Genomic DNA, 56,586 nt, shown 5'->3' with positions numbered 1-56,586 from the left:
AGTAAAAGTCCTCCAATAAGGCCGATCATACTTAACATTCTTGCTCCCCCTTTGTATTTGTAATCGTTTACATCTTTTTGCACCCACCAATCGGGTTTTGTTCCCCTTTCACATAATGTACCCGCAAGGTTCGTGCCAAGTTTTTAACTATTCGGAAAATTAACTGGTTTCTTGTCTTCTACGCGTTTCATTTTCCCATTCTGTCACGTTTTAGACGTATTTTAAAAAAATCTACCATACGGATTCTATTGGTCTATCGGTGTTTCCCTCTTCATCTGAAAAAAATCTGTCCGGGATTCCGGACAGATTCTCCCTCCTGCTTTTTCGGCACCCACAAATCTGCCACTTTCATCCTATTTCCAGAAATCCGGACAACAGTCCGGCATTCCGGACACACGCTTCATTGGAGGTGATACTTGTTCAATTTTTCATACAGGCTTGATTTCCCCAACCCCAATACACGGGCAGCTGTCCGTTTGTCAGGGTGGCTTCGGATCGTTTCTTCCAATATGGCACGTTCCGTTTCTTCCATCATTTCTTTTAATGATTTCGACCCTGGTTTGTACACATTCCCCACTTTCAAATAAGAAGGAAGGGCATTTACTTTGATTTCGGTGCCAGAGGTGAGATAGGTAGCGGCATGGATCACATTTTCCAGTTCCCGCAGGTTCCCCGGCCAGCTGTGAGATTTGAATATTTCCAGTACATCGCCTTCGAATCCACTGATCCGTTTCCCAGAGGATTTGATCGATTTCTCAAGAAAGAAGGAGGCAAGTCTTGAAAGGTCCCCCTTCCGCTCTTTAAGGGAGGGGATATGAAAAGGGATCACATTGATCCGGTAATACAAGTCGCTGCGGAAGCGCTTTTCTTCCATAAGCGTTTCAAGGGGTCGGTTCGTGGCGGCTATGATCCGGACGTCCACATGGTGGATCTTTGTGGAACCGACTGCCTCCACCTCTCCTTCCTGGAGGGCCCGGAGCAATTTCGCCTGCATATTCAAAGGCATGTCTCCGATTTCATCGAGGAAGAGGGTCCCCTTGTGGGCAAGCTGGAATTTACCCTTCTTCCCTCCCTTTTTCGCTCCTGTGAATGCCCCTTCTTCATATCCGAACAGTTCGGATTCCAGAAGATGCTCCGGTATGGCTGCACAGTTGACTTTGATGAAAGGCTGCGAGCTCCGTTCACTCAGCTGGTGGATGCTGTGGGCAAAAAGCTCTTTCCCCGTTCCGCTCTCTCCCCTGATCAAAATGGAAATATCGCTCGGGGCAATCATTTGGACTTTTTCTTTCAGCTCGAGCATCACTTCTGAATCACCGATGATGTCGTTCAGGGTATAGCGCACACCGCTGTTGATATCATGGATATAGCTTTGGATCTTAGACATCATGTTCTTCACATGGGAACTCATCTGCATCCATTCACTCGTATCCCTGAATATGACCGATCCGAAAGCCCCGATCACCTGACCGTCCACCACGATGGGGATCCGGTTGGCGATCATGTAGTTCCCCCTGATATATTGAAGGTCGGCCACCTCTTCTTTGCCGCTGGCCGCAACGATATGCATGCGTGTGTTTTCAATGATTTCCGTGACATGACTGCCGACGGCCCTTTCCCTTTCCACCTCGAGGAAACGGCAGTAGCTGTCGTTCATATAGATGATCGTCCCTCCCTCATCCACGACAACAAGCCACTCAAACGCGTTCTCGAGAATGATTTCGATCATCTCGACCGATACCGACTTTAACAATGAACTCATCGACCTTCCTCCAAACCCGAAATTTTCAGATAACTATATCCTAGCATACCATCTACTGCGTTTATGGAAAATATTCGACACCACTTTTTGGAAAACGGTTTAAAGGCTTGATACGGAGGGAATCTCCTTAACAACGAATGGAGGAATGCAGGATGGAAATCGCCGAACTAAAGATCTTGTATTTTGAGGATGATGGGATCATCCCCAATAACCCGAATCTTCCGGTGTTATTATACAGAGATGCCTTATCAGGAGAAACGGACAGCCCCGAAACGGTGTTCGAACGGAATGAATGGTGCAACAGCTGGAGGAACGGAATATTTGATTACCACCATTTCCATAGCAATACCCATGAAGTGTTGGGAGTCATCGACGGGGAAGCCGAGGTCTTGGTGGGGGGCGAGTTCGGAGAAACAGTACGCTTCCAGAAAGGGGACGTCCTCATCCTGCCTGCAGGCACCGGACATAAACGGATTTCGGCGAGTGATGATTTCAAGGTTGCAGGCGCCTATCCTGACGGAAGGGATTTCAACACAAAGAAAGGAAGGACGGATGACAGGACGAGCTCGCGCCTGGACATCATCTCGGTTCCCCTCCCATCGTGCGACCCCGTTTTCGGGGGTTCCGGCCCCCTGATCCGTCACTGGCGGATTCCACGCAATCCATCCCTTTAAAAAAGAGGTTGCCTTTTTTCGGCGCCCATGTTATTCTTATCTAGCGATGAGCTGAATTGTGTAAGTCGGTAATCGCGTCCTTGTGACAACAGACGATGTGGCGTCTGGATTATCCGCCTCAATTTTTTGCAAGTGGGCTTCCGTAGGATACGGGAGCCCTTTTAATTTGATTAGAAACCAAAAGCGTACGATGCATGCATCGTACGCTTTTTTTTAATGGACTGAAATGGTTACCGGTTCTTTTCTCTTCAATGGACGATCATAGATGCTGGATAAGATCATGGCCACGATATAAAAGGCGATCAGGATGACAAATAGGATCTGCATACTGAACATATCGACCATCAATCCGCCGATAAGGGGACCGATCATCCGGCCGCCTGTCGCCGTGCTGTTGACGATGCCCTGATAAAACCCTTCCCGCCCTTTAGGTGCAAGGGAATTGGCTATGGTCGGAACGGCCGGCCAGATGAGCATCTCCCCGACGGTCAGGATGATCATGGCTGCCACGAACCACATGAATTGATCGGCGAATGCCGCAACGGCGAATGACAGCATGAAGATGACCGTCCCGATCATGATCTGGATCTTCAAATTATTCTCGAACCGTTTGATGACCCGGGACAATAAAGGTTGAGCAAGGACGATCAGCGCCCCGTTAATCGTCCACAGGAAGCTGTACTGCTTGAGGGAAATATTGATTTCCTGGGTATAGCTTGCAATCGTGGACTGCCACTGCACATATCCGACCCAGCATAAAAGATACGCTCCGCAAATAAGCAGGAGCGCCGTCAGTTTCGAACGGTCGCGTATCGGCCTGGATTCCTGAATGACCGACGTATGTCCCGAAACCTGGGCGGAGATCTTCTTATAGCCGAACAATGCGATCAGGAAGAATACGATGTACATCAAGAAGTTCGCGAGGAAGATATAATTGAAGGAGAACGATGCAACCAGGCCGCCAAGTGACGCCCCGACGGCGACCCCGATGTTCTGGGCCACGTAGACGGCATTGAATGCTTTCCTTCCCCCGGCCGGCCATACGGACCCTGCCATGGCATACATGGACGGGAACACAATTCCTGATCCGAAGCCTACGATGGTAAGGAACACGACATAATGAGGCCATCCGTGCCAGAGATTCATTCCTCCAAGTGCTGTAAGGGTGATGAGGATCCCTAGAAGGATGGACCTGTATCCACCCATTTTATCAAAAAGAAACCCACCGATCAGATTCCCGGCAACGCTCGCCCCTGCGTTAAGCATGAGGACGATGCCGGCCATGGATAATGTCTTTCCAAGGTGATCATGCAGGTAGATGGTATTCAAAGGCCATAAGAAGGAAGAACCGGTAACGTTCACCATCATTCCGATGATGAGGAGCCATAAAGATCTTGGCATTTTTTCCTCTTCCTTTCTAACACATTTTCAATTCCCTAGAGGATTTTACTCCTTTTCGTTGAAAGGGGCAAGAACTATTTACCGGCTTCAAACCTGTTATGTAATGCAGCTTCAATGCGGTGATTCAAGCGCTTGAACAAAAAATGCCAGCCCTGGATTCCAGGGCTGGCCGTGTTGCTATTTGTCATTATGATGGTTGCTCCGAACGGGTTGACTCCTGTGCTCATTCTGCTTTTTCACAGTTTCAACAGGATTGTACTCTTTACCGAACTCGGTATCGATCGGTTTGTTCCGACCGCTCTGCTCCGGGTTGTTTTGATCGGATCGTTTCTTCAATGAAGGGTCCCCCCCACCGTTGAAGGATCATGCTCAAGGAGGATCATTTCATTCTGAAGATGCTGCACCTGAAGCCGCATCCTGTGAAGCTGTTCACGCTGCTGGGCATTGGCGCTTTGTGACAGCTGTGCGAGGTCATTGACCGATTCCTCGATCTTCTGCATGGCCTGCGTATAATCACTGTCACTGTAATGTTCCTGTCCGAGACCGGCCTGATACTGCTTCTGACCTTCGCGGATGGCGTCTTCACACTTCTGGATACACTCGTCGATTGATTGCCTCGTTGCCATCTGAACATCCCCCTGCCTATTTAGTGCTTTCGGGAAGTACTTCCCATCCCTTAGTGTGAGCCTGCTCACCCATTTCAAAAGTGGTAAACTTCGCCTTTTGGGTCCCCGAGGATTCATTCTCCCCCTCTTTCATGTTAAAATCTCTATGATGAACCACCGAAATCGACGAATCAGGAGGTGTTTGCCATCGAGACAAACCCATTTCTATATGCAGCCGACCAAAAACGCTACCACACATGGAATTATCATCTGCGCGGACACTTCGGCCATAAAGTGTTCAAAGTAGCACTGGATGGAGGATTCGACTGTCCGAACCGTGACGGTACCGCCGCATTTGGTGGATGCACCTTTTGCAGCGCGGCAGGGTCTGGTGACTTTGCAGGCAACAGGGCCGAATCATTAGAAAAACAATTCCATGATATCAAGGATAAAATGCATAAAAAATGGAAGGACGGCAAATACCTTGCCTATTTCCAAGCCTTCACCAATACCCACGCCCCCGTCGAGGTACTACGGGAACGCTATGAATCCGTGCTGAAGCAGGACGGGGTCATCGGCCTGTCCATCGCCACGCGCCCGGACTGCCTCCCCGATGACGTGGTGGAGTATCTGGCTGAATTGAACGAAAGGACGTATCTTTGGGTGGAGCTTGGGCTTCAGACGGTACACGAAAAGACGGCAGGCCTGATCAATCGTGCCCATGATTATGAATGCTACAAAGAAGGGGTCAGGAAGTTAAGGAAGCACGGGATCCGGGTATGTTCCCATATCATCAACGGCCTTCCTCTGGAAACAGACGAGATGATGCTTGAGACCGCTGCCGAAGTGGCAAAACTCGATGTACAGGGGATCAAAATCCATCTTCTGCATCTTCTGAAAGGCACACCGATGGTCAAACAATATGAAAAAGGACTTCTGGAGTTCCTTGATTTTGATCGATACATACAATTGGTTTGTGATCAGCTCGAGATCATCCCTCCCGAAATGGTGGTGCACAGGATCACCGGAGATGGTCCCATCGATCTCATGGTGGGCCCGATGTGGAGCGTGAATAAATGGAGCGTGCTGAACGCCATCGACGATGAAATGAAGCGCCGCGAGAGCTGGCAGGGAAAATATTATAAAGTGGATGTGACAACATGAAATTAGACAGAATTCTACCATTTGCAAGGCAGCTTCTTGAGCGTGCCGTAAGCCCCGGGGATGTCGTGATCGACGCCACGCTAGGGAATGGGCACGATACGCTGTTCCTCGCCAGGCTCGTAGGAGAAAACGGCAGGGTCTACGGCTTTGACATCCAGGAAGAAGCCATTGAGAATACAAAAGAGCAGCTTGATACCCACGAATTGGCGCCTCGGGTCACCCTGTTCCATCAGGGCCATGAGACCGTGATGAATGTGATTCCTCCCGTCCATCACGGGAAAGTGACAGGGGCCATCTTCAATCTCGGTTATCTGCCGGGGGGAGATAAGGAGATCGTAACCCGTCCGAAGACGACGATCCTCGCCCTCAATCAGATCCTTGAAATGATGGCGCCGGAAGGCATCCTCGTCCTTGTGATCTATCACGGACACCCGGAAGGCGCGGTGGAGAGGGATTATATCCTCCGCTATGTGGAGAAGCTCGACCAGAATTATGTCCACGTCCTCCGCTATCAGTTCATGAATCAGCTTAACCATCCGCCATTCATCGTGGCCCTGGAAAAAAGATAAGCAAAAAGGGACGGCCCGCGGGTCGTCCCTTTTGCTTATGCGTCCATCAGTGCATTGGCGATCAATTCGAATGATTTCAGCTTATCGTTGAAATCATACGTGATGCTCACGAGCATGATTTCGTCTGTTTGATACTGCTCGCTCAAGGCGAGAATTTTATTCTTCACGGTTTCGGGGCTTCCGACAACCATCCGCTTCCGATTCTCTTTGATCCGGAGAAGTTCGAACGGGCTGTAGTGGTACTGGGCCGCTTTCTCGGGACTCGGGGTTCCGTTCGAACGCATCCCCTGTTCGATCATGAGGATAGAAAGATCGATGCTCGAGGCGATCCTTTCAGCTTCTTCATCCGTTTCGCCACAGATCGCAAAGACAGCGACAATATTCTTTGGCTGATCAAGATAAGGGCTTGGCACGAAGTTATTGCGGTAAGCTGCGGTGTATTGCGGACCGCCCTCGCCATTGATGAACTGGGCGAACGTGTACGGAAGTCCTTTTTGAGCAGCCAACATGGCGCTTGATGGGCTTGATCCGAGCAGCCACACTTCAGGCATCGTAGCGATCTGCGGAGCCGCCGTCAGTCCCTGGTAAGGGTGGGAAGCCGGCAGATTATCCGTCATATAACCGAGGAGGTCGTCGATCTGCTCAGGATAGCGGTCGACGTCCCTTGGTTTCCCGTCGTGAAGGGCCATCGTGGCCATGGGCATCCCACCAGGAGCCCTTCCAAGACCGAGGTCGATCCGTTCAGGATTGAGACCCTCGAGCAATCGGAAGTTTTCAGCCACCTTATAGGAGCTGTAGTGGGGGAGCATCACTCCGCCAGAGCCTACCTTGATCCTCTCTGTATTTTGTGCAAGATGGGCAATCAATACTTCTGGTGAAGAACCGGCAAGGCTGGTGGAATCATGGTGTTCAGACACCCAGAAACGCTCATACCCCAAGCGATCGGCATGCTGTGCGAGTTTTACTGTATTTTGAAGAGCCTCTTGTGGGCTCATTCCTTCTGCGATCGGTGATTGATCGAGAATGCTTAATTTAATGGCCAATACTTACATCTCCTTTGTGTGATGTGAGTATTATTATCAATTCCATAGTGAAAAATGTCCACTAACATGCTTAAAGGGTGACCGCCGGTCGGCGATCACCCTTCAAGATTAATGTTTAGATACTTCGATGCGCCCTACGGACTTGTCTTTACTTTGACCCGTCACTTTGACTTTCAGGCCATATTCAGGAACATTTCGTCCCGCATCCGGCATCCTTGTATTCGAGTAGTCTTTCCTGTCATAGAACTCAGGATTTTTCTTCGTATCCTTATCGGTAAGAGTCAACCCGAGAAGGTCGCGGTAATCGATGAACATCTTTTTGGCATTATCCATGCTGAATGCAGCATCGTGGATTTGGTAGCGGGTGGAAGCAACGGAACCATCACTCCATCTAATCGGTATTTGATCCGCATCGACCACTCCAAGATATCCATCACCAGGGTGGATGCCAGTCCAGTTGTCATCGTACGATTCATCTGCGTACCAGATCACAAGGCCAGGATCATAGGACATGAGGCTGTCACCACGTTTGATATGAGCCAGTCCTTTATCGACTCCCTGATGATTTCTCCACTCAAGAAGGTAGTAATGTTCTGATTTTTTGACTCCCGTATCCTTCGCAAATCCTTCAAGCTTCACTTTTGCTTTACCCTCAGCATCATCGAAGAATACTTGTTTTCCATCTGCCGTCACCTTGATATCATCTACATACAATCCAGGGAACACGGCCGCTACATCCGTCCAGTAGTTGATCTTCACTTTAACGTTTTTCCCTTTATACGCACTCAAGTCAAACTTGGCATCGATCCAGCCGTCGGATTTTCCGGTGATCCCGTTGCCTGGGTTTTGGCTATTAGGGTCTGCATCCGTTGTGATATTACCCGGGATGGTTGTCCATTGTTTTCCGTCTTCGCTTACTTGAACAGATCCGTAATCCCAATCCTGCTCGATATCATACCAAGCTTTGAAGGAGAATTCTGCACTTGAGGCAGATGACAGATTCACATCGACGACCGCGGAATTATCAAGATCGTTTCCGCTGCCGCTGAAGTAACTGTACTTTCCGCTGAACGGTTTGGTGATCTCTGTCTCTTTATCCGGAAGCGTGATCTTCAACGCATCTGCATTCGTACCTTTCGTATTGGCCTGATCGAGGTAGAATTCCGTTCCCTTTTTCTTCAGGTCATCAAGACTGACTTCATCATACTTCAACCAGTTGCCGCCATGGGCAGCTTGAAGGAATTCTTTGGACCATGCACTGAATCCTGTCGGCTCTGTACCAGGGATCTTCCCTGCCCAGCTTCCACTTGCCATGATGGACCAGTAAGCAACGGCCTCGCCTTCACCTGTATACTGGGTGTCATATTCATCCGGAAGTCCGAGGTCATGTCCGTACTCATGGGCGAACACCCCTGCTGCTCCGTCAGCCGGCTGGATCGTGTAGTCATATGCAGCCATGTTGCCTTCCCAGTATGGAACGTCGGTTTCCGTTCCATTGATCGGGAATACGCTGCCAAGGTTCCAACGGTGGGACCAGATGGCATCTTCTCCAAGGCTTCCGCCGCCCGCTTCTTCACCGACAGCAGAGTGTACGACCATGAGATGATCGACAATGCCGTCCGGCTCGCGGGTATTCCCGTTTCCATTCAAATCATAGCGGTCTTCCTGATCGAACTCACTAAGATCTACATCGGGATCTGCTGCAACAGCTTCAAGGGCTTCCTTGACGAGTTCCCTCGGCTTTGCGTCACTGCCATTCGCTCCGTTGCCGCCGTAGTAGGCTGCCGGATGCTTGGCCATATACCATTTCGTGACTTCCCCATCAACCGTATAGGCACCGTTGGTTTGCTGCTCATAGAATTGCTTCATGGAGACCAGCTTCTCCCCATTGGGACCTTTGTATCCTCTATTACCGAATACCATGTCTTCATAGTGCTTCTGCACATAATCGTCATAGTACATGTCGGTTTCATCTTCCTGAATCGAATTGTGAGGGAAATCAGGGAATTCCATCAGGACGACAAGGACCTTGTCCTCCCTGACATCCCCGTCATAGAATTCTTCCTTTACAGGGTCCAGGTTACGATGTTTCTTTTTGTTATTCTGACCCTTCCCCTTCTTTTTGTTCTGGGTGATTTTCTTTTCGAGCTTCTCTTTCTCTTCCTTCAGCTCTCCATCATCTTCAAGCTCCTTCAAGCCATCGGATTTTTCTTTCAGGAACTTTTGCACTTCTTTTTCAGCTTCAGAAGCTGATGCATTCTTCGAAATATCCCCTTTTTCCTTGAGCATCTCGATCAATCTCTCTTCATTGGCGATGGCAAGGTCAAACGGTCCTTCCCCGTGGTTATGTACCTTCTTCGACACCGGGTCCTTCAGGACGTTCACCGGAGTGGCGTCATGGGCGGATGCAGGTACAGCAAATAAACCGGCACTGAGCGCTGCGGCCATGGCGACAGACATGATCTTTCTAGACTTCACTTTCCATTCCCCCTAAAGTTTCTAGTAAATACTTTCTCTACCAAATATACTCCTTTATTCTGAAAAGTAAATATTTTCAGAATTAAAACAGTTATATGGTCCCGGTACCCACTTTCTCACCTGTAACCATCTAACCTTTTTTATTCCATTTTTTTCATAAAACCAAAAAGAAAACCTCGAGCGATGTCGAGGTTTTGGGTTTTAAGATGTCTTTTTCCGGCTTCTCCATTTCCGATACATTTTACCGTTGAAATAGAAGAATTTCGTGATCCAGCCAGATTCATTGATGAATTCTTTTGAAAAGTGATGAACGTCCCGCTGCTTCCTGGCTTTATCATCTGACAGATAGACGCCGATGAGCCCTTTGTTGATCAATCGGTGGAAATGGGCGTGTGGGAGTCCTTCCGTATGCTCATCCGCTTTGCGTAGGAAGTGCAGGAGCCGTTCCTTCATATGCTCTTCATCTTCATAATAGAAGCAGAAGTTGAGGTCTCCCCCTTCCCTGTCTTCTTCCTGATCAATGAAATAATCGAGGAGGATATGTAGTCCCTGTATATACGGGAAGTAGCCGCTCTTGATTTTTTCCGTATAGGACGGATGGAAATCGGCCCGGTTCGCATACGAGACGAGGCAGAAGATTCCGAGGGTCGATCCGGAGCAAGCAGAAAATTCATACCAGTCCATGTCAGGAAGGTTCTCTCTATGGGACTCGAACCACCCCTGCAGCCGTCCGACGCGCTCTTCCTGTTTCACATGCTTATGTATCTGCAGATCGCAGTAGTAATCACAAAGCTGGGCGAGCTCTTCTTTGATCGCTTCATAATTCGGTAGATCCTTGAGGACACCCTGGCACGTCCTGACCAGTGCTTCCAAGTATCCGCCGTCATCCTGGTCTTCCCTAAGGGCGTAGTAGTTCACGGGTTCTGCACCGACATCAAGGGAATCCCTCATGGACTGGTGAAGGAGGGCAAAATCATCCGGATCAAGGGAGACGCTCCGATCACATAGATTGTCGAGATAATCGCTGATCGTTTGATAGGCCACGATGAAACGGATCGTTTCTACTTTCTTATCGAGGGAAAGGAGGGACATGATGCCACCGCCCTCACAGTGAAACGTCTTATGTTCAATGCTTGAGAGGGCCTGTCGCCTCAATTCTTCATTCGGGATCGCTTCCGCCTTCATTTTCCATTGATCAAGTTCGTGATGAACGTGCGGAAAAACATTTCGATATACTTTTGTCATTAATGAAAATGGATCGCTTGGTATGGACACGCTTATCACCTCTTCCTTACTTCATTACACAATATAACCCAATGTTTTCAGCCGGCTTTCAATGAAGGACTTGGAGTATTCGAAGATTTCCTCCCTCTCCGGCTCATTGTAAAGTTCATGATAACATTTTGCCCATTCTTTATAATGCATTTCGGACAAGGAAAGTTCTGTAAACCATTTTTTCACAGCCCTTTTGTCCACGATCTGATCATCCCCCGCCTGCATGACAAGCAACGGATAGTCAGGCATTTTATCAAGCTCCTGGTGAGCATGCTTCATCGCATTGATCAATTCCCGGTACCACCGGACAGAGACTTTCGTGATATAGAGGGAATCGTTGCTGTCGATCTCACGGACTTCAGCGTTCCTGGTCGCCATATTGATCGATAATCCCGATGGGAATTTAACCGATGGGGCAACTTTATTGAGGCCATATGAAAGCAGGTCAACCGACTTGTTCGGATAATTCATCAATCCGAGGCAGGGCGAGGAAAGGATGACCCCTGCAAGATTCACGTGCGATTCCTGGAGCAGACGTACGGCGACAAGCCCACCCATGCTGTGACCGATCACGAATACAGGGAGCTCGAACTGATAGGCTGCCTGGATCCAATCCTTCACTTCGATGAGGTACTCTTCGAATGATTCGATATGTCCCCTCATGCTCCTCGAGGTCATACCCTGGCCGGGAAGGTCCCCCATGACGACATGATACCCTGCCGAGCGCCACATTTCAATGAGCCAACCATAACGGCCGTGATGCTCCATTGCTCCGTGAATGATGACGATGACTGCCTTTGCTTCTTGATCCGTTTCCCATTTCCACATGGCGAATCCTCCTTTAAAGATGGTAATTCCGAAAAATTCTGCTACCATTTATTATAGTAAATATTTCTGAAAGGGGTTAGTATAAAGTGCTCTATCCATATTATAATAAAAAACCGCTCATTGCAGAGACTGCATATATTGCAGATTATGTGACAATCTCCGGGGACGTCGAGATCGGGGAAGAATCGAGCGTCTGGTTCAATTCCGTCATCCGCGGGGATGTCGCCCCGACCAAGATCGGGAAAAAGGTCAATATCCAGGATAACTCCGTGCTTCACCAAAGTCCGGACAATCCCCTGATCATCGAGGATGAAGTCACCGTAGGTCACGCGGTCATCCTGCACAGCTGCAAAATCCGAAAAAAGGCGTTGATCGGCATGGGTTCGATCATCCTCGATAATGCCGAGATCGGTGAAGGCGCCTTCATCGGTGCCGGTAGCCTTGTCCCTCAAGGGAAAGTCATCCCTCCCAACACCCTTGCATTCGGCAGACCCGCCAAGGTTATTAGGGAGTTGAATGAAGACGATATCATGGACATGGAGCGGATCTCAAGGGAGTATGCGGAAAAAGCGCAGCATTATAAAGCCGCCAAGCCCCTCTAGTCACTTATACTTGGGATACCCCAACTTGATGGAGATTACTCGGATTGTTTGTAAGGACCCGGAATAAAAAGAGGTTAGTGAGAAAACGAAAAGGGGACCATAACATGACGAACACGATCCGTATAGGTTCATCATATCGCTCATGACTTCCGTGGAAGACGTCGCCCCGGCAAGCCTGCGGGATGCCCCTCTTCCTCCAGCAATCACCCGCTGGAAACAATAAAGTCGTCATGGTCTTGGACCAAATTAAAAACCCGGACCGATTTGCCATATCGCAGGCAAACGGTCCGGGCTTTTCTATGACTGAAACACGAATGTTCCAGCGTTTTTGGTTCATAGGGATAATCAAGCAAGCGCTTCTGCTTTAAGAGCGTCTGCTTTGTCTGTACGCTCCCAAGGAAGATCAAGGTCATTACGTCCGAAGTGACCGTAAGCAGCCGTCTGTTTGTAGATCGGGCGACGAAGGTCAAGCATCTTGATGATGCCTGCCGGGCGAAGATCGAAGTTATTGCGGACAACGTCCACCAATACGTCCTCGGATACTTGTCCGGTTCCGAATGTGTCGACAGAGATCGATACGGGTTGTGCAACACCGATGGCGTATGCAAGCTGAACTTCACACTTCTCGGCAAGTCCTGCAGCCACGATGTTTTTCGCAACGTAACGTGCAGCATAGGCCGCAGAGCGGTCAACCTTGGTAGCATCCTTCCCAGAGAATGCACCACCGCCGTGACGCGCGTATCCACCATACGTATCAACGATGATCTTACGGCCTGTCAGACCGGCATCTCCTTGAGGTCCACCGATAACGAAGCGACCAGTCGGGTTGATGAAGTACTTTGTGTTTTCGTCGATCAATTCTTTTGGAACGACCGGATCGATCACATATTCCTTCAGATTGCGCTGGATTTGCTCAAGCGTCACTTCAGGGTGATGCTGAGTAGAGATGACAATCGTGTCGATGCGGACAGGCTTGTCGTTCTCATCGTATTCAACCGTCACTTGCGTTTTCCCATCCGGACGAAGGTAAGGAAGGATCTCTTCTTTACGTACTTCAGTCAGGCGACGGGAGATCTTATGAGAAAGGGAGATCGGAAGAGGCATGAGCTCCTTCGTTTCATTGCAGGCGAATCCGAACATGAGACCTTGGTCACCGGCACCGATGGCGTCGATCTCTTCTTCGCTCATTTGTCCTTCACGGGCTTCAAGGGCCTGATCCACCCCTTGGGCGATATCAGCCGATTGCTCATCGATTGATGTGAGGACTGCACATGTTTCAGCATCGAAACCGTATTTTGCACGCGTATATCCGATTTCACGGATGGTTTCGCGGACGATTTTCGGGATATCGACATACGTGTTGGTTGTGATTTCACCGGCAACAAGAACGAGACCAGTAGTAACAGATGTTTCACAAGCTACACGCGCATTGGGATCATTCGTAAGAATAGCATCAAGAATTGAATCAGAGATTTGGTCACAAATTTTATCTGGATGTCCTTCCGTTACGGACTCAGATGTAAACAGACGACGTTTAGTTGACATCAAGGTTCCTCCTTAAACACATTTGCCGGTGGCTTCCGGCGAATTTAGCGAAGCAGATACGGTACTCATTTCCCTAAGTAGTATGAAGTAAACACAGCGGCCCCGCTGCCGGGGATCGGACCCGGGGATTGCCATGTAGCAGGTCAAATAAAAAACCCTCCCTCTGGAAAGCATGCAGAGGAAAGGGTTGAACTTTTAGCCGCGCCTTTTCTCTCTTATCGTTCAAGGTTTGCACCTTGCCTCAGTTTAGCACCTTCGCTCTTGGGAAAATCGTTCTGTTTCCCTCTATTTCATAGCAGGTTGCTGGGTTTCATAGGGTCTGCTCCCTCCACCAGCTCAGGATAAGAGTATCCGTTCAAGGTACAATAATAACGGTTCAACGGCGGAGTGTCAACACTTTCCCCCTGCTAGGTTTAACCATCATCCCCTTCTTTTCCATTAAGACATCACAATCCTCCAAAACGTTAACGCAAATCGGATATATTGCATATAAATAGGATTATACGAGCATCAAATAATCAATTGATCATTATTTTTCAGGAAAATAATGATATAGTATAGACTAATATTTCTAATGTGTTATACTAATCATCGAGAAGCAAACTTACTTAAAATTCACATAAAGGAAGGGTTCGAATGAATACTGTGAGCAAATCAAATGAGTTGATGCAATTACTGAATGGCGAAAACATACACCATCAATTATCCGTTCCTCAGCTGGTGGAAAAGATCCTTCAGCGAAACGAAGGGATCCTGACCTCATCCGGTGCCGTCAGGGCCAAGACCGGAAAATATACCGGGCGCTCACCTCAGGATAAATTCATTGTGGAAGAAGCTTCCTCCAAAGATAAAATCGAGTGGGGCAAGGTCAATCAGCCGATCTCGGAAGAATCCTTCGACCGATTGTATGGTAAGGTCCTTGATTACCTTCAACAAAAAGAAGAACTGTTCGTGTTCAATGGGTATGCCGGTGCCGACCGTAAGCACCGCCTCCCGATCCAGGTGATCAATGAGCTTGCGTGGCATAATCTGTTCGCCCATCAGCTCTTCATCCGTCCCGAAGACGGGGAACTGAGCGGTCACAATCCGGAATTCACGATCGTCTCTGCGCCTCATTTCAAAGCAGATCCTGCTGTGGATGGGACCCATTCTGAAACGTTCATCATCGTTTCGTTCGAGAAACGAATCGTCCTTATCGGCGGGACGGAGTATGCAGGTGAAATGAAGAAGTCGATCTTTTCTGTCATGAACTACGTCCTCCCTGAGTCGGATATCCTTTCCATGCACTGCTCAGCCAACGTGGGCCTCGAAGGCGATGTCGCCCTCTTCTTCGGACTGTCAGGTACAGGCAAAACGACCCTTTCTGCCGATCCTAACCGCAGGCTCATCGGTGATGACGAGCACGGCTGGTCACCGAACGGCGTATTCAATATCGAGGGTGGCTGCTATGCAAAATGCATCGGCCTGACCCGGGAAAAAGAGCCTCAGATATTCGATGCCATCCGCTTCGGTTCCGTCCTGGAGAATGTTGTAGTCGATGACGATACCCGGGCCTCTGATTATGAGGATGCATCCATGACGGAAAACACGCGGGCAGCCTATCCGCTTCAAGCGATGGAAAATATCGTCGACCCGAGCGTTGCCGGTCATCCAAACACGATCGTATTCCTTACGGCGGACGCATTCGGTGTGCTTCCTCCGATCAGCAAGCTCACGAAGGAGCAGGCCATGTACCACTTCTTGAGCGGTTACACCTCCAAGCTTGCCGGCACAGAACGCGGCATCACATCCCCTGAAGCAACCTTCTCTACCTGCTTCGGGTCACCGTTCCTCCCTCTTCCTGCCATCCGCTACGCGGAGATGCTCGGCAAGAAGATCGATGAACATAATGCCCAGGTGTACCTCGTGAACACCGGATGGACCGGCGGGGAATATGGCGTCGGCAGCCGGATGAAGCTGTCTTATACGCGCTCCATGGTCCAAGCGGCACTTGAAGGGGAGCTCACCCACGTGGAGACGAAGACCGATGAAATCTTCGGGCTGCATATCCCCCATCATGTCCCTGGCGTACCCGATGAAGTGCTTCAGCCGAAAAAAACCTGGATGAATGAAGATGCCTACGAGTCAAAAGCGAAAGAACTTGCCTACAAATTCAATGAGAACTTCAAAAAGTTCAGCATGATGACAGGTGAGATCGAAACAAAGGGCGGACCCCTCGTCTGACCTGGAAACAAAAAGAGCCGGCACTCCTTAATAAGGAATGCCGGCTCTTTTATTTATGTAGGGACTCCGACGCACAGAATTCCCTCTACAGTCCTTTCTTACGCCCTGTAATGCGGTTGAAGATGAACACGACGATGGCAATCACGAGCAATACGTGAATCACCGCGCCCCCAATTTTAAAAATAAGACCAAGAAGCCATAAAATCAATAAAATACCGATAATCGTCCAAATCATGATGTGCTGCACCTCCTTGTTTACTCTTACGATTCCCCAAGGCCGGAATTTTAAAACCTTCCCCCCTCATTCTTTTTCGCTGCCGCTGAAAATTCAATACATACAATCAAATCCTCTGGCAAAACCTATCCACAGAAGAAATCAGACTACTGCAACCATGAAAGAGAGGCTTCTTATGGATATCTTTTTAGCCATACTCCCTGCAATCTTCTGGGGTAGCATCGTATTATTCAACGTAAAACTGGGAGGCGGGCCTTACAGCCAGGTACTTGGGACCACGATCGGAGCGCTCATCCTCTCCTTTGGCATCTATCTCTTCATCCAGCCGGAACTGAACTCGACGATCATCATCGTCGGAATCGTTTCAGGTTTATTCTGGACGGTCGGACAGGTGAACCAATTGAAGACGTTCCAATATATCGGCGTGAGTAAGACGATGCCGATTTCCACCGGTATGCAACTCGTTTCCACCGCACTGTTCGGTGTCATCGTCTTTCATGAATGGTCCACCACAACCACCGTCATCCTCGGTGTGATCGCCCTGATCTGTATCGTCGTCGGAATCGTCTTCACCTCGTATGAAGAGAAAAAAGGAAACGAAGAAGAATCGGGCAACTTCAAGAAAGCCATCCTCACCCTCATCGTATCCACGATCGGTTACCTGATCTATGTCGTCGTGGCGAGGCTCTTCAACGTCGATGGCTGGGTGGCCCTGTTCCCTCAGGCGATCGGGATGTTCATCAGTGCCGTGATCCTGACGTTCAGACATAAGCCATTCAACAAATACGCCATCAGGAATATCATCCCCGGACTCATCTGGGCACTTGGAAATATGTTCCTATTCATCTCCCAGCCACGGGTCGGAGTGGCAACAAGCTTCTCCCTCTCTCAGATGGGGATCGTCATCTCCACATTGGGGGGCATCTTCATCCTCGGTGAGAGGAAGACGAAGAAACAGCTTGTCCTGATCTCATTCGGGATCATCTTGATCATCATCGGGGGCGTCCTGTTGGGGATTGCCAAACAATAATGTCACTTGAGGAGGAAACAACATGTACAACGATTTAAAGGATAAAGTAGTCGTCATCACCGGGGGATCCACCGGGCTCGGACGCTCCATGGCCGTGAGATTCGGCCAGGAGAAAGCCAAGGTCGTCATCAACTACTTCAAGGATGAAAAAGAAGCACTGGATGCGAAAAAAGAAGTCGAACAGGCCGGCGGTCAAGCAGAAATCGTCCAAGGAGATGTCACGGTTGAAGCCGATGTCATCAACCTTATACAGACTGCGATCAAAAAGTTCGGGACACTGGACATCATGATCAACAACGCAGGAGTCGAAAATCCCGTCCCATCACACGAAATGACACTCGACAACTGGAATAAGGTGGTCAACACGAACCTGACCGGAGCCTTCCTAGGATGCCGCGAAGCCCTCAAATACTTCGTGGAAAATGGGATCAAAGGAAACATCATCAATATGTCGAGCGTCCACGAAGTCATTCCATGGCCCCTATTCGTCCATTATGCGGCGAGTAAAGGCGGCATCAAGCTCATGACCGAAACACTCGCCCTCGAGTATGCTCCGAAAGGGATCAGGGTCAATAACATCGGCCCCGGCGCCATGAACACGCCGATCAACGCAGAGAAATTTTCCGATCCCGTTCAACGCGCCGATGTTGAGAGCATGATTCCAATGGGCTATATCGGAAAACCTGAAGAAGTCGCATCTGTTGCGGCCTTCCTCGCTTCCTCCGAAGCTAGCTACGTGACCGGCATCACCCTCTTCTGTGATGGCGGAATGACCAAGTATCCTTCCTTCCAAGCAGGAAGGGGATAAGTAAAAAGGCTGGAACTCCATGTGTTAGTCATAGTAAAACCCGGATGCATTTGCCAAGGGTAAGGCAAATGCATCCGGGTTTTTTATTTTTACCAGCAGTAAAGACTCGCCACATGAAGAGTCGCTGATGTTGAGACCCCGCAGGCATTCCGAGGAGGCTCACGGGCTACCCTCGGAAAGCGTAGTCTTGCACGGAAATCATGAGCGGTATAAAGAAGTGATATATTATTATTTTTTCGAATTTTCCCTTTACTCTACTCCCTTCTCTTGATATGATTACAAGAAAAAATTTACAGGGAGAGACCAAACATGATCAGACAGCTGACCACCGAAGACGACTCTATCTGTCAGGACCTTATTACCCAAGCGCCTGCAGAGAACCTATTTATCATCGGGGATATCGAAGCCTTCGGGTACGACCAGGATTTCCAGAAGGTTTGGGGGGATTTCACCGATGAAGGAGTATTGCGCGGTGTACTCCTGAGATACAGGGAAAACTACATACCATACGCACCTGGCGGGTATGATGCAGAAGGATTCGCCTCCATCATCAATCAGGATGAAGAATTCCTCTATATTTCAGGACTGAAAGAGATCGTTTCGAAGCTTGATCCTTTCATTTCCCGGGAGGCGAAGCAGAAAAGGCATCTTCACTACGCCAAATGCACCCAGGGGGAATCACTCGATCAGGGCGACCTGTCCATGGTGAAAGAAGCGGGAATCGAAGACATCCCCGCCCTTGTCGACCTCCTTCTAACGGTCCCTGAATTCGAGCACTCCAACATCTCTGTGGAAAGCAAGGAACACAGCATGAAAGCCGGTGCTGCCAGGAGCTATTACATTGAAGGGGACGGTCGTTTGGCTGCCTCCGCTTCCACTACCGCAGAGAACTCGAAATCGGCCATGATCGTCGGGGTCTGCACCCATGCCGATTACAAGAAAAGAGGATACGCAAGCAAGTGCATGTCCAAACTTGTGGGGGATCTTCTCGGGGAAGGAAAGGAGCTCTGCCTATTCTATGATAACCCGGATGCAGGCAAGATCTATAAACGCATCGGATTTCATGACATCGGCTACTGGTCGATGTTCAGCTATTAAAAAGAGGCTAGGTTTATTTACCTATTCCTCAAAGGCGCAAGAGATAACCTAAGGTAAGACATCCGATAAGAACTTGACTAATCGTAAGAAAGAGGATGGGACAAAACTAAAAAAGGCCCCTTTAATGCCGAACACGATCCTTAATACCGCTCATGATCTCCGTGCAAGACTTCGCTTTCCGCGGGTAGCCCGTGAGCCTCCTCGGCACGCCTGCGGGGTCTCACATCAGCTACTCTTCCCGCTGGAGTCTTCGTCTTGCACTCCGATCAACCGCTGGAAACGATGAAATTTGAATGTCCATTAAACGAATTTAAAACCCGAATCATCTGCTTTATCATAGGCAAATGATTCGGGGTTTACTATGACTAAAACATGTTTGTCTCAGCCTCTTTCCTTTTTTGTTCGAAAGCGATTCAAGCGACTGCCGGCTTGATCAACCTGGCCTGCACCAAACGATTGCGTACGACAATCCCAAGCCAGCTGGCAAGGGCCGCCTTGATCACTCCTCCTACAAGGAACGGATAGACCCCTGCTGCCATTGCCTGGCTCCACCCAAGGTCTGCCACGAACTTCAGCTGGATCGTCCCCAGGATCAGGGTCACGACCATCCCGACCAGATTGGCCACCATGGCCATGGGCAGGGTGAACGAGGTTTTCTCCAGGATCAATCCTGTCACATAAGCCGCCGCGATGAAACCGAAGATGTACCCTCCCGTCGGTCCGACCAGGACATGGGCTCCCCCGCTCATCCCTGCAAACACCGGGAGTCCGGCTGCCCCGATGGCGGTATATCCGAGGAGGGCAAACGCCCCGTAGCGGCTCCCGAGAATCGTCGCCGTCAATCCCACTGCCAACGTCTGGCCGCTGATGGGCACGAGGGGCAGGGGAATCTCGATCTGAGCAAAGATTCCCGTGATCGCTGCAAACACCCCGCACTGAATAATCATTCTCAACCTGTCTCGATCCATTTTCATACACCCCTTGAAATATGTAAACTTAATTACAATAATAGTTTACATATTAAAAACGAGTTTGAAAAGGCTTTCTTTTACTCGATTTTGATTGAATTCTAGAAAAGGTCCGGATAAACGGCTTTGGCCGTGATTTCGACTGCCTCACCGATCCTCGGACCGGGTCGTGACATGACATCGGAATCAAGATAGATGACCCGGTCACCCTTCACGGCGTCGATGGTGTCCCAGCCGGTCCTGGATTTGATTTCACCCACTGGATCCTCCACATAGTTCACCGTAGTCAGGATGGTCGCAGGATTCCGTTTGATGATTTCTTCTTCCCCGAGCTTCGGCCAGCCTTCCTGATCGGCAAATACATTATCCACACCTGCAGCCTGGAGGATCTCCTGTTGGAAGGTCGCGCTACCGGCCGTATAGATCTCAGGGGCGGGACTGATTTCAAAATAGACCTTTTCTTTTTCGTCAAGGGACTTGACCTTTTCGCCGACATCGGAGATTTGCTTCTTCATTCCTTCAATCACTTCGTTCCCTTTTTTTTGAGCCCCCATCACCTTTGCCACCTGTTCGATATCGCCGTAAACGTCGTCAAAGGTTTGAGCAGACTGAATGACGAAGACGGGAATACCCGCATCCTCAAGCTGCTTGACTCCAGCTTCATCACCTGTTGTATAGGCAATCACCACGTCGGGATCCAGGGAAATCACTTTTTCCGTATTGACCGTCATGGAATCGGAGATGACCTCGAGATCCTCCACTTCCTTCGGATAATGATCGAATTCTGTCACCCCGACCACCTTATCCCCTGCTCCGACGGCATACAGGATCTCAGTATTGCTCGGCTGCAAGGAAACGACGGTCTCCGGTACCTTTTTGAATGTGACTTCTTCCCCCCGGTCATCCTTGACGCTATAGGCAGCAGACTTTTCTTCTTTTTTTGTTGATGCTGTTTCTTCACCGGTCCCACATCCTGATAGAATGAGACCAAAGCTGATGAACAATCCGATCCATGCTTGTTTTTTCATCTCACTGTTCTCCCTTGCCTGATTTTGATCGTCCATAGGACTTGCTGATAAAGGGGATTTCTTTCACCCCTTCACATTTATTCACATACACGGCCATGACGAACAGGACATTTGCCAGCAGATGGGCATATTTGAACAGCAGATTGTCCACCTTCTGTTCGAGGCTTACCTTATGGAGGGCCCTGACCGATTTCTTCGCTTCGCTCCTGCACGTATGGAGGACCGTAGCCGCGTAGCATCCCTGAGGAAGCAGGAACGTTCGGATTTCCTCTTCCACATCGTTCACGTACGTGTCATACAGGTCGCTCAATCGCTGCAGATCTTGGAGGGAGATGGCCATCTCGCCCCGCACCGAACCATTCAGGTGATACGCCATCTCACAAAGATAAAGCAGATCTTCACGGACTGTCCCCTCTGTCAATGAACAAGCCTGACCGATCCTCGTTGCCAGGGAATCCGTCCGGATCTCGAAATCGACCGTCGACTGAGACTCCCTCATATACGGATAACAGATGTATCTGAAATCCTTTTTCCCCACATTCATCCTCCCTTTCTTTTCTTTTAGTGAATCACCGATCGTAGCGGAAACGGGCATAAAAAAAACCAGCCAAACGGCCGGCAATCATCATCAAAAAAGATGCATCAAGCCGCACCATCCCCTTAACTTCCGAAGAGCATAATACGATGGAAATCAGGCAGGTATCCTGGCTTGTGCATCCTCCTACTTCAAGGCCCTTCCCGTTCATTGATGGAACAGTGGGTTTTTCCATGGTTCGTCAGCACTTACAGTTGCGGAAACAGCTCCGGTTTTTCACCGGATTCCCTTTATGCGCGAGCGCACCTGATTTCTGCGAAGGTCTATTCACTTAAGGACCATTATACCATGTGAGCCCATATGGGGTGTTTCTATTTTTTCAAATCCCTTTCATGAACCCGTCCCGTTGTGAATAGGAATGAATAGGACAATCAAACAAGAAGGGATGATGGCATGAAATGGTTGATTCCACTGAGCTTCGCTTTCCTGCTGCTGGCAGGCTGCGGAAGTACGGATAAGAGCTACGAGTTGTGTGGATACGGGGATATGCTGGTGTTGAACGGGAAAGGGTATGTGCTGTTGCCTGTGAAGAAGACGCTCACCCTCGACGGGAAAGCAGGGGTGATCAAGGAGAAGATCGGGGATGAGTTCCACCCTGAAAAAGATTACACGGCGAATCACTTGAAGAAGGGAACGGATCTTTATTATGTAAAGGACCATGGCACCTATCTCATCGCCAAGACTTCTGACGAACGATACCTTCTCTATGAAGAGATTGAAAAATGAAGAACTCGATAGTGTTTCTTATACCTCTTATGGTTTCCGTGCAAGCCTTCGCTTTCCGCAGGTAGACCGTGAGCCTCCTCTGCAGGACTGCGGGGGCTCACATCAGCTACTCTCCCGCAGGAGCCTACGTCTTGCACTCCAATCAACCGCTGGAATCAATGAGATCCTTTTGTTCCAAAAAATTAAAAACCCGAATTCACTCGCCTGATCGTAGGCAAATGAATTCGGGTTTTGTTATGCCGGCACGTCTTATGAACAATCCCAGTTATAGACCACATTGCCGAATTTTTTCTTCTTAAGATCTTCTTTTTTTATGAAGAAGTTGGCAATGCCGCAGTCACCCCACATCATGTCCACTTCATCATCCGAATCAATCTGAAGGAGCAGCAGGGAATGATCTTGATCTTCATATTGGCGGGGATCCTCCTGTGTGAAGCCCGGATATCCTCCGATCTTATGTCCGAAGCCGCTCTGGGTTTCATAGAATTCATCCATCAGGGCGTCTGCCTCTTCCCCATCATCGGTCATGGATTCAAACAGATCCCAGCTTTCCTTCCCGAACACTTTCTCGAAGCGGTAGTCGCCGGCGCTGATCGTTTCACTGGTCAATTCCGCCAGGACGGCACCTTCCTTCGTGACAGGGAAATACACGTCATCGGGAATTTTCACGAAAGAAAAATCGGATATCAGCTCTTCTTTCGGCAGGAACGGCTCTTCTATAAATCTGATGCGGAAATCCTTTTGGTCCTGCTTCTGGTCGATATTCATTCCGTACAGATCATCATGGACCGAAATGAAGATCTGCAGGAGTCCTGATCCGGGATAATCTTCGAGCTTCGGGAGCTGACCGAAATTGATCTGGGCCAACAGTTTCATCGGGTGCCCCTCCCCGTCCAATGGGTACTCATCCGCCTTCGGGAAATACGGATCCCCGGCAATCTTACTATCATAAGGGCCGGTTTTCCCTTCCTTTATATGTAGATAGACAGAAGGAATCTCCGTTCCATCAAATGCTGTGCGGTAAGGGGCCAGCTTCGCTTGCAGGTTGACCGATTGTGCCACATTCATCTCCTCCTTGGAAAAAAAGCATCTTTTTCCCATCATACAGAAAGGATTCCTGCCTGTCATCGATGAACCTGCCGGCTACTTCAGTTTGTTGAGTTCAAAGAAAGTAGCCTGTACCTGATCGATGTTTCGCCGTCTGTCCAGCGAAGTTCTTCGATTCGGCCGATGGCGTTCGGATCGCTGTGTTTTGTCACCCTCACTTCTATGGGGATTTCCATAGGATAGAGTCGGTACCCCTCTTTCACGAGCGTGAAGAGATTCTCTTCTTCTCTGATTTCGTTGTTCTTCGTTACAATCATGGTGTTCAGTTCCATCGGCATGCCCATCGGTCATTCCCCCTCGTGTTTTTTCATCCACTCACACATCCCTGCGACGATCTCCTGATTCTTCCGAGGCGGGAAGTAATGCGTGTATGCTTGATAATACTGTGTCTCAACCTCTTTCCCCATCTCCCTCAGTCCCGCTTCAAGGCGGTGCGCATGTTCGATGGAGACGTTTTGATCCTGTTCACCGTGAATGATCAGGACCGGTGCCTTCAGGCGATCAAGGTGGAAGAGCGGTGTCCTCCACTCGTAACGCTCGGGTACTTTCTTCGGGGTCCCGCCGATGACGCGCTTCATCATGCGACGCAGATCGACCCTCTCTTCGTATGTAAGGAACATATCCGTCACCCCTCCCCAGGAGACAACGGTAGCAACATCCGGCCGTTCAATGGCCGTCAGGAGGGCCATCACCCCGCCACGGGAGAATCCGAACACATGGATCCCACCCGTGACCCTTGGATGATCTTGCAGAAGGTCCACACCCGATACGGCATCCTCACGATCATCCCCGGCAAAGTCCTCGCTTCCCTCTCCGCCGAGGTTACCCCGATAATAAGGGGCAAAGACGATGAAGCCGTGGGAAGCAAACTGGCCGATCCGCGCAGGCCTCACCTTCCCCACTCCCTTGATTCCTCCCCTTAAGTATAGGAATCCCGGGTACCCGCTGCCGTTTGCCGGCTCCGCAAGCATCCCCTTCACCTTCAAACCGCCAGACATATACGTCAACTCGAACATCCTCACCGACGGGTTCGGGGAAGGAAATTCATATTTTTGGATAATCGTCCCGTTTTTCATCATCTCTTCCTTTCCCATGGGTATTCACACATATTTTACCCCAAACATACAATGGTTTAGCAAATGAAAACCGTTGCGTGACAGGTGAAATGTCGGTCATGCAGTAAAGGAGGAAACGGCTGTGAAAAAGTGGATACGGACCGGCATGGCAGTCGCCGGGATTGCTTTATTGGCCTCAGGCTGTGGGAAACAGGCAGAACCCCTTGAAAAAGTGCGTGTAGCTGAAGTCACCCGCTCGATCTTCTATGCTCCGGAATATGTAGCGATCGAGAAAGGGTTCTTCGAAGACGAAGAATTGAATGTCGAGCTGAAAACCACCTGGGGCGGGGACAAGACGATGACGGCGCTCCTGTCGAACGGGGCCGACATCGCCCTTGTCGGATCGGAAACGTCCATTTATGTCCACGCCCAGGGCTCGGATGACCCGGTGATCAACTTCGCCCAGCTCACCCAGACCGACGGTACCTTCCTTGTCTCCAGGGAAAAGGTGGAGAACTTCGAGTGGGATCAGTTGAAGGGAACGACCTTCCTCGGCCAGCGTAAAGGCGGCATGCCGCAGATGGTCGGCGAATTCGTGCTGAAGGAGCACGGCATCGATCCGCACAAGGATCTCGACTTGATCCAGAACATCGATTTCGCCAATGTGGCGAATGCCTTTGCATCCGGTACAGGTGACTATGTACAGCTGTTCGAACCGACCGCTTCCATCTTCGAGAAAGAAGGAAAAGGCCATATCGTCGCCTCATTCGGAACCGAGTCCGGTCATGTGCCTTATACGACCTTCATGGCAAAAGAAAGCTACATGAACAAGAACGACGAAACCGTCGATAAGTTCACCCGGGCCCTCTACAAAGCACAGCAATGGGTGGATCAAGCCAGTGCGAAAGAGATCGCCGATGTGATTGCACCGTACTTCGAGGATACAGATCCCGCCATCATGGAAACCGTCGTGGACCGCTACAAATCACAAGGCTCCTATGCTACCGATCCGATCCTCGATCAAGAAGAGTGGGAAAATCTCCAGAACATCATGGACGAAGCGGGAGAACTGCCGGAGAGGATCGATCACGATACGCTCGTGAATACGTCGATTGCCGAAAAAGCATCCAAAGAATAGCTAGGATCGGGCTGACGGATGTGTCAGCCCTTATTACGTATCAGACAGGAGGGGTTCACTATTGAGGTTTTTATCGTTGGATTCCATCAGCCATACGTACTTTTCCTTGAAAGCGGCCAATTCCGCCATCGAGGATGTTTCCCTTCACGTGGATGAAGGTGAATTCATTTCGTTCATCGGACCGAGCGGGTGCGGCAAGACCACCCTCCTTTCCATCATCGCGGGTCTCATGGACCCGACGGAGGGATCCGTGAATCTCGAAGGGCGCCCCATTTCCGAGAGAAGAGATCTGACTGGATACATGCTTCAGCAGGACTATCTCTTCCCCTGGAAGACGATTGAGGAGAATATTTTGATCGGTCTGTCCATCAAGGGCACCGTCACGTCCGAGAAAAGGAAAGAGGCCACTGCCCTTTTGAATGAAATGGGCCTTGAAGGGGTCCAAAACCTCTATCCGAGGGAACTGTCGGGAGGCATGCGGCAGCGGGCCGCCCTGATCAGGACGCTCATCACCGAGCCGAGGCTCCTTCTCCTTGATGAACCCTTCTCCGCCCTCGATTACCAGACGAAGCTGAAGCTTGAAGATCTTGTCTTCACTACATTGAAGTCATTCGGGAAGACCGCGATCCTCGTTACCCATGACATCGGTGAAGCGATTGCCATGAGCGACCGCATCTATCTGTTCGCAGCCAAACCCGGACGCATCCATGCGACCTTCGAGGTTCCAGCCGGGTTGCGCGGGCAAACACCGTTTGATGTCAGGAACCACGATGATTACCCTGCATTTTTCCAAATGATATGGAAGGAGCTTGAAAGCCTTGACGCGTGATACGCATCAAAAACACAAGGAGTATATTCAGAGCCTGAAAAAAGAAAAACGCCTGGTATGGCTTTACCAAGGCTTGATCTTCATTGTATTTTTCGGGGCATGGGAGGCGGCGAGCCGGCAGTCCTGGATCGACCCCCTCATCTTCAGCTCCCCGACGAAAATATGGCATCTGTTCCTGGAGAAACTTTCAGATGGAAGTCTCCTCACCAATCTATCCGTGACCTTGGGGGAGACGGTGATCGGCTTCATCCTGGGCACGCTGCTCGGGACACTCCTCGCTGCCCTTTTATGGTGGTCTCCCTTCCTCTCGAAGGTTCTGGATCCGTATCTTGTCATCCTGAATGCCATGCCGAAAGTGGCACTGGGTCCGATCCTCATCGTCGGTCTCGGACCGGGGTTTACATCGATCATTGCCATGGGGACGATCATTTCCGTCATCATCACGACGATCGTGGTGTATACCTCCTTCCGTGAAGTCGATCCCAATTACCTGAAGGTGATGCACACATTCGGCGCAAAGCGCAGCCGCACGTTCAAGGAAGTGATCCTCCCTTCCTCGTTCCCTACCATCATCTCGACTTTGAAGGTGAACGTCGGACTTTCATGGGTGGGGGTCATCGTGGGGGAATTCCTCGTATCGGCCAAGGGACTTGGGTATATGATCATTTATGGTTTCCAGGTGTTCAACTTCACCCTGGTCCTCATGTCCCTTCTCGTGATCGCCATCTGCGCCACCCTTATGTATAAAGTCGTTGAACTCATCGAGAAGAAGCTTATCCGTTCGTGATCTTCTTCAGTGCCAATTCAATGACACGGTCCTTCATGATGAAACTGAACGATGGGTCATCCTGTATCCCGGTCCAGTCTCCATTCCACAGGAAGATCCCATCCGTTTCAAGATAGTCCTCCTTGTCGATGATCTCTGTCACTTCCCCGAAAAAGATCGTCTTCACGAAAGGGGCGTCGCCATGCACCTTGTATTCCCCGATGAAGGCGGGTTCCGTGATGACAGCCCCCGTTTCTTCATACGTCTCCCGTATGGCCGCTTCCTCCAGGGATTCCCCTTCTTCCCTCTTCCCCCCGGGGAATTCGAGGCCCCTCTTTTTATGACGGGTGAACACCCAGTCTTCACCATGCCTGCAAATGACGAGGACATGCCCGGATTCCGGGGAGAAGGCATCCCGTCTGTATGAAAAGTGGACGTCCAGTCCGTTTGCATCCTTGAATTGTTCCATTATGCTTCACCTCATTCTTTCTACCATTATAACCACAAATAAAAAGGACCGGTCCACCATAAAAGCTCTGGTGGACCGGTTTCATGTTTAGGTCAGTCGGAGGATTTGAGGATTCCCATGCTTTCGATGAAGGTACGGGCTTCTTCATCCCCCAATCGATGGAGGGTCTCGTATACGCGATGAAGATTTTCATCGTACGCATCATTTTCCCGGTCGAAGTGATATTGGACATAGGGCACGTGAGCTCGGTAAAAGTTCTGCCAGCTCACCGAATGGTTGGAGTCGAAGATCTCACGCAGCCCGGTGATTTCTTCATCCGTAGCAGAGATCTTGAAGTTCCACGGGGAATCCGTCGAGCTCCTTGAGATCTCACCAGTCGCGACTTCAATATAATAGTCATTCCGTTCTTCCTGCAAGCGGTCCACCCCTTTTCATCTTTCTATCCTCATTTTCCTCAATATCACATTTTCTATTCATTTCCCTCTCTTTTTCAGGATTTCCACGGCCTTCTTCAAAAATTCCGGGACTGGCACCCCTGCCCGTCCGACATTTTCGATGATGGAAATCATTTCGTTGCAGATATAGAAAATGATGGTCGCATTACGAATAAAGTACTGATCTGACAATATAGTATCTAATAAGTGCGCGACAGTCACCAGGGCGAAAATCAGGACCTTACGGGCAATCCCCTTGAGACCAAATCGGCTCGAGAGTTTTCCTTCTATGGCACCTGCGATGACGCCGGTGAAATAATCGAGGATGACCACGGCAACCAGAAAGGTCAACAGGGGGTTCCATTCACCGAATAACTGGATGATGTAGGCCCCCATTCCCGAGCCTGCCACCAATAATACTCTTTCCAAATGTAAGCATCTCCTTTCCGTAAACCTCGCTTCCATATGCATCAAGAACTGGCACTCCAGCTCATATCCATTGATCATGGGAATGGAGCAAAATGATTAGTTTATATCGGGGGTGGGTAATGACAAAAATAGAGTTGTCCCCACATAATATGTGGAGTAATTGAGAAGGGTTCGTGATAGAATGAACATAAGGGAGGTGAAGCGCATGAAGCTGATCGAAGAGATTTATGAAATGTACCGCGGCAGGATTAAAGGTACCGATGAAGATTTGGATCTTATTGCCCTTACCATCCTTGAAGATACCTCACGGGAAGAACTTCTTGAGATGCTGAATGAGCTGGAAACCGGGGAACTGGAATACTTCTTCCGTTTATACATATTTGAAACCTTGAAGGAAAGATGGTCCAAAGGGACAGGACGCGAGCCTGCCGGGAACAAGAGCTATCATTAAGGTGAAAGGCAAAGAAGCTGACCCCCCGGAGGTCAGCTTCTTTGCCTTTTCATTCATCGCCTGGCAGGGTGATCAACACCCGATTGATTCTCTTTTCGTCCACTTCGAGTACTTTGAAGGTGATCCGCTCAAACTCCACTGCCGTACCCGTTTCGGGGATCTCGCCAAGCTCGCTGATGATGAAGCCGCTCACTGTATCAAACTCCCCGCTCGGAAGATCGGTCTCGAGGATCCGTTCAGCGTCATGAAGATTCATCGTCCCATCGAATTCATAGACCCTCTCATCGATCTGCTCATACCCCTCTTCATCATCATCATACTCATCATAAATATCTCCGACGATTTCCTCTAACAGATCTTCCAACGTCACGATCCCGGCCGTGCCGCCGAATTCATCCAGCACGACGGCCAAATGGACTTTGTTCAACTGCAGGTCCCGGAACAGTTCATCGGTCATCCTCGATTCTGGGACAAAATAAGGAGAACGGCTCACCCGCTTCAGATCGAAGTCTTCCTTTACCCCCGTCTCCATATACTGAAGGATATCCTTCACATGGAGCACGCCCGTGATATGATCGATATCTTCTTCATATACGGGAAAGCGCGTGAACTTCTCCTGATTCACGAAATGGACCACATCCTCGAAGCCCGCATCGGCCGACAGGGCCGTCACGTTGGTGCGGTGGACCATGATCATGGAAACCGTTGTATTATCGAACTCAAATATATTGTTGATCATGGTCTTCTCTGTATCCTGGATGGTCCCCCGCTCCTTGCCCACATCCACCATCATGCGGATTTCTTCCTCGGTGACCTCTTCATCATGTGCATCAGGGTCGATCCCGAATAATCGCAGGATGCCGTTCGTCGACAGCGTCAAGAGCTTCACAAATGGATACGTCAGAGCAGACAGGATCGACAGTGGCCTCGCCACGAACATGGAGATCGGCTCCGGGCGCTGCATGGCGATGCGCTTCGGCACAAGTTCTCCGATCACAAGGGTGAAGTAGGACAGGATGATCGTGATGATCACGACAGACACGGTTTCAAGGATCCTCTGGGAAAGGGGGACACCCCAGTCATGAAGCAGATCTGCCATCCTTCCCGCAAAGCTTCCTGCAGCGAATGCGCTCGCCAGGAAACCTGCAAGGGTGATGCCCACCTGGATGGTGGCGAGGAAGCGGCTCGGCTCAGCAAGCAGGTTCACGAGCAGCCCCGCTTTTTTATCCCCCTGCTCCGCAAGCAGTTTGATCTTCGTATCATTCATGGAGATCAGGGCGATTTCAGAAGCGGCAAAAAAGGCATTGAGGATCATTAGGATGAGCAGGAATAAAAGGTCGATTGACAATCTGGGTTCCTCCGATCTCCAGTGGATTTACCCGTTAGTATGTACTCTTTCCCCCAGCCTACAACAAAAAAAACGCCTGGATACCCAGACGCTCCTTACCCTTTTTGATCGATCACGGTGCCTTTATGAGGGTGTGATGCTTCTTTCATGTCCTGTAGCATGACGACCGCCTGCGCTGCCTGGGTGGCCATCTGAGTCTTCATTAGGCTGAGACTCACCGTATGCTGCAGCTCTGCTACCTGACGAGCCATGATGGATGATAGGTTCATGATTTAGCCTCCTTTGCATATGGTAAGCATATCAAACAGAATTTCCTTCAAAAAGGAAAAATGGAAAAATAGTCATAAAGTTGTTGATATTCCATCTATAATGAAGCGCTTTCTATGATAAACTAGCGGAAAAAGGAGGGGTGTCATTATGTCAGTGACTTTAGTGCTGATCATTTCCATCGCCATCTGCATCCTCGTGATCTTCATCAGTGCCCTCACGACGTCAAAGGCCTATACATCTGTCAAACATACCGTGGATCCCATTGAAAACAATCCGCATCTCGAGCATATGGAAAAGGAAGACAATCAAAAGAACGAAGAGCCGAAAACATGACGCTCCTCCCCATATAAAAACCCCGGCATCCGCCGGGGTTTCCTGTTTTACGCAAATACCTGCTTAAGGTCTTCCTTGCTTTGACCCAACCAGAATTTCATCAGTTTTTTCGCTCCATCCAGATCATGAAGCTTTGCCTGGCCGCATTGTTTTTCATTGGCTGCAGGAATTTCCTCGATCGTGATGGCATCTTCCATCGTAGCGTGAAGAAGATCAATGATCTCTTCCACAGTCGGCTCACCGCTCACCACGAGGTAATAGCCGGTTTGGCATCCCATCGGGGAAATGTCGATGATATCGAAGTGCTTATATGGCTCAGCATATTCACGGATCGTGAAGGCGAGAAGATGCTCAAGAGTATGGATGGTATCCGGCTTCATGGCCTGCTTATTCGGCTGACAGAAACGGATGTCGAACTTATTCACAAGTCCGTCGCTTCCCACTTTGTGAACGCCACAGTGGCGGACATATGGTGCTTTTACTGCATTATGGTCCAATTCAAAGCTTTCTACTGAAGGCATTGATTCATCACTCCTATTTTGGATTCTCCATCAGTATACCGTAAATTCAAAGTTATTTCATCAACTTAATCCGGATTAACTCTCACCCATTTTCTGTTTTCCCGGAAGATCCCATCCTAAACAAACTTTTTTGGCAAGGCGGGGCTTTCTGCTATAGTAAAGGAAACTGAACCCGGAAGGACCACGCGTGATGAAACGATTACTTCTCATCTTATTCAAGATCTATCAAAAAGTCATTTCACCCCTTAAGCCTCCCACCTGTCGCTTTTACCCGACCTGCTCCCATTACGGCATCACGGCCGTGAGTCGGTTCGGTGCCTTGAAGGGCGGGTATCTGACGGTGAGGCGCATCGTGAAATGCCACCCCTTCCACCCGGGCGGCATCGATGAAGTACCCGAAGAATGGCCCCCTAAGAAGGATCATGTCCACTAGGCATGGTCTTTTTTTCTTGACGCGAATGGGCGGGCAGCAATGGCGGGCATACTGAGTAGAAAATAATACTTGCGCTTCTGGAAGAACGATAGTAAAATAACCAATGTGCTAAATCGTAATCATTACAGTTTATAAAGGAGGTTCTCTTTTGAAGTATATTCGTAAAAGTTGGCTCATTGCCCTTGTGCTCATTTTATCAGCTTGCGGTGCTTCATCTTCGGATGGAGATGGGAAGAAAAAAGATGTTCTGGAGGTACATACCACGGTGTATCCCCTTGAGGACTTCACCAAACGGATCGGTGGTGATCACGTAAAAGTGGAGAGTGTTTATCCACCTGGATCTGATGAACATTCCTACGAACCATCTCAAAAGGATATGATCGACATGGCCGATGGGGATGTATTCTTTTATATCGGACTGGGACTGGAAGGCTTCGTAGACAAATCAAAATCCATCCTTGAAAACGAAGATGTGAAAGTCGTGGCAACAAGCGAAGGGATCGACCTCGAATCCCATGAGGGGCACGATCACGATGCCCATGAAGAGGGGGAAGATCATGAAGAGGAAGGGCATGACCACGGAGATGACGGTCATCATCACGGAGATACCGATCCACATATCTGGCTCGATCCCGGATACGCCCAGCAGATTGCTCAAAATATCGCGGACACCCTTTCTGCCGAAATGCCTGAGCACAAAGATGAGTTCCAGTCGAATCTCAAAGACCTTGACGCAGATCTGAAAAAGCTCGATGAAGACTTCCACGAAATGGCCGATGCCGCTCCGAAGAAGACCTTCTTCGTTTCACATGCGGCCTATAACTACTGGGCCGAGCGCTATGGACTGAATCAAAAATCGATCGCCGGCTTGAACACTTCGGATGAGCCTTCCCAGAAAGAGCTGAAGGCCATCATCGATCAAGGAAAGAAAGAAAACATCCAATACATCATGTTCGAACAGAATGTATCGTCCCGCCTGACAGAGGTCGTCCAGAAGGAGTTGGGTGCAGAAGCCCTGACGCTTCACAATCTCGCCGTTCTGACCCCTGAAGATGAGAAGAACAAAGAAGACTATTTCTCATTGATGAACCGGAACATCGATACGCTCAAAAAAGCATTGTACTGACATAAGCGGCCTCGTGCCGCTTTTTTTGTTATGTCTGCCTCCGATTTTTCCATGCATATTCCCTTTCCATTTCGTGGACAATAAGGAAAACATGCAAGGGAGACATACATATGGATGAATTAGTGATTGCAAGGTCCATGTTCGGTACGACCATGGCCTTTCATATTATCTTTGCAACACTTGGCGTCGGGATCCCGCTGATGATCCTGATCTCCGAAATCGTGTACCAACGGACCAATGATCTTGATTACCAGATCATGGCCAAAAGGTGGACGAAGGCATTCGCCGTCCTCCTGGGCGTCGGGATTCCCACAGGGACCATTGCCGGGGTCCAGCTTTCCTTATTATGGCCTGGCTTCATGGAAGTCATCGGACGGGTCATGGCCCTCCCGTTCCAGATCGAAATCTATGCGTTCTTCATTGAAGCCCTTTTCATGAGTATCTATGTATACGCAGCCAACCGGATCGCTCCTTGGATGAGGATCGTCAGTCTTGTCCTGGTCTGTGTCGGCGGTCTTGCTTCCGCCGTCCTGATCACCAATGTCCATGCGTTCGAAGGCACTCCTGCAGGCTTTGAGATGATCAACGGGGAAATCCGGAATGTTGAACCTTGGAAAGCATTCTTCAACCCAAGCTTCTTCGTAACAGCCGGACATGTCGCTCTATCCGCCTATGTGGTCGGCTCATTCACCATCGCTTCCGTATCGGCATTCAAAATGCTTCGTAACCCGTTCGGATCCAGGGTGTATAAGTTCCATCAGAAGTCTCTGATGATCTGCCTGGCCGTCGGGGGGGTCTTTGCACTGCTCACAGCATTGAATGGCCACGAGTCAGCTCAAAAGCTGCATGAATATCAGCCTGAGAAACTTGCTGCAGCAGAAGGGTTATTCGAAACCCAGGATCACGCCCCCCTTTCCATCGGTGGCTTCACCGATCGTGAAAACCAGGAAGTGAAATGGGGGATCGAGGTCCCGTGGGCGCTGAGCTTCCTTGCCGGCAACAGTTTTGATACCGAAGTCATCGGACTGAATGATTTTCCAGAAGAATACTGGCCACCGTTATTCGTCCACACCCTTTTCAACGCAATGGTCGGAATCGGTTCCCTTCTCATCGTCATCGCCCTTGGAGCTTTTGCATGGAAGAAATGGTTGAAGAAGGACCGCTTCCCGAAATGGATGATGTGGGTATTCGTGGCGGGAGGCCCCCTATCGATCCTTGCCATCGAGTTCGGTTGGATCTTCGCCTGTACCGGACGCCAGCCCTGGACCATCTACCGTATCCTGAGTACAGAGGACTCCGTCACGACAACGGGGAATCTCGCCGTGCTGTTCGGACTATTCATCACGATCTATGCGATCCTCGCCGTATCCGTGGTGCTTGTGCTCCTTTACTACTTCAAACGGAATCCACCTGAAAAGGATATCCAAAAAGCCGAGGGCAAACAAAAAGACATTCCATTATCCACTTGATCGGAGGTGCACTCATGACCCAATCACTCATAGCCATCATCATACTCTGGGGATTCGTCTTCATCTACGCCGTCATGGCCACGATGGACTTTGGTGCCGGATTCTGGTCGATGTTCTATATCAATAATGAAAAAACGAAGGCGACGAATATCGCCAACCGCTATCTGTCGCCGACATGGGAAGTGACGAATACCTTCATCGTCGCCCTGGTCGTTGCTGTCTACAGCATGTTCCCAGGCGCCGCCTACTCCCTCGGGACGGTCCTTCTAGTCCCCGGGAGCCTGATCCTTCTACTCTTGGCCATACGAAGCGCCTTCCTGGTGTTCTCCCATGTGGCGGACGACTATTATAAACCGCTGACCTACATCACCGGGATCACCGGTATCCTGATCCCGGGTCTGATCATCAGCGTCCTGCCGATTTCCCACGGCTCGTACATCGACTTCGACAACGGCCAGGAGCTGGATTTAGGGAAACTTTTCACCAGCCCGCATGAATTTGCCTTTTTCGGCTTTGCCGTGGCCAGTACCCTGTTCCTTTCATCCCTGCTTCTTGCCGACTACTCCAAAACGTCGAAGGAATATGAAGCCTTCAAGGTCTACCGCAGGGATGCCATGATCATCGGCCCGATCTCCGTCCTTATGGCCTTTTTGATCATGTGGACCATGAAATCCGAAGCAACATGGCTCTATGACCGGATGCTTGAGGACCGTAATCTGCTCCTCATTTCCCTCCTTGGGTTTGTCATCGCCGGAGCCGCCCTTTTCCTTCCCACCAATAAGGAAGGAATGAAGGGGATGCCCCGCGTTGCCGTCATTGCGGTCATTTGCCAGTATGTCATCGCGAGCTACGTTTACGGCAAGGCCCATCTTCCGTATATCATTTATCCGGAAGTGACGGTCCAGTCAGGCTTTACCGATCCCGACTCTTTCAGGGCCGTCTTTTTCACCTACATCGCAGGGTTCATCATCCTATTTCCAGGCTTCGTCTATTTCTGGAGCTTGTTCATGAATGATAAGCGTTACTTGCGGCAAAAAGAAGACTGAATCCAAAAAGGGACCTATTAATGTCGAACATGATAAGTGTAGGTTTTTCATATCGCTCATGATTTGTGTGCAAGACTTCGCTTTCCGCGGGTAGCCCGTCAGCCTCCTCGGCAAGCATGAGGGGAGCCACTCTTCCCGCCGGATTCTACGTCTTGCACTCCAATCAACCGCTGGAAACAATATAAATCGTTATGGAACACATTAAAAACCCGAATTCATTTGCCTGATCCTACGCAAATGAATTCGGGTTTAACTATGGGTAAAACACGTTTGTATGCTCAACTTCAAGCAAAGGATACGGTGGCAATCTCCGGTGCTTCCCCCGGTAGCCTCAGATCAAGGAGGGAAAGGCCCGCGATCGTCCCTTGAGGGATTTCCCGATCCTTTACGAGCTTAAATGCCTTCAGCTGCTCGTCGGTCGAAAGGCGGTTGGCAATCGTACAGTGGGGGATCCATCTCCCGGGACGATAAAGGGAAGATTCATTCCCGTCAGGGGGCAGGAATTGTTTGTGAAAGTCGCGATGAAGAGCGGTCAATTCTTCTGAAAGTACAGGAGAATAATAAAGGATCCCGGTATGGATGAACGAGCCGATGCTCGCAAGCCTGACCTCAATCGGTGGATGATTCCTGTAATAGTGAACAAAATCCTGGGAGAATCTTACCGGATCCAGCTGTTGAACGTCTCCCAGCGTGATATGGGGACGCCTGTCTCTTACTTGTGAGGCATAGGCACTGATCTCCTTTTCCTTCAGCTCATCCCATACCTCGATGATTGCCCTCTCAAGTTCCGGATTGAAAACGGCGACGACTGCGTACATCAGTTGGACTCCCTCTTCTTGAGCTCTTTGACAATCAAACGGATCTGTCCCCGATGATTGAGCTCATCCTCGAACACGTGGAACCACTTGAAATAGTGATTGGCCGGATGATCCCAGCCAAATGAGGATTGCCTGTCGAGCCACTCATCCCCGACCCCTGCAAATAATTCCAGCGTCCGCTTACGCACTTCAGCCAGACGGTCCACATAAAAATCCGGCTCATTCCCTTCGTTTGGCATAAGGTCAATCCCTGCTTCCAGCCGGTTCCATTCTTCATCGTTCAAGTCCCTGTCACCGAACGTCATGATTTGAAAGGCTTCTTCCACACTGGCCATATGCAGGAGGAGCATACCGATTGTATTGTCACAGCCTGCTACCTTTGTATCGAGCTGCTCCACTGTCAACCCTTCCACTTCCCGAAGCGTGGTGTACCTTGTGTATTCCATCATGGAAACCAGCCTGCCAACCTCGGGTTCAAACGGTTCAACCTTTTCAATGATGTATCTTCTTTCAGCCATATTCCAACTCCTCCTCCCTATTTCCCTATAAATCCGCCTTCGGAGCGGAGAACCTGCCCCGTCACCCATCTGGAATCCTCAGAAGCCAGGAAGCGGATCAGGCGCGCTGCATCTTCCGGTGTCCCGATGCGGCCGGATGGAAAGAGAGGGAGGAGATTCTCCCTGATCTCATCGGTGATCCATCCTGAATCGGTCGGACCGGGATCAACGCTGTTCACCGTGATGCCCACCGGGGCAAGTGCTGTAGCCAGGGGCTCCGTTATGGCCGTCAGCATCCCTTTGGTAGCCGTATAGGCAAGATTATGCGGGTCCGGGCCCTTCGACACCATGAATACGATGCGTCCGTCCTCTGCTCCGGCATATACTTCTTCGAAACGCCTGGCAAACTCCATCGACAGCATGATCGTCCCCCGGTTGTTCACCTGATAATGCATGTCTAGCGTCTCCATCCTCATCGTCCTGAAATCAGTTGGCGACTCATAGGTCGCATTATTGATCAGCACACGTGGCAACCCCAGGCTCTGTGTGGCCGTTTGCAAAATGAGCGCCGGTGCATCCTGCCTGCTCAGATCCGCTTCCATATGAGCGGTGCGGACTCCAAGGCCCTCCAATTCCTTTGCAAAGACAGAAGGGAAGCCCTCTTCTTTACCGCATCCATCTTCTCCGTCATATGTACCCCAATGCGTAAAGAAGATGTCCATTCCATCCCGGGCAAGGATCCGGCAGATGGCTGCCCCTATTCCTTTATCGCGGCTCACTCCGGTGACGAGGGCAATCGGTAATGATCCCTTCATATCTACCCCTCCTTTTCAATACTACCCTAGCAGATGCGTATGAGAACACGGACGCATCTCATCTGCCTGAATTTCCGAAAATTACGACAGGTGTCCATTTTATCATAATGACGCACTTCCGGGTGTAAAAAACAGGAATCTCCCTTTGCACAAAAAAAGCAGATCATCGCTGACCTGCTCCCCATCAATTGATATCGCCCAAATACACCCCGGAGCGATGGCCTTTTATGTATTCTCCCAGCGCTTTTGGATAAATCCGTAGGCCGTCCCACTCATCAAGCCTCACCCATTCGATCCCCACTTGATGGCTGTCGGGATTCGTCGGCTCGTACCCCTCTTCACCAAGGAGATGACATTCGAAGTAGAACTCCACCTGTTGAAATCCGGCGTCGAAGGCATGCTCATGGTTTTTTCCGATATATTCCCTCACATGCTTCAAAGGGCCGACCCTCACCGAGCTTCCGATCTCTTCTTGACATTCGCGGACAACGGCTTGCTCCAGTGTTTCACCTTTTTCCTGTCCTCCACCGGGGAAAAGATAGAAGAATCCTTCTTCATCCCGATTTTTTGTGAGCAGGACCGCCCCTTCCTTCATGATCAGGGCCTTGGCTGAATTGCGTATGCTCATTATCCCTACCCTCTTCCTTTTATTCCGTGATGATTTCTTTGTGGAACGTTATTTCCTTCATGCGCCTCTGATCCAGCTCCACACCGATGCCCACTCCGTTTTTCCTCAGGATCCTACCATGTTGCACCGTGATCGGTTCTGTAATCAGATCCTGTTCCCAGTAGGTGGCCGAGGAGGAGAGATCGCCGGGCAGGTTGAACCCTTCGAGGGTGGATAAAACGATGTTATGGGCACGGGAGACGCCGAATTCGATCATCCCGCCGCACCAGACGGAAAGCCCGCTTTCAAGACATTGGTGATAAATATCAAGCGCCTGTGAATATCCCCCTACCCGTCCGAGCTTGATGTTCACGACACCGCATGCCTGCAAGGCAATCGCGCTTTTCATATCGTGGGGGGAGACGATGCTTTCATCAAGGCAGACCGGCGTGGAAAGCTCTTTCTGAAGCATCGAATGCTCGACGATGTCATCAACGCCAAGAGGCTGTTCGATCATCAGGAGACCGTATCGATCCAGCTTCTGCAGAGCCGGCAGGTCATGGAGGGTGTAGGCGGAATTGGCATCTGCCATGAGAGGCAGATCAGGGAACGTCCTGCGCAGCTCCCTGACGATCCCCTCGTCTTCACCCGGGGAGATCTTGATCTTGATACGCCCGTATCCTTCCTCCATCAGCTCAGACGTGCGCTTGACCATCTCTCCCATGTTCCCTGCAGGCACAACGGCTCCAGCGAGCACTTCCTGCCTCGTGCCTCCGATCACGGCCCAGAGGGGCTGTCCGGACTGACGGGCATAGAGGTCCCAGATGGCCATTTCAAGGGATGCTTTTGCCATGGCATTTCCTCGGACCCCGCTGAATAACCGGCCGCATTCTTCAGGATGGCGTAGGTCCGCTTTCAATAAGAGGGGGATCAGGACATCCTTCAGGATATGATAGGCCCCCTTGACCGTTTCCTCCGTATACCACGGGGTCGAGAAGGCCACGCATTCACCAAGTCCTGTAATCCCTTCTAAATCCACTGCTTCGATGATGATCCCTTCTCTTTCTGCTACCGTCTGCAGATGGGTCGTAAACGGCTTTTTAAGCGGCATGCTGACAACGGATAGTGCAATGGATTTAAGCTTCATCGTAGATCCCCTTCAGCATATTTTCTTTAAGCACCCTTCTGAGGAGCTTATTGGAAGCATTGCGGGGCAGCTCCCCGACAAATACGATCTTTTTCGGACATTTATAGGAAGCGAGGGCAGCTTTGCATCCCTTCATGATCTCCTCTTCAGTCATGGGACGGTCCGTCACAAGGAAAGCACATGGAACCTGCCCCCACACTGGATCATCCATGCCGATGACGCCTGCTTCCGTGACACCCGGGATACCCAGCAGGACACTCTCGACTTCAGCCGGATACACATTCTCCCCACCGGAAATGATCAGGTCCGATCTTCTGTCAAGAACATAAAGGAACCCCTCTTCATCCACATAGCCGATATCCCCTGTGAAGAGCCATCCATCTTCAAAGCTTTTTTCATTTGCTTCAGGGCGCTCATGATACCCCATTGTCACATTCGGACCCTTGACCATGATTTCTCCCTCTTCCAGCGGTGCTGCCGCTCCCTTGATCTTCAGTTGGGATGGGAAAAGGGGTTTTCCGGCAGAACCAAGCTTCGAAAGGCTGTACTCCGGTGAAAGGGTGACGATCTGAGAAGAGGTTTCGGTCATCCCGTATGATTGGAACACGGGAACTCCTTTGTCCTTGCATGCCTGCAGAAGGGGAAGCGGAGCCGGACCGCCTCCCAAAAGCACGCAGCGGAGATTTTCATGATACCCGTCCCCGATCCTTCCCATGAGGCGCTGGAGCATGTTTGTGACAACCGAGATGATCGTCACCCGCCCGGATTTCAGTTCCAGGTCGATGGCATCCTCGTCGAATGAGGCGTGGAGTCTGACCTCCATGCCATAGATGATGCTCCTCATGAGGATCGAGAAACCGCTGATATGGAAGAGGGGGACGGCACAGAGCCATACATCCTTCTCACTGGTACCAAGATTCAAGGAGGATCCGATGGCACTCCACCAGTGATTCCCATACGTCTGCAGGACCCCTTTTGGCGAACCGGTTGTCCCCGATGTATACATCACCGTGCAGGTGTCATCAAGATTTGTATGGTCCTTCGGGGCATAGGGGCGCTTGTCTCCTGTAAAAAGGAGGGAAAGACTGATGCCCTCCACCTCAAGGGAGTTTGCCTTCTCTGCAAAGTCCTCATCGTGGATGACGTGTGTGAGGGCCATATCGCGTACTTGGAAGGTCAATTCTCCAGCGCCGAGCCGATGATTCAGCATCACGGCAGCCATACCGAGCTGATGCACGGCGTGGACCGCGATGATGGATTCAATGCGGTTTTTGATCATGAGGCCGATGAAGGCAGGCTTCGTGCCGTCCAACAACCGATTCAGGCGCTGAGCCGCCTCCTCTGCCTCATGATCGAGCTCACGGAAAGTGAGGCTGCGTTCATCGGAACTCACGGCCGTGCGATCCGGCGTCAAAAAGGCCCGCTGCTTCAACCAATTGGGCAGCATTTCTGTGGTCATGGTACATTCTCCATTCTGTTGATTGTTCAGTAAGAAAAAAACCTGACAGATCCAAAGATCCGCCAGGCAAGTCCCATTAAGGGAAACGAGGGAATTGACCGAAGTCCGGATTGCGTTTTTCCTTGAACGCATCGCGTCCTTCTTTCGCTTCATCCGTTGTGTAATAAAGGAGGGTTGCATCTCCAGCCAGCTGTTGAAGACCTGCAAGCCCGTCCGTGTCGGCATTGAATGACGCCTTCAGGAAGCGAAGGGCCGTCGGGCTCTTTTCGAGCATTTCAGAAGCCCATTGCACGGTTTCCTCTTCGAGTTTCTCATAAGGTACCACTGTGTTCACAAGGCCCATATCCAATGCTTCCTGAGCATTGTATTGACGGCATAGGAACCAGATTTCCTTCGCTTTCTTGTGACCGATGATGCGGGCAAGATACCCGGCACCGTAGCCTGCATCGAAACTTCCCACTTTTGGTCCTGTTTGACCGAAGATGGCATTGTCCGCTGCAATCGTGATATCACATACCACGTGAAGGACGTGTCCGCCTCCGATGGCATAACCGGCAACCATCGCGATGACTGGTTTCGGGATCACTCGGATCAAACGCTGAAGGTCAAGGACATTCAAACGAGGGATTTCATCCTCGCCCACATATCCACCATGTCCGCGTACGCGTTGATCTCCGCCTGAACAGAATGCTTTTTCACCTGCACCCGTAAGGACGATCACACCTACTTTGGAATCGTCACGAGCATAAGCAAATGCATCGATCAATTCCGTTACTGTTTTCGGACGGAAGGCATTGCGCACTTCCGGACGATTGATGGTGATCTTCGCGATCCCATTATACGTTTCGTACAAAATATCTTCGTAGTTTCGTTCTGAAACCCAATCAAAAGCCATTTGTATTTCCTCCTTTATGTAGTAAATCCTCTATCATTGTACCAAACTTTTGCTGTTCTTCCACATGAATTGCATGCCCGCACCCTGAAAAAGATGTGATCGTGAACGAGGGATTGCGCTCTTTCATTCGTTTGGCGATGCCGACGAACTTCTCATCGAGCTCCCCCACCAAAAGATCGACGGGGATTTCCATGGCGGACAAGTGACCCCACCAGCTCGGCTGTGATCCCGTCCCCATCCCTTTCAGACTGTTGGCAAGACCGATGGGACGTTGTCCGAGTCGGCCTTGGCGGATTTCTGCCTGAACGGTGGCTGGCAGGCGCTTTTGCGTTTCGAACAACGGAATGTCCTCCCAAAAGTTCACGAACTCTTCCATTCCGTGTAGAAGGATCCGCTCCGCCAAGGCAGCATCCTTCTCCCGCCTTGCGCTCCGCTCCTCTTCCGTCAACAGGCCGGGTGACGCACTCTCAAGGATGAGGTGGGAAACGAGGTGCGGGTGAGTTAAGGCAAGGTGTAGGGCCACCCTCCCCCCCATGGAATACCCGACAAAGGTTGCCTCAGTGATTCCACACTTGGCGAGTATGGACTCGACATCCTTCACGACTTGGTCCATCCGGTACTTCTCCAAATCCGGAGGAGCGTCGGTCCTGCCATGGCCGATAAGATCGATCGTGACACAAGTAAAGCGCTGGACCAATTGATCGGTGACTCCGTTCCAGGTTTCACTATCCCCTGTAAATCCATGAAGGAAGACTACTGGAGGGCCGTCCCCTTTAATATTCACAAAGTAGTCGATCTCATTCACCCTCATGAACGTTCTCCACCGTGTATTTCCCGGGAAACAAATTCCCACATTTTACGATGATTCTCTACATTTTTCTGGCGGTCCGCCAATACTTCAATGATCTTCAGACCCTTGGTCCCCTCTGCCTGCCGAAGCGCCTGAAGGAAGTCGGATTCTGTCTTCACTAGGGAGTAATCCGCTCCATACATGGCTGCGGCATGGGAGAACTCAAGATCCATGGGAGTCCCGAACAGCTCTTCGAAATACGCACCTTCCTTTGCCTGAGGCAAGTAGGAGAAAATGCCACCACCGTTATTGTTCATGACGATGACAGTCAGATCCAAGCCGTATTTCCTTCCAACGAGCAATCCGTTCATATCATGGAAGAATGCAAGATCTCCAATGAGCAGATAGGTGGAAGGTGACTGCGTGCTCATGCCAAGTGCCGTCGAAACGACACCGTCGATGCCATTGGCACCCCTGTTGGCATGGATGGAGATGGAACGATCATTCGAAAAGAAGAAGGTATCCACATCCCGGATCGGCATGCTGTTGCTCACAAAAACGGATGATTGCTCCGGAATGGTTTCAAGGAGGCACTTGACGGCCTTGCCTTCACCCCACTCTCCAATCACCTCTTGCATGAGGTCCTTTGTCTTTTCATTCAGCCGGATCCATTTCTCGATCCAATCCCGTTGCTTAGCTTCTCTTGTAAAACGATCACAGAAATGACGTTCATGGGCATAAACATAGTGGGTACCCCTTCCCGTAGGATCCTGCCACTCTTCTCCACGGGTAATGACGAGTTGAGGCACATCCTCCAGCCCTTTCAAGAACAGCATGAGGGGCTTCGACACGGCCATGGCACCGAAACGGATGATCAAGTCCGGTTTCATGTGTTCCCCGATGGTCCCCGCTTTCAGGAACGTGTCATAAGCATCGATGATACCATCTGTCCCATGCTTTCCGCTTCTCATGTTCGACAGCGGATCGGCGAGGATCGGGAATCCCTTTGCCCTTCCGAAGTCGGCGACAGCTTGAATGCCGTCCGGACTCATACCCGGACCGCAAATGATGATGCCCCGGTTCCGTTCGTTCAAGACCTTCTCCAGTTCTTCCCCCTGATCAAGAGCGAGCGTCCGTTCACCCTGATAGACGCGTTTTGCCGTCCCTTCTTCAAAAAGATCCCCCCGCAGGTCGGGAATGAGTGGTTCCCTGAGCGGGAAGTTGAAGTGCACCGGTCCGTGAGGTTCCCCGATAGACATACCGAGGCCCCGCACTGCCGCTGAGCGGGCATACCTCAAGACTTCCTGACCCGACTCAGGCAGGGCCATATCGACTGCCCATTTGACATGCCTTCCGTAGAGGTCAAGCTGGTCGATGGCCTGTGGAGCACCGACCTCCCTCAGCTCATGGGGGCGGTCTGCCGTCAGGACAAGGAGCGGTACTTTGGCATACCGTGCTTCAATGACGGCTGGATAATAGTTCGCTGCGGCGGTACCGGACGTACAGACAAGGATCACCGGCTTCCGCTTTGCCTTGGCGATACCGAGTGCAAAGAATGCGGCAGATCGCTCGTCCACGTTCACATACGTCTTGATGCGCGGATGATGGGTGAGCAATAACGCCAAAGGAGTAGACCGGGAGCCGGGGCTGATGACGGCTTCGTCTACTCCGTTACTGGATAATTCATCTATGAATGCTGCCAGATAATCGGTCAAGCGCTGCTGATGTTCGTTCATATCAGATTTCCCCCTAATGCCCGCTGCATCGGACGGAATTTCATTTGTGTTTCCTTGAACTCACTGTCGGGATCCGAATGGGCAACGATCCCGCAGCCTGCATAAATGAAGGCGTGATCCCCCTTCAGGAGTCCTGAGCGAAGAGCGACGGCATACTCTCCATTCCCGTATGCGTCCATCCATCCGACCGGCCCTGCATAGAGGCCTCTGTCCATCTGCTCTTCTTCCCGGATCACCTGCATGGCTTCCTTGCGAGGAACACCTCCAAGGGCCGGAGTGGGATGCAGCTTTTCCACTAGCGTCAGGATCGACAGGCCGGCTGGAGCCGTCCCCTTGACCGGGGTGTATAGATGCTGGATATCCTTCAGCTTCATGAGCTGAGGCTCATCGGGTATGGAGAGCCGCTTACAATCGTCAGACAGTGCCTGCCGGATCGAATCGACCACGAGCTGGTGCTCATACCGGTTTTTCTCATCATCCAGGAGTTCTCTCCCAAGTTCCTCGTCTTCTTCAAGGTCCCTCCCCCTTGCAATCGAACCTGCAAGACAGGTGGAAAGGATCTCTTCCCCGTCCTTTTTCACAAGACGCTCGGGAGTCGCTCCGATAAAACAGCTTCCTTCCTGCTCAAAACTGAAGATGAAACTGTCGGGCTGCTGTTTCCAAAGGTTATCAAGGACGAAGTCGGACGTAACCTCATCGCTGAAGGATACTTTGGTTTTCCGTGCAAGGACGACTTTCTCCATTTCCCCCGTTTTCAAGCGGTCGACGACATTGCGGACGGACTGCTTCCATTCAAGGGGGCGGATATCCTCTGCTGACATCTCCCCTGGGTCCTCATGGCTCGCCGGCTCGGACGCCATCATCAACAGGCGATCTCTTTCTTTAAGGCATTGCTGCAGGGATGGGCCGCTTCCATCCGGTAGGCAAACGACATTAACCGTCAGATAATTGGCTTCTCCTGCCTTCGTAAGCATATATCTCGGGATGCGGAGGGACCCTTCATTGAATCCCGTCCATTCTTCAGAAACAGGATTGGCTGAATCGAAACGGAAACCTCCGAATGCAAGGGGACCCGTTCCCGGCCACTCTTCCCTTGATACCACCACCGCGTCAGAAATGAAGCGCTTCCACTCTTTCTCGATGGCAAAAAAGCGCTCCCCTTCTTTCATTGATGAAGAAAGATCATATGAAGAGCCTGCCCCTATGAGGGAGATCGTTTGATCCCGATCCTTCCATAAAAAGCGTTCTCCTTTAAAAACCCTGCCCCCGGCGTGATAGAAGGAAAGTGGATCCAAGACCCCTGTTTCTTCCACCATGCTCAGCAGCACGGGATGATTGATTTGTTGAGCCTTTACCAAGGCTGCATCGTATGCTTGATCTATATTGGTCTTCTGGATTGTAACCAATTGAATTCCTCCAGACAATCACTTACAGTTTTCAAATCCATTACAAGATACACCTGAGTATAGGGTGTGTCAACGATGTCATGGATATGAATCATTATTTATCCCTATTATATAATAAACCCTTTTTCCCCTTTTGAGAAACCAAAAGCGTTATAAAACCTGATGTTGGGTGGAGAAAAGGCCCATTCCCCCGCACACTTCACAAGGATTCATGTTTTAACAGACCCTGTTTCGGTTAAAGTATGAGTACGATGATGAACAAATCGAACTCTATGAAGGACGTGACATATATGCTTTCAACTCAGGAAAAGCAAAAGCTGAAGGAAGAATTGATGGACCAGAAGAATCATATCCAGGGTCAGTTGGATGACAGGGAAGAAAATCCCGCCAACACCGGGGATAACGAAAATGGGGGCGAACTTTCCCTCTATGATAACCACCCTGCAGATATGGGTTCGGAATTATACGAGCGGGAAAAGGATTTCGCACTGGACGAGCATTCAAAATCAGAACTGAACAAAATCGACGATGCCTTGAAAGCAATGGATGAAGGATCCTACGGCACATGCAAAGAGTGCGGCGAAGAAATCCCTTTCGAACGCCTTGAGGCCATACCGACGACCCTTTACTGCAAGGACCATGCAAGTGCCCAGTCGGTCGTCGATGACCGGCCTGCAGAAGAAGATATCCTTCAGCCACCTGTAAATGGGGAATTCCGCCACGAAACCGGACAGCTGGTGAGGGATACAGAAGATAGCTTCCAGGAAGTCGGCCGATTCGGTACATCGGAAACCCCATCGGACTTCCAAGGCGATCATGATGATTATTCCGATCTTTATGAAGACGATGACGAGACGGAAGGGTTCACAGAGGATATGGAATCCTTCGTCGGGACCGATATGGACGGGAAGAACACGAAGGCCTATCCATCCAAGGCACATGAAGAGTACGAGGATATGCTCGATGAGAACGACATGGAGTCGACCATCGGGGACATCCCGTATAAAGAGCGCGACAGCTACGTATCAGATAAAAAGAAATCATAAGGCCCCACAACAAAACGCCCGGAATGCCATTGGCATCCGGGCGTTTGTCATTCAGCGGGATTATCGTAATCCTACCCCACCGATCCTCCAGATCTCACGTGCATATTCAGCAATGGTCCGGTCACTCGAAAAGTATCCAGATCGGGCGATATTGATCAGGCTCATCCGAAGCCATGACTCCTGGTCGCGGTAAGCAGAAGCTACTCTTTCATGGGCTTTGGCATAGGAATCGAAGTCCCGCAGGACAAAGAATTCATCATTCTCCGCGAGAAGCGAATCATAGATGGTTTCAAAATGATCCCCCGCATCAGGAAGACTGCCGTCGATAAGCTGATCGAGCATTTTCTTGATGCGCTCATCGTGGTGATAATACTCCATGGAATAATAACTGCCATCCTGTTGCTGCTTCATTACCTCTTCTGCCCTGAGACCGAAGATGAAAATATTTTCATCCCCCACCTGTTCCTGTATTTCGATATTGGCTCCATCCAATGTGCCGAGGGTCAAGGCCCCGTTCATCATGAATTTCATATTCCCTGTGCCTGACGCCTCTTTGCTCGCTGTGGAGATCTGCTGGGAGACATCCGCTGCCGGGATGATTTCTTCTGCCAGGGATACACGATAATTCTCAAGGAATACCACTTTGATCCTTCCCTTGACGGCCGGGTGATCATTGACGAGATCAGCGACCGAATGGATCAACTTGATGATCTTCTTGGCATAATAATACCCCGGTGAAGCCTTGGCGCCGAATATGAACGTTCGCGACGGAATATCCGCATCGGGGTTTTCCTGACATCTATTGAAAAGATGAAGGATGTGGAGGATATTGAGAAGCTGTCTCTTATACGCATGAAGTCTCTTTATTTGGATATCGAAAATCGAATCCGGGTCCACCACGATCCCATTGGTCTGGAGGATGCGATCAGCGAGTCGCTTTTTATTCAGCTGCTTCGCCTTATGAAGGTTCTCCAGGAATGCAGAGTCTGCGGTAAAGGACTCAAGCTCGCTAAGCCTGGAAGGATCCTTGATCCAAGCGTCTCCTATCGCCGATTGAATGAGCGACGCCAGGGGCGGGTTGCTATTCAGCAACCAGCGGCGATGGGTGATCCCGTTTGTCTTACTGTTGAACTTCCCGGGAAAATACTGATAGAACAGATTCATCTCCCGTTCTTTCAAGATATTGGTATGGATCTTTGCGACCCCGTTCACACTATGGCTTCCTGCTATGGCGAGGTGGGCCATTTTCACTTCCCCATGTGCGATGATGGCCATCCCCTCAATCCTGCCCCACTCTCCCGGATAGGCGTCCCACAGATCACGGCAAAACCGCTCATTGATTTCATCGATAATCATGTAGATCCTCGGCAATAGAGGCTGAAAAATCCTCACTAGCCACCGTTCCAGTGCTTCAGAAAGGGTCGTATGGTTCGTATAGGCGAACGTCTTCGTCGTCACGCCCCAAGCTGAATCCCAGTCCATGCCGTACTCATCGATCAGGACCCTCATCATTTCAGGAATCGCGAGGACCGGGTGAGTATCATTGATGTGGATGGCCACATGCTCGTGCAGATTCGTCAAGTCCCCGTGCCTGGAGAGATAGGACTCGAGTATCGTGCGGATGCTTGCAGACACTAGAAAATACTGCTGCTTCAACCTGAGGACCTTCCCCTCATCCTGGGTATCATCAGGATAAAGGAATTCGGTGATGGCCTCCGTATCGCGCTTATACTTCATCATGTCCCTACCGGCTTTATAGGCATAAGGCTCTGCATTCCATAAGCGCAGCGTGTTCACCGTTGTCGTTCCGTAGCCAACGACGGGAAGATCATATGGAACGGCAGCAACGATTTCAGCATCTACATGCCTGAATGAGGTAACCCCGTCCTTCTCGGATGATTCAATCCGGCCCCAGAACGGAATCTGCATCATAAGGTCCGGCTTCCGCACTTCCCACACATATCCATGACGAAGCCATTGTTCAGGGAGCTCCATCTGATAACCATTCACGATTTTTTGTTCAAACAGCCCGTGCTTGTAGCGGATGCCGTAGCCGTGACCCGGAAGGTCCATGGAGGCCATGGAATCTAGGAAGCATGCGGCCAGTCGTCCTAGTCCCCCGTTCCCGAGGGCGGCATCCTGTTCTACATCCTCCATGTCCTTCAAATCGATGCCCAAGTCTCCGAGCCCCTCTTCCACAAGCTCGTAAATTCCGAGATTCATCAGATTCTGCCTCAACAGCCGACCGAGCAGAAATTCAATGGACAGATAATACACCTGTTTTTGCTTCTGATACCGGTATTGCTCGTTTGTCTGGATCCAGTTCATACTGATGTACTCACGGATCAGCTGTCCGAGCGTGTCATACCGGTCTTGAAGAGTGGTGTCGGGGAACGCCTTACCTGAGGTCATCTCCAACTTCTTCAGATAAGCTTCCTTAAATTCCTCCTGGCTAGAAAACATGACTTTCACTCCTCGAGGTGAGATCTGAATATAGCTGATTATATTTGAATGCCGATTGAGCCCAGCTGTTATCCGTTTCCATCGCATTCTTCACAATCCTTGCCCACACCTCTTCCTGTTCATAGAGGCGGATGGCCCGGCGATACGTATACAACATATCGTGGGCGTTGAAATTCGCAAACGAAAAGCCGTTTCCGCTTCCCGTTTCTTCATCATACGAATGCACCGTATCATTCAATCCCCCCGTCTCCCTGACGAGGGGAAGCGCACCATATCTCATGGCGATCATTTGGCCAAGGCCGCACGGCTCGAACCTTGAAGGCATGAGGAATACATCGGACCCCCGGTAGATCTGTTTGGCCAATGCTTCATCGAATCCGATCTGCACCCTGACCTTATCCGGGTTCGCAGCAGCTGCTTCCCTGAAGAATTGCTCATACTCCCAGTCACCCGAACCAAGGACGATGAACTGGACATCCTCCTCGAGCATTTCGTGAAGCACGGCCCTGATGAGATCGAGTCCCTTCTGGGCAGTCAAACGTGAAATGATGGAGATGACCGGTACATCCCGTTTTTCAAGGTCCAGCCTCTCCTGCAGCTGCTCTTTATTGATTTTTTTGCCGTGAAGATTGCCACTGAAGAATGGATGATCCCCCTGACCGGGATCGTATTCCCCGTCGTCGATCCCATTGACGATCCCCACCAACTCCCGCTCCCTGAGCTTCAGGACTCCATCGAGGCGTTCCCCGTAGTAAGGCTGTAGGATCTCGTCTTTATATGTAGGACTGACAGTCGTGATGATATCGGCAGAGATGAGGGCTCCCTTCATGAAATTCATGCATCCATGGAATTCCAGGTAATCAGGATGGGCGTAACGCTGGGGAATGCCCAGCAGATCCGTCATCACACTGAACGGGTAGATCCCTTGGAACTGCAGATTATGAATGGTGAAGACCGTGCGGATGAAGGCATATCCTCCGCGGTCCTGATATTCGGTCCTCAGCAAGAATGGAATCATCGCGGTATGCCAGTCATGGCAATGGATGACGTCCGGATAGAACTCCAGTTCACCGATTGCTTCCAGTACGGCCCTGGTAAAGTATGCATACCGCTCCCCTTCGTCAACGAATCCATATAACCGGTCCCGGGCAAAGTAGTATTCGTTGTCGACGAAGTAGTAGGTGACGCCATTTTCCCTGTATTCTTCGATCCCGCAGTACTGCTGCCTCCATCCCACGGCTACGGTGAACTCCTTGACCTTCCTCATCTGGTCCTTAAAATGAGCGGAGATCCCCCCATACTTAGGGAGGATCACCCTCACATCGGTTCCAAGTTTACGAAGCTCTTTCGGGAGGGCGCCGGCAACATCCGCTAGCCCGCCCGATTTGATGAATGGTACACACTCGGAAACTGCAAATAATACCTTCACGAGTTCATCAGCGCTCCCTGGACCATGCCTTTACGGACGACGATGGGTTGTTCCGGGTCCCCGATGAGTCTAACTCCATCTTCGATCTTTACATCTTTATCAAGGATGACATTTTCCAATACACAATCACGGCCGATCTGGCTTTTCTGCATGATGATCGAGTTCTTGATTGTGGTGCCTTCTCCCACCTTCACCGCCCTGAAGATCATGGAATGATCCACATGACCTTTTATGAAACAGCCATTGGCGATGATGCTGTGCTTGACGCCCGCTTCGCTCGTATAGCGTGTCGGCGGCTCATCCTTCACCTTCGTGTAGATGGGCAGGTCTTTCTTGAACAGCTCCCTCCACTGATCAAGTTCGAGGAGATTCATGCTTGTTTCAAAGTACTTGTCGATGGAATCGATCCTCTCCACAAAGCCTTGATGTTCGTAGCCGCACACCTTCAGACCGCTCTCCATATCTTCCACCACGTCATTCATGCACGTATACCCTGTCTGATGGCGTGATTTGATCAGATCGACAAGAAGGGATTTTTTGACCAGATACATATGAAGGGACGATCCACCATGTCGGATTTCCGTAATGTCGCAACCGATCTGGACGTGGCGCTCAAGGACCGGACGATAGGCTATATTGCACACCGTATAGCAGTTGGTGATGAGGGCATATTCCTGGGTGCTGCGGGTGAAATAATCGATGTGATGGGCAAAATGATTGAACGATCCGATTGTTTCGTCATTTCTCTCAAGACCAGGAACCGGAAAGAAGAACAAACCGTCCCTCTTCCTGTTCAGGTCCCAGTTTTTCCCCGACCCGAGATGATCCATGAGAGAACGGTACTGGTATTTAGGGAAGATGGCTACGGATCCGATATCTGAATTCACCATATTCGAAAGGACGAAATCGACCAGGCGATAGCGGCCGGCGATTGGAAGGGCCGCAAGAGAACGGTGCAAAAGCAGGTCTCCGAGTGAATCGTAATAGCTGGTCGCATCAATGACGCCTAACAGGGTGTTTTTCATATGAACTCCTCCTCTAAGTAGATGGTCAAACTTCTTCCTGTTCGAGTAATGCCGAAAGAACCGATTCTGTTACGAGTATGATTTCATCCGACCCTTCCTCAGGCATGATGACGATGCCATTCGGCACCACTACATCAGGTGGCACGATCGCCTGCTCGATATAGGCATTTTCACCGATTTCCGCCCCTGGCATGACGACGGAACGGGTCACATGCGCACCCTTCTTCACAGAAGCTCCCTGGAACAGGACGGATTTTTCAACGGTCCCTTCGATCGTGCATCCTTCATTGATCAACGATCCTTCCACATGGGCATCTTCCGAGATATATTGAGGCGGCTCATTGGGATTGACCGAGTATACCCTCCAATCCAGGTCGAAGAGATTCAGTTCATTTTTTTCATCGATGAGATCCATATTGGCCTCCCACAGGCTCCGGACCGTGCCGACATCCTTCCAGTAGCCTTCGAACGGATAAGCCATCAGCTTTTTCTTTTCATCAAGGAGAAGGGGAATGACGTCCTTTCCGAAATCATGTGTGGAGCGTGGATTGCGGTCATCCATCTCCAGGTATTCTTTCAGAAGTGACCAGTTGAAGATATAGATGCCCATGGAAGCCAGATTACTCTTAGGGAACGGCGGTTTTTCCTCGAACTCGGTCACCCTCATGGCTTCATCGGTATTCATCAAACCGAACCTGCTCGCCTCATCCCAGCCGACCTCAATGACTGAAATCGTGACGTCCGCTTTTTTTTCGATATGGTAATCGAGCATCTTGCTGTAGTCCATTTTGTAAATATGATCTCCTGAAAGAATCAACACATATTCCGGATCATACTGCTCGATGTAGTTCACGTTCTGGAAGATGGCACTGGCCGTCCCTGTATACCAGCGCATCTCGGAGGATTCTGCATAAGGAGGAAGCACCGTGACCCCCCCGTTCCGTCGGTCAAGATCCCACGCACTGCCGATCCCGATATACGAATTCAATACCAATGGTTGATATTGAGTCAAAACCCCCACTGTATCAATGCCGGAATTCGTACAATTACTCAATGTGAAGTCGATGATACGGTATTTGCCTCCAAAGGGCACCGCCGGTTTCGCCAAGCTCTTCGTCAATGAATTCAACCTGCTCCCTTTGCCTCCTGCCAACAACATTGCCACACATTTGCCGTTACCCATGCTAGCATCTCCCCTCATATGATTGGTTTTAAATAAACAGCTCCATAAGGCGGTATCGTCATTTCAATTGATCCCTCTTTCCCGTGATAGGCCCCTTTCGTGACAGGCAGGGAGTGGGGATTGATTTGATGTGAGCCTCCAAAGCGTTCTTCATCGCTGTTCAAGATCTCTTGATATGCTTTCACAAGGGGCACGCCCACCTTATAGTGGTGGTAGGCTTCCTTGCTGAAATTACAGATGATGATCAGATGCTCTCCCTCTGAATGCCTGATGAAGGAGAAGATCTGCTGATCGGCATTATTGACATCGATCCATTCAAAACCGTCACTCCGATGGTCCCACTGGTGAAGGGGTGTTGCACCTCTATATAAATGCAATACTTCTCTGAAATATGAGTTGAATTTGTGATGAAAATCGTAACTCATCAAATGCCAGTCTAGTTGTTCCAGGTCCTTCCATTCCGCAAAGGGAGCCAGTTCACTTCCCATGAACAGAAGCTTTTTACCTGGGTGACCTGTCATGAATGCCAGTAACAACCGATACTGTGCAAACTTTTGCCAATGATCCCCCGGCATCTTATCCAGCAATGACCTCTTCCCATGGACCACCTCATCATGTGAGAAAGGCAGGATATAGTTTTCCGAGAACGCATAGAGGATGGAGAACGTGATGAGGGAATGAAGCCCTCTTCTTTCTTCCGGTGTCGCTTCCATGTAAGTGAGCACATCATTCATCCATCCCATGTTCCACTTATAGCTGAAGCCAAGTCCCCCGTAATGAACCGGTGAGGTGACCTGGGGCCAATCGGTGGAATCCTCCGCCATCATCAGGAAGGAAGGGTCAAACTCAAAAACAGATGTATTCAATCGTTTCAGGAACTCCAGTGCCCCTTCATTCGCGGCCGATTCCCCCTGATTCGCCCAATAAATGATATTCGCCACAGCATCGACCCTGAAGCCGTCGATATGGTACTTCTCCATCCAGAAACGGGCATTTGATAGGAGGAAGCTCCTTACCTCTCCTTTTGCGAGGTCAAAATTGACCGTCCCCCATGTATGATTCTCCCGGTCACTATCCCGGGCGTATTCATAGGCGAAGGATCCGTCGAATTGATACAGTCCATGGGCATCCTTGCAAAAATGACCGGGTACCCAATCCAGGATGACGCCTATATGATGAGCATGGCATTCATTCACAAATGCCATGAACTCATGGGGTGAACCATATCTGCTTGTGGGAGCATAATAGCCTGTCCCCTGGTAGCCCCACGAACGATCGAATGGGTGCTCGGTCACCGGCAGAATTTCAATATGGGTGAAGCCGTGTTCCTTCACATACGGAATCAGTTCATCCGCGAGCTCTGAATAGGTAAGAAAACCGCCATCCCTCTTCTTTTTCCATGTTCCCAAATGGACTTCATATATGAACATTGGTTGATCAAATCGATTATGTTTCTCTTTCACCTTCATCCAATCGCGATCGCTCCACTTGAACCCTTCAAGGTCGTAAACCACGCTTGCAGTTCGCGGTCTGACTTCAGATGAGAATCCATATGGATCAGCTTTCATTCTTCGTTCCCCTGAAGAAGTCACAATCTCATATTTATACGTTGAGCCGGACAAATCTTCATCAACCCGGATCACCCATACACCTTCCTGATTGATCCTCTTAAGTTCATATCCCCTTCCGTTCCAGTTGTTGAAAGAACCAACCACTGAAATCGATCTTGCTTCGGGAGCCCAAACGCAAAAATCAGTTGAAATGCCTGCTTTCACATGGCACCCCATAAAACGATAGGCATGCTGCATATTCCCTTCATGAAACAAAAATACGTCAAAATCTGTTAGGGACAACGTGTCCATTTCCTCACCTACCATCATCAATCTCCTTACTTATTTCTTTCATCATATAAGAATTCCTTCATTTCATCATCTCCCATTTGCGACAATATTTGTTAGCTCACTACGAAAAACACCAAAAAAAGGATGAAATCCTCGAATGACAAGGTTTTCATCCCATTTATATCCTTTTATTTGTCGTTATTTGTCGAAATATTTTAAAAATTTTAAACACATTACAAGTTGAAACCAAGTCAGATATAGAAATCCGTGTCAATCCATGCAAAAAAAGATGTGTCGAAGATTTCCTCGACACATCTTTTTCGTATTATGACCCATACGGGATTCGAACCCGTGTTACCGCCGTGAAAGGGCGGTGTCTTAACCGCTTGACCAATGGGCCGCTATATGGCGGAGAAGGAGGGATTTGAACCCTCGCGCCGGTTGCCCGACCTACACCCTTAGCAGGGGCGCCTCTTCAGCCACTTGAGTACTTCCCCATATTGGCTCCGCAGGCAAGATTCGAACTTGCGACCGATCGGTTAACAGCCGATAGCTCTACCACTGAGCTACTGCGGAATAATGAAAATGGTGGGCCTAAGTGGACTCGAACCACCGACCTCACGCTTATCAGGCGTGCGCTCTAACCAGCTGAGCTATAGGCCCACAAATAAAATGGAGCGGGTGATGGGAATCGAACCCACGACATCAGCTTGGAAGGCTGAGGTTTTACCATTAAACTACACCCGCATATGGTATGGGGCGACTGATGGGAATCGAACCCACGAATGCCGGAACCACAATCCGGTGCGTTAACCACTTCGCCACAATCGCCATGAACATATGGTGGCTCAGGACAGAATCGAACTGCCGACACATGGATTTTCAGTCCATTGCTCTACCAACTGAGCTACTGAGCCGCATCTTAATAAAATATAAATGGCGGTCCGGACGGGACTCGAACCCGCGACCTCCTGCGTGACAGGCAGGCATTCTAACCAACTGAACTACCGGACCAAAGCTTTTTGCGATAGCAAAATAGCTATCATTAATGTTTCGCGCTAGCGAAAATAAAGATCAATGTACTGCGATAGCAAAATATCTATCATTAATGTTTCGCGTCAGCGAAAATAAAGATCATTACTTATGTATTGCAGTCACTACATCCCGATCCTTTCGGATCAACATGGTATTGCGGGGACAGGATTTGAACCTGCGACCTTCGGGTTATGAGCCCGACGAGCTACCGAACTGCTCCACCCCGCGACGATAAAAGATGAAAAAAATATGGAGGAGGAAGGGGGATTCGAACCCCCGCGGGCTTTGACACCCCTGTCGGTTTTCAAGACCGATCCCTTCAGCCGGACTTGGGTATTCCTCCGTATGGTGAGAACAATGGTGGACCTTGTAGGACTCGAACCTACGACCGGACGGTTATGAGCCGTCTGCTCTAACCAACTGAGCTAAAGGTCCCTAGTGGTAGCGGCGGAGGGGATCGAACCCCCGACCTCACGGGTATGAACCGTACGCTCTAGCCAGCTGAGCTACACCGCC

General features: G+C 50.2%; 57 protein-coding genes, 12 tRNA genes and 2 riboswitches (1 of these 71 only partly in view). Of the genes, 19 read left to right on the top strand and 50 right to left on the bottom strand.

All coding sequences use genetic code 11. From position 1 onward, the window contains the following. Positions 1 to 38, bottom strand: the 5' end (the start) of a protein-coding gene (locus AF331_RS00340) for a GntP family permease (protein WP_053426274.1). The gene continues 1,285 nt to the left of window position 1, outside the view; only the first 38 of its 1,323 coding nucleotides appear in the window; its start codon is at positions 36 to 38; the stop codon falls past the left edge of the window. A 362-nt stretch (positions 39 to 400) separates the two neighbouring features. Beyond that, positions 401 to 1,759, bottom strand: a complete 1,359-nt coding sequence (locus AF331_RS00335) for a sigma-54 interaction domain-containing protein (protein WP_053426273.1) — start codon at positions 1,757 to 1,759, stop codon at positions 401 to 403. A 152-nt stretch (positions 1,760 to 1,911) separates the two neighbouring features. Between AF331_RS00335 and AF331_RS00330 the strand changes: the two genes are divergently transcribed. Then, complete coding sequence (locus tag AF331_RS00330) at positions 1,912 to 2,433, top strand: cupin domain-containing protein (protein WP_053426272.1); 522 nt, start codon at positions 1,912 to 1,914, stop codon at positions 2,431 to 2,433. Positions 2,434 to 2,646: 213 nt separating this feature from the next. On the opposite strand, the gene AF331_RS00325 is transcribed toward AF331_RS00330, so the two are convergent. The 3 genes from AF331_RS00325 to AF331_RS00315 all read right to left on the bottom strand — a co-directional run bounded on the left by AF331_RS00325 (position 2,647) and on the right by AF331_RS00315 (position 4,460). Beyond that, entirely contained in the window at positions 2,647 to 3,834 is a 1,188-nt protein-coding gene (locus tag AF331_RS00325; RefSeq protein WP_053426271.1) for an MDR family MFS transporter, read from the bottom strand. Between the two features lie 177 nt (positions 3,835 to 4,011). Next, on the bottom strand, positions 4,012 to 4,170 hold the full coding sequence (locus tag AF331_RS00320) for a hypothetical protein (RefSeq protein WP_053426270.1): 159 nt from the start codon (positions 4,168 to 4,170) through the stop codon (positions 4,012 to 4,014). Next, positions 4,167 to 4,460 (bottom strand): YtzC family protein, encoded by a 294-nt coding sequence (locus AF331_RS00315; RefSeq protein ID WP_053426269.1) that lies wholly within the window; start codon positions 4,458 to 4,460, stop codon positions 4,167 to 4,169. Before AF331_RS00315 ends, AF331_RS00320 begins: the two co-directional genes overlap by 4 nt. A gap of 177 nt (positions 4,461 to 4,637) precedes the next feature. Here AF331_RS00315 and AF331_RS00310 point away from each other — a divergent pair, with 177 nt between their 5' ends. After that, the gene (locus AF331_RS00310) at positions 4,638 to 5,603 is read left to right on the top strand and encodes a TIGR01212 family radical SAM protein (protein ID WP_082346644.1); all 966 of its coding nucleotides are present in this window, start codon (positions 4,638 to 4,640) and stop codon (positions 5,601 to 5,603) included. After that, positions 5,600 to 6,172: a class I SAM-dependent methyltransferase gene (locus tag AF331_RS00305; protein ID WP_053426268.1), complete on the top strand. Its 573-nt coding sequence runs from the start codon at positions 5,600 to 5,602 to the stop codon at positions 6,170 to 6,172. The genes AF331_RS00310 and AF331_RS00305 overlap by 4 nt, the downstream gene beginning before the upstream one ends. 35 nt (positions 6,173 to 6,207) lie before the next feature. Here the strand turns inward: AF331_RS00305 and AF331_RS00300 are convergent, their stop codons facing one another. The 4 genes from AF331_RS00300 to AF331_RS00285 all read right to left on the bottom strand — a co-directional run bounded on the left by AF331_RS00300 (position 6,208) and on the right by AF331_RS00285 (position 11,796). Further along, positions 6,208 to 7,215 carry an LLM class flavin-dependent oxidoreductase gene (locus tag AF331_RS00300; protein ID WP_053426267.1) on the bottom strand — a complete coding sequence of 336 codons (1,008 nt, stop codon included), beginning with the start codon at positions 7,213 to 7,215 and terminating at the stop codon, positions 6,208 to 6,210. 108 nt (positions 7,216 to 7,323) lie between these two features. After that, entirely contained in the window at positions 7,324 to 9,693 is a 2,370-nt protein-coding gene (locus AF331_RS00295) for an immune inhibitor A domain-containing protein (protein WP_053426266.1), read from the bottom strand. Between the two features lie 201 nt (positions 9,694 to 9,894). Then, positions 9,895 to 10,968: a tetraprenyl-beta-curcumene synthase family protein gene (locus tag AF331_RS00290; protein WP_053426265.1), complete on the bottom strand. Its 1,074-nt coding sequence runs from the start codon at positions 10,966 to 10,968 to the stop codon at positions 9,895 to 9,897. 24 nt (positions 10,969 to 10,992) lie between these two features. Continuing rightward, positions 10,993 to 11,796 carry an alpha/beta fold hydrolase gene (locus AF331_RS00285; RefSeq protein WP_053426264.1) on the bottom strand — a complete coding sequence of 268 codons (804 nt, stop codon included), beginning with the start codon at positions 11,794 to 11,796 and terminating at the stop codon, positions 10,993 to 10,995. 86 nt (positions 11,797 to 11,882) lie between these two features. Here AF331_RS00285 and AF331_RS00280 point away from each other — a divergent pair, with 86 nt between their 5' ends. After that, complete coding sequence (locus AF331_RS00280; RefSeq protein ID WP_053426263.1) at positions 11,883 to 12,398, top strand: gamma carbonic anhydrase; 516 nt, start codon at positions 11,883 to 11,885, stop codon at positions 12,396 to 12,398. Between the two features lie 345 nt (positions 12,399 to 12,743). Here AF331_RS00280 and metK read toward each other — a convergent pair whose 3' ends face one another. Then, a complete protein-coding gene (gene metK / locus AF331_RS00275) occupies positions 12,744 to 13,943 on the bottom strand; it encodes a methionine adenosyltransferase (RefSeq protein WP_048007384.1) in 1,200 nt (399 codons plus the stop codon). 212 nt (positions 13,944 to 14,155) lie between these two features. Further along, positions 14,156 to 14,291, bottom strand: a riboswitch (SAM riboswitch). 288 nt (positions 14,292 to 14,579) lie between these two features. Between metK and pckA the strand changes: the two genes are divergently transcribed. Continuing rightward, positions 14,580 to 16,166 (top strand): phosphoenolpyruvate carboxykinase (ATP), encoded by a 1,587-nt coding sequence (pckA, locus tag AF331_RS00270; RefSeq protein ID WP_053426262.1) that lies wholly within the window; start codon positions 14,580 to 14,582, stop codon positions 16,164 to 16,166. A gap of 85 nt (positions 16,167 to 16,251) precedes the next feature. Here pckA and AF331_RS22090 read toward each other — a convergent pair whose 3' ends face one another. Next, positions 16,252 to 16,401 (bottom strand): lmo0937 family membrane protein, encoded by a 150-nt coding sequence (locus tag AF331_RS22090; RefSeq protein ID WP_142128989.1) that lies wholly within the window; start codon positions 16,399 to 16,401, stop codon positions 16,252 to 16,254. Positions 16,402 to 16,576: 175 nt separating this feature from the next. On the opposite strand from AF331_RS22090, the gene AF331_RS00265 reads away from it, so the two are divergent. The 3 genes from AF331_RS00265 to AF331_RS00255 all read left to right on the top strand — a co-directional run bounded on the left by AF331_RS00265 (position 16,577) and on the right by AF331_RS00255 (position 19,337). Continuing rightward, a complete protein-coding gene (locus AF331_RS00265; protein ID WP_053426261.1) occupies positions 16,577 to 17,431 on the top strand; it encodes a GRP family sugar transporter in 855 nt (284 codons plus the stop codon). Between the two features lie 22 nt (positions 17,432 to 17,453). Next, positions 17,454 to 18,239 carry an SDR family oxidoreductase gene (locus AF331_RS00260; protein ID WP_053426260.1) on the top strand — a complete coding sequence of 262 codons (786 nt, stop codon included), beginning with the start codon at positions 17,454 to 17,456 and terminating at the stop codon, positions 18,237 to 18,239. Between the two features lie 309 nt (positions 18,240 to 18,548). Then, positions 18,549 to 19,337 (top strand): GNAT family N-acetyltransferase, encoded by a 789-nt coding sequence (locus tag AF331_RS00255; RefSeq protein WP_053426259.1) that lies wholly within the window; start codon positions 18,549 to 18,551, stop codon positions 19,335 to 19,337. A gap of 413 nt (positions 19,338 to 19,750) precedes the next feature. On the opposite strand, the gene AF331_RS00250 is transcribed toward AF331_RS00255, so the two are convergent. The 3 genes from AF331_RS00250 to AF331_RS00240 all read right to left on the bottom strand — a co-directional run bounded on the left by AF331_RS00250 (position 19,751) and on the right by AF331_RS00240 (position 21,877). Further along, complete coding sequence (locus AF331_RS00250; RefSeq protein ID WP_053426258.1) at positions 19,751 to 20,311, bottom strand: biotin transporter BioY; 561 nt, start codon at positions 20,309 to 20,311, stop codon at positions 19,751 to 19,753. Positions 20,312 to 20,406: 95 nt separating this feature from the next. Then, positions 20,407 to 21,369, bottom strand: a complete 963-nt coding sequence (locus AF331_RS00245) for an ABC transporter substrate-binding protein (protein ID WP_412177700.1) — start codon at positions 21,367 to 21,369, stop codon at positions 20,407 to 20,409. Beyond that, positions 21,335 to 21,877 (bottom strand): hypothetical protein, encoded by a 543-nt coding sequence (locus AF331_RS00240; protein ID WP_053427715.1) that lies wholly within the window; start codon positions 21,875 to 21,877, stop codon positions 21,335 to 21,337. The genes AF331_RS00245 and AF331_RS00240 overlap by 35 nt, the downstream gene beginning before the upstream one ends. Positions 21,878 to 22,010: 133 nt before the next feature. Then, positions 22,011 to 22,193, bottom strand: a riboswitch (cobalamin riboswitch). A gap of 128 nt (positions 22,194 to 22,321) precedes the next feature. Between AF331_RS00240 and AF331_RS00235 the strand changes: the two genes are divergently transcribed. After that, the gene (locus AF331_RS00235) at positions 22,322 to 22,654 is read left to right on the top strand and encodes a hypothetical protein (protein ID WP_053426256.1); all 333 of its coding nucleotides are present in this window, start codon (positions 22,322 to 22,324) and stop codon (positions 22,652 to 22,654) included. 249 nt (positions 22,655 to 22,903) lie between these two features. On the opposite strand, the gene AF331_RS00230 is transcribed toward AF331_RS00235, so the two are convergent. The 3 genes from AF331_RS00230 to AF331_RS00220 form a co-directional block, all read right to left on the bottom strand. Beyond that, the gene (locus AF331_RS00230; protein WP_053427714.1) at positions 22,904 to 23,716 is read right to left on the bottom strand and encodes a YwqG family protein; all 813 of its coding nucleotides are present in this window, start codon (positions 23,714 to 23,716) and stop codon (positions 22,904 to 22,906) included. 86 nt (positions 23,717 to 23,802) lie between these two features. Further along, on the bottom strand, positions 23,803 to 24,045 hold the full coding sequence (locus tag AF331_RS00225) for a DUF2584 family protein (protein WP_053426255.1): 243 nt from the start codon (positions 24,043 to 24,045) through the stop codon (positions 23,803 to 23,805). 3 nt (positions 24,046 to 24,048) lie between these two features. Next, positions 24,049 to 24,837: an alpha/beta hydrolase family protein gene (locus AF331_RS00220; RefSeq protein ID WP_053427713.1), complete on the bottom strand. Its 789-nt coding sequence runs from the start codon at positions 24,835 to 24,837 to the stop codon at positions 24,049 to 24,051. A gap of 145 nt (positions 24,838 to 24,982) precedes the next feature. On the opposite strand from AF331_RS00220, the gene AF331_RS00215 reads away from it, so the two are divergent. From AF331_RS00215 to AF331_RS00205, 3 genes are all read left to right on the top strand, one after another. Further along, entirely contained in the window at positions 24,983 to 25,954 is a 972-nt protein-coding gene (locus tag AF331_RS00215; protein WP_082346836.1) for an ABC transporter substrate-binding protein, read from the top strand. A gap of 61 nt (positions 25,955 to 26,015) precedes the next feature. After that, positions 26,016 to 26,783, top strand: a complete 768-nt coding sequence (locus AF331_RS00210) for an ABC transporter ATP-binding protein (RefSeq protein WP_053426253.1) — start codon at positions 26,016 to 26,018, stop codon at positions 26,781 to 26,783. Next, on the top strand, positions 26,773 to 27,570 hold the full coding sequence (locus tag AF331_RS00205; protein ID WP_053426252.1) for an ABC transporter permease: 798 nt from the start codon (positions 26,773 to 26,775) through the stop codon (positions 27,568 to 27,570). Before AF331_RS00210 ends, AF331_RS00205 begins: the two co-directional genes overlap by 11 nt. Here AF331_RS00205 and ytkD read toward each other — a convergent pair. The 3 genes from ytkD to AF331_RS00190 all read right to left on the bottom strand — a co-directional run bounded on the left by ytkD (position 27,557) and on the right by AF331_RS00190 (position 28,881). Beyond that, on the bottom strand, positions 27,557 to 28,018 hold the full coding sequence (gene ytkD, locus AF331_RS00200; RefSeq protein ID WP_053426251.1) for an RNA deprotection pyrophosphohydrolase: 462 nt from the start codon (positions 28,016 to 28,018) through the stop codon (positions 27,557 to 27,559). The genes AF331_RS00205 and ytkD overlap by 14 nt on opposite strands. A gap of 92 nt (positions 28,019 to 28,110) precedes the next feature. Beyond that, positions 28,111 to 28,434, bottom strand: coding sequence for a hypothetical protein (locus AF331_RS00195; protein ID WP_048014518.1), 324 nt, complete (start codon positions 28,432 to 28,434; stop codon positions 28,111 to 28,113). 57 nt (positions 28,435 to 28,491) lie between these two features. Next, entirely contained in the window at positions 28,492 to 28,881 is a 390-nt protein-coding gene (locus tag AF331_RS00190; protein WP_231578934.1) for a phage holin family protein, read from the bottom strand. 205 nt (positions 28,882 to 29,086) lie between these two features. On the opposite strand from AF331_RS00190, the gene AF331_RS00185 reads away from it, so the two are divergent. Continuing rightward, a complete protein-coding gene (locus AF331_RS00185; protein WP_053426250.1) occupies positions 29,087 to 29,332 on the top strand; it encodes a DUF6154 family protein in 246 nt (81 codons plus the stop codon). Positions 29,333 to 29,381: 49 nt separating this feature from the next. Here the strand turns inward: AF331_RS00185 and AF331_RS00180 are convergent, their stop codons facing one another. Together AF331_RS00180 and AF331_RS00175 are read right to left on the bottom strand one after the other, a co-directional pair. Next, complete coding sequence (locus AF331_RS00180) at positions 29,382 to 30,680, bottom strand: hemolysin family protein (RefSeq protein ID WP_053426249.1); 1,299 nt, start codon at positions 30,678 to 30,680, stop codon at positions 29,382 to 29,384. A gap of 95 nt (positions 30,681 to 30,775) precedes the next feature. Continuing rightward, on the bottom strand, positions 30,776 to 30,949 hold the full coding sequence (locus tag AF331_RS00175; protein WP_053426248.1) for a putative motility protein: 174 nt from the start codon (positions 30,947 to 30,949) through the stop codon (positions 30,776 to 30,778). Between the two features lie 148 nt (positions 30,950 to 31,097). On the opposite strand from AF331_RS00175, the gene ytzI reads away from it, so the two are divergent. Beyond that, positions 31,098 to 31,283, top strand: coding sequence for a YtzI protein (gene ytzI, locus AF331_RS00170; protein ID WP_053426247.1), 186 nt, complete (start codon positions 31,098 to 31,100; stop codon positions 31,281 to 31,283). 47 nt (positions 31,284 to 31,330) lie between these two features. On the opposite strand, the gene AF331_RS00165 is transcribed toward ytzI, so the two are convergent. After that, the gene (locus tag AF331_RS00165; RefSeq protein WP_048007366.1) at positions 31,331 to 31,804 is read right to left on the bottom strand and encodes an S-ribosylhomocysteine lyase; all 474 of its coding nucleotides are present in this window, start codon (positions 31,802 to 31,804) and stop codon (positions 31,331 to 31,333) included. A gap of 190 nt (positions 31,805 to 31,994) precedes the next feature. Here AF331_RS00165 and yidD point away from each other — a divergent pair, with 190 nt between their 5' ends. From yidD to AF331_RS00145, 4 genes are all read left to right on the top strand, one after another. Beyond that, positions 31,995 to 32,237 (top strand): membrane protein insertion efficiency factor YidD, encoded by a 243-nt coding sequence (gene yidD / locus AF331_RS00160; protein ID WP_053426246.1) that lies wholly within the window; start codon positions 31,995 to 31,997, stop codon positions 32,235 to 32,237. Between the two features lie 148 nt (positions 32,238 to 32,385). After that, positions 32,386 to 33,363, top strand: coding sequence for a metal ABC transporter solute-binding protein, Zn/Mn family (locus AF331_RS00155; protein WP_053426245.1), 978 nt, complete (start codon positions 32,386 to 32,388; stop codon positions 33,361 to 33,363). A 110-nt stretch (positions 33,364 to 33,473) separates the two neighbouring features. After that, positions 33,474 to 34,832, top strand: coding sequence for a cytochrome ubiquinol oxidase subunit I (locus AF331_RS00150; RefSeq protein ID WP_053426244.1), 1,359 nt, complete (start codon positions 33,474 to 33,476; stop codon positions 34,830 to 34,832). A gap of 14 nt (positions 34,833 to 34,846) precedes the next feature. Beyond that, positions 34,847 to 35,878: a cytochrome d ubiquinol oxidase subunit II gene (locus tag AF331_RS00145; protein ID WP_053426243.1), complete on the top strand. Its 1,032-nt coding sequence runs from the start codon at positions 34,847 to 34,849 to the stop codon at positions 35,876 to 35,878. A gap of 284 nt (positions 35,879 to 36,162) precedes the next feature. Here the strand turns inward: AF331_RS00145 and AF331_RS00140 are convergent, their stop codons facing one another. The 10 genes from AF331_RS00140 to AF331_RS00095 form a co-directional block, all read right to left on the bottom strand. Next, positions 36,163 to 36,696, bottom strand: a complete 534-nt coding sequence (locus AF331_RS00140; protein ID WP_053426242.1) for a 2'-5' RNA ligase family protein — start codon at positions 36,694 to 36,696, stop codon at positions 36,163 to 36,165. Beyond that, complete coding sequence (locus tag AF331_RS00135) at positions 36,696 to 37,214, bottom strand: DinB family protein (RefSeq protein ID WP_053426241.1); 519 nt, start codon at positions 37,212 to 37,214, stop codon at positions 36,696 to 36,698. The genes AF331_RS00140 and AF331_RS00135 overlap by 1 nt, the downstream gene beginning before the upstream one ends. Positions 37,215 to 37,231: 17 nt before the next feature. Next, positions 37,232 to 38,008, bottom strand: coding sequence for an SDR family oxidoreductase (locus AF331_RS00130; RefSeq protein WP_053426240.1), 777 nt, complete (start codon positions 38,006 to 38,008; stop codon positions 37,232 to 37,234). Between the two features lie 184 nt (positions 38,009 to 38,192). Next, positions 38,193 to 38,636, bottom strand: a complete 444-nt coding sequence (locus AF331_RS00125; protein WP_053426239.1) for an NUDIX domain-containing protein — start codon at positions 38,634 to 38,636, stop codon at positions 38,193 to 38,195. 19 nt (positions 38,637 to 38,655) lie between these two features. Next, a complete protein-coding gene (menC, locus tag AF331_RS00120) occupies positions 38,656 to 39,762 on the bottom strand; it encodes an o-succinylbenzoate synthase (RefSeq protein ID WP_053426238.1) in 1,107 nt (368 codons plus the stop codon). Next, entirely contained in the window at positions 39,752 to 41,221 is a 1,470-nt protein-coding gene (locus AF331_RS00115) for an o-succinylbenzoate--CoA ligase (protein WP_053426237.1), read from the bottom strand. Before AF331_RS00115 ends, menC begins: the two co-directional genes overlap by 11 nt. Positions 41,222 to 41,297: 76 nt before the next feature. Beyond that, positions 41,298 to 42,116: a 1,4-dihydroxy-2-naphthoyl-CoA synthase gene (gene menB / locus AF331_RS00110; RefSeq protein ID WP_048007357.1), complete on the bottom strand. Its 819-nt coding sequence runs from the start codon at positions 42,114 to 42,116 to the stop codon at positions 41,298 to 41,300. Continuing rightward, positions 42,106 to 42,927: a 2-succinyl-6-hydroxy-2,4-cyclohexadiene-1-carboxylate synthase gene (menH, locus tag AF331_RS00105; RefSeq protein ID WP_053426236.1), complete on the bottom strand. Its 822-nt coding sequence runs from the start codon at positions 42,925 to 42,927 to the stop codon at positions 42,106 to 42,108. The genes menB and menH overlap by 11 nt, the downstream gene beginning before the upstream one ends. Beyond that, positions 42,924 to 44,642 (bottom strand): 2-succinyl-5-enolpyruvyl-6-hydroxy-3-cyclohexene-1-carboxylic-acid synthase, encoded by a 1,719-nt coding sequence (gene menD / locus AF331_RS00100; protein WP_053426235.1) that lies wholly within the window; start codon positions 44,640 to 44,642, stop codon positions 42,924 to 42,926. Before menD ends, menH begins: the two co-directional genes overlap by 4 nt. Then, positions 44,639 to 46,048 carry an isochorismate synthase gene (locus AF331_RS00095; RefSeq protein WP_053426234.1) on the bottom strand — a complete coding sequence of 470 codons (1,410 nt, stop codon included), beginning with the start codon at positions 46,046 to 46,048 and terminating at the stop codon, positions 44,639 to 44,641. Before AF331_RS00095 ends, menD begins: the two co-directional genes overlap by 4 nt. A 290-nt stretch (positions 46,049 to 46,338) precedes the next feature. On the opposite strand from AF331_RS00095, the gene AF331_RS00090 reads away from it, so the two are divergent. Next, positions 46,339 to 47,094, top strand: coding sequence for a TraR/DksA C4-type zinc finger protein (locus AF331_RS00090; RefSeq protein ID WP_053426233.1), 756 nt, complete (start codon positions 46,339 to 46,341; stop codon positions 47,092 to 47,094). A 60-nt stretch (positions 47,095 to 47,154) separates the two neighbouring features. Here the strand turns inward: AF331_RS00090 and AF331_RS00085 are convergent, their stop codons facing one another. From AF331_RS00085 to AF331_RS00005, 17 genes are all read right to left on the bottom strand, one after another. Further along, positions 47,155 to 49,557 (bottom strand): glycogen/starch/alpha-glucan phosphorylase, encoded by a 2,403-nt coding sequence (locus tag AF331_RS00085; protein WP_053426232.1) that lies wholly within the window; start codon positions 49,555 to 49,557, stop codon positions 47,155 to 47,157. Continuing rightward, positions 49,547 to 50,986, bottom strand: coding sequence for a glycogen synthase GlgA (gene glgA, locus AF331_RS00080; protein WP_053426231.1), 1,440 nt, complete (start codon positions 50,984 to 50,986; stop codon positions 49,547 to 49,549). Before glgA ends, AF331_RS00085 begins: the two co-directional genes overlap by 11 nt. Further along, the gene (locus AF331_RS00075) at positions 50,983 to 52,011 is read right to left on the bottom strand and encodes a GlgC family sugar phosphate nucleotidyltransferase (RefSeq protein WP_053426230.1); all 1,029 of its coding nucleotides are present in this window, start codon (positions 52,009 to 52,011) and stop codon (positions 50,983 to 50,985) included. The genes glgA and AF331_RS00075 overlap by 4 nt, the downstream gene beginning before the upstream one ends. Before the next feature lie 25 nt (positions 52,012 to 52,036). Continuing rightward, complete coding sequence (locus AF331_RS00070) at positions 52,037 to 53,194, bottom strand: glucose-1-phosphate adenylyltransferase (RefSeq protein WP_053426229.1); 1,158 nt, start codon at positions 53,192 to 53,194, stop codon at positions 52,037 to 52,039. A 14-nt stretch (positions 53,195 to 53,208) separates the two neighbouring features. Continuing rightward, positions 53,209 to 55,056 carry a 1,4-alpha-glucan branching enzyme gene (glgB, locus tag AF331_RS00065; protein ID WP_053427712.1) on the bottom strand — a complete coding sequence of 616 codons (1,848 nt, stop codon included), beginning with the start codon at positions 55,054 to 55,056 and terminating at the stop codon, positions 53,209 to 53,211. Between the two features lie 307 nt (positions 55,057 to 55,363). Then, a tRNA-Glu gene (locus AF331_RS00060) sits at positions 55,364 to 55,435 on the bottom strand. A 6-nt stretch (positions 55,436 to 55,441) separates the two neighbouring features. Further along, positions 55,442 to 55,532: transfer RNA gene (locus tag AF331_RS00055), tRNA-Ser, on the bottom strand. 4 nt (positions 55,533 to 55,536) lie between these two features. Further along, positions 55,537 to 55,611 (bottom strand) — tRNA-Asn (locus AF331_RS00050). Positions 55,612 to 55,621: 10 nt separating this feature from the next. Then, positions 55,622 to 55,698, bottom strand: a tRNA-Ile gene (locus AF331_RS00045). A gap of 10 nt (positions 55,699 to 55,708) precedes the next feature. Continuing rightward, a tRNA-Gly gene (locus AF331_RS00040) sits at positions 55,709 to 55,782 on the bottom strand. Between the two features lie 8 nt (positions 55,783 to 55,790). Further along, positions 55,791 to 55,866: transfer RNA gene (locus tag AF331_RS00035), tRNA-His, on the bottom strand. 10 nt (positions 55,867 to 55,876) lie between these two features. Further along, positions 55,877 to 55,952, bottom strand: a tRNA-Phe gene (locus AF331_RS00030). A gap of 20 nt (positions 55,953 to 55,972) precedes the next feature. Then, positions 55,973 to 56,049 (bottom strand) — tRNA-Asp (locus tag AF331_RS00025). A 175-nt stretch (positions 56,050 to 56,224) separates the two neighbouring features. Beyond that, positions 56,225 to 56,298 (bottom strand) — tRNA-Met (locus AF331_RS00020). Positions 56,299 to 56,320: 22 nt separating this feature from the next. Beyond that, a tRNA-Ser gene (locus AF331_RS00015) sits at positions 56,321 to 56,413 on the bottom strand. 15 nt (positions 56,414 to 56,428) lie between these two features. Continuing rightward, positions 56,429 to 56,505, bottom strand: a tRNA-Ile gene (locus AF331_RS00010). 4 nt (positions 56,506 to 56,509) lie between these two features. Next, positions 56,510 to 56,586: transfer RNA gene (locus AF331_RS00005), tRNA-Met, on the bottom strand.

Source organism: Rossellomorea marisflavi (assembly GCF_001274775.1).
GTDB classification, from domain to species: domain Bacteria; phylum Bacillota; class Bacilli; order Bacillales; family Bacillaceae_B; genus Rossellomorea; species Rossellomorea marisflavi.
The sequence above is the reverse complement of the archived record's forward strand: the minus strand, read 5'-3'. Positions and strand labels throughout refer to the sequence as shown.

What these genes read in the sequence shown, in the direction of transcription:
- AF331_RS00335 (WP_053426273.1), bottom strand. Translation starts at nt 1,759, where the DNA reads ATGAGTTCATTGTTAAAGTCGGTATCGGTCGAGATGATCGAAATCATT.
- AF331_RS00330 (WP_053426272.1), top strand. Translation starts at nt 1,912, where the DNA reads ATGGAAATCGCCGAACTAAAGATCTTGTATTTTGAGGATGATGGGATC.
- AF331_RS00325 (WP_053426271.1), bottom strand. Translation starts at nt 3,834, where the DNA reads ATGCCAAGATCTTTATGGCTCCTCATCATCGGAATGATGGTGAACGTT.
- AF331_RS00315 (WP_053426269.1), bottom strand. Translation starts at nt 4,460, where the DNA reads ATGGCAACGAGGCAATCAATCGACGAGTGTATCCAGAAGTGTGAAGAC.
- AF331_RS00305 (WP_053426268.1), top strand. Translation starts at nt 5,600, where the DNA reads ATGAAATTAGACAGAATTCTACCATTTGCAAGGCAGCTTCTTGAGCGT.
- AF331_RS00285 (WP_053426264.1), bottom strand. Translation starts at nt 11,796, where the DNA reads ATGTGGAAATGGGAAACGGATCAAGAAGCAAAGGCAGTCATCGTCATC.
- metK (WP_048007384.1), bottom strand. Translation starts at nt 13,943, where the DNA reads ATGTCAACTAAACGTCGTCTGTTTACATCTGAGTCCGTAACGGAAGGA.
- pckA (WP_053426262.1), top strand. Translation starts at nt 14,580, where the DNA reads ATGAATACTGTGAGCAAATCAAATGAGTTGATGCAATTACTGAATGGC.
- AF331_RS22090 (WP_142128989.1), bottom strand. Translation starts at nt 16,401, where the DNA reads ATGATTTGGACGATTATCGGTATTTTATTGATTTTATGGCTTCTTGGT.
- AF331_RS00265 (WP_053426261.1), top strand. Translation starts at nt 16,577, where the DNA reads ATGGATATCTTTTTAGCCATACTCCCTGCAATCTTCTGGGGTAGCATC.
- AF331_RS00260 (WP_053426260.1), top strand. Translation starts at nt 17,454, where the DNA reads ATGTACAACGATTTAAAGGATAAAGTAGTCGTCATCACCGGGGGATCC.
- AF331_RS00255 (WP_053426259.1), top strand. Translation starts at nt 18,549, where the DNA reads ATGATCAGACAGCTGACCACCGAAGACGACTCTATCTGTCAGGACCTT.
- AF331_RS00250 (WP_053426258.1), bottom strand. Translation starts at nt 20,311, where the DNA reads ATGAAAATGGATCGAGACAGGTTGAGAATGATTATTCAGTGCGGGGTG.
- AF331_RS00245 (WP_412177700.1), bottom strand. Translation starts at nt 21,369, where the DNA reads ATGGACGATCAAAATCAGGCAAGGGAGAACAGTGAGATGAAAAAACAA.
- AF331_RS00240 (WP_053427715.1), bottom strand. Translation starts at nt 21,877, where the DNA reads ATGAATGTGGGGAAAAAGGATTTCAGATACATCTGTTATCCGTATATG.
- AF331_RS00235 (WP_053426256.1), top strand. Translation starts at nt 22,322, where the DNA reads ATGAAATGGTTGATTCCACTGAGCTTCGCTTTCCTGCTGCTGGCAGGC.
- AF331_RS00225 (WP_053426255.1), bottom strand. Translation starts at nt 24,045, where the DNA reads ATGGGCATGCCGATGGAACTGAACACCATGATTGTAACGAAGAACAAC.
- AF331_RS00220 (WP_053427713.1), bottom strand. Translation starts at nt 24,837, where the DNA reads ATGAAAAACGGGACGATTATCCAAAAATATGAATTTCCTTCCCCGAAC.
- AF331_RS00215 (WP_082346836.1), top strand. Translation starts at nt 24,983, where the DNA reads ATGGCAGTCGCCGGGATTGCTTTATTGGCCTCAGGCTGTGGGAAACAG.
- ytkD (WP_053426251.1), bottom strand. Translation starts at nt 28,018, where the DNA reads ATGGAACAATTCAAGGATGCAAACGGACTGGACGTCCACTTTTCATAC.
- AF331_RS00185 (WP_053426250.1), top strand. Translation starts at nt 29,087, where the DNA reads ATGAAGCTGATCGAAGAGATTTATGAAATGTACCGCGGCAGGATTAAA.
- AF331_RS00175 (WP_053426248.1), bottom strand. Translation starts at nt 30,949, where the DNA reads ATGAACCTATCATCCATCATGGCTCGTCAGGTAGCAGAGCTGCAGCAT.
- ytzI (WP_053426247.1), top strand. Translation starts at nt 31,098, where the DNA reads ATGTCAGTGACTTTAGTGCTGATCATTTCCATCGCCATCTGCATCCTC.
- AF331_RS00165 (WP_048007366.1), bottom strand. Translation starts at nt 31,804, where the DNA reads ATGCCTTCAGTAGAAAGCTTTGAATTGGACCATAATGCAGTAAAAGCA.
- yidD (WP_053426246.1), top strand. Translation starts at nt 31,995, where the DNA reads ATGAAACGATTACTTCTCATCTTATTCAAGATCTATCAAAAAGTCATT.
- AF331_RS00150 (WP_053426244.1), top strand. Translation starts at nt 33,474, where the DNA reads ATGGATGAATTAGTGATTGCAAGGTCCATGTTCGGTACGACCATGGCC.
- AF331_RS00145 (WP_053426243.1), top strand. Translation starts at nt 34,847, where the DNA reads ATGACCCAATCACTCATAGCCATCATCATACTCTGGGGATTCGTCTTC.
- AF331_RS00140 (WP_053426242.1), bottom strand. Translation starts at nt 36,696, where the DNA reads ATGTACGCAGTCGTCGCCGTTTTCAATCCGGAACTTGAGAGGGCAATC.
- AF331_RS00135 (WP_053426241.1), bottom strand. Translation starts at nt 37,214, where the DNA reads ATGGCTGAAAGAAGATACATCATTGAAAAGGTTGAACCGTTTGAACCC.
- AF331_RS00130 (WP_053426240.1), bottom strand. Translation starts at nt 38,008, where the DNA reads ATGAAGGGATCATTACCGATTGCCCTCGTCACCGGAGTGAGCCGCGAT.
- AF331_RS00125 (WP_053426239.1), bottom strand. Translation starts at nt 38,636, where the DNA reads ATGAGCATACGCAATTCAGCCAAGGCCCTGATCATGAAGGAAGGGGCG.
- menC (WP_053426238.1), bottom strand. Translation starts at nt 39,762, where the DNA reads ATGAAGCTTAAATCCATTGCACTATCCGTTGTCAGCATGCCGCTTAAA.
- AF331_RS00115 (WP_053426237.1), bottom strand. Translation starts at nt 41,221, where the DNA reads ATGACCACAGAAATGCTGCCCAATTGGTTGAAGCAGCGGGCCTTTTTG.
- menB (WP_048007357.1), bottom strand. Translation starts at nt 42,116, where the DNA reads ATGGCTTTTGATTGGGTTTCAGAACGAAACTACGAAGATATTTTGTAC.
- menH (WP_053426236.1), bottom strand. Translation starts at nt 42,927, where the DNA reads ATGAGGGTGAATGAGATCGACTACTTTGTGAATATTAAAGGGGACGGC.
- menD (WP_053426235.1), bottom strand. Translation starts at nt 44,642, where the DNA reads ATGAACGAACATCAGCAGCGCTTGACCGATTATCTGGCAGCATTCATA.
- AF331_RS00090 (WP_053426233.1), top strand. Translation starts at nt 46,339, where the DNA reads ATGCTTTCAACTCAGGAAAAGCAAAAGCTGAAGGAAGAATTGATGGAC.
- AF331_RS00085 (WP_053426232.1), bottom strand. Translation starts at nt 49,557, where the DNA reads ATGTTTTCTAGCCAGGAGGAATTTAAGGAAGCTTATCTGAAGAAGTTG.
- AF331_RS00075 (WP_053426230.1), bottom strand. Translation starts at nt 52,011, where the DNA reads ATGAAAAACACCCTGTTAGGCGTCATTGATGCGACCAGCTATTACGAT.
- AF331_RS00070 (WP_053426229.1), bottom strand. Translation starts at nt 53,194, where the DNA reads ATGGGTAACGGCAAATGTGTGGCAATGTTGTTGGCAGGAGGCAAAGGG.
- glgB (WP_053427712.1), bottom strand. Translation starts at nt 55,056, where the DNA reads ATGGACACGTTGTCCCTAACAGATTTTGACGTATTTTTGTTTCATGAA.